56 protein-coding genes (2 of these 56 cut by a window edge) are annotated in these 54,773 nt (G+C 68.8%); 32 read left to right on the top strand and 24 right to left on the bottom strand.

Translation table 11 applies throughout. From position 1 onward, the window contains the following. Window positions 1-862, top strand: partial view of an exodeoxyribonuclease VII large subunit gene (gene xseA / locus U2P90_RS01735; protein WP_322473526.1) — the 3' portion only. The gene continues 350 nt to the left of window position 1, outside the view; 862 of the gene's 1,212 nt are visible here — the last part of the coding sequence; its start codon lies beyond the left edge, outside the window; it ends in the stop codon at window positions 860-862. A 16-nt stretch (window positions 863-878) separates the two neighbouring features. On the opposite strand, the gene U2P90_RS01730 is transcribed toward xseA, so the two are convergent. Further along, on the bottom strand, window positions 879-1,526 hold the full coding sequence (locus tag U2P90_RS01730; RefSeq protein ID WP_322473525.1) for a TetR/AcrR family transcriptional regulator: 648 nt from the start codon (window positions 1,524-1,526) through the stop codon (window positions 879-881). 166 nt (window positions 1,527-1,692) lie between these two features. Here U2P90_RS01730 and U2P90_RS01725 point away from each other — a divergent pair, with 166 nt between their 5' ends. Further along, window positions 1,693-2,511: an SDR family NAD(P)-dependent oxidoreductase gene (locus tag U2P90_RS01725; RefSeq protein WP_322473524.1), complete on the top strand. Its 819-nt coding sequence runs from the start codon at window positions 1,693-1,695 to the stop codon at window positions 2,509-2,511. A 15-nt stretch (window positions 2,512-2,526) separates the two neighbouring features. Here the strand turns inward: U2P90_RS01725 and U2P90_RS01720 are convergent, their stop codons facing one another. After that, window positions 2,527-3,567: a zinc-dependent alcohol dehydrogenase family protein gene (locus U2P90_RS01720; protein ID WP_322473523.1), complete on the bottom strand. Its 1,041-nt coding sequence runs from the start codon at window positions 3,565-3,567 to the stop codon at window positions 2,527-2,529. A 24-nt stretch (window positions 3,568-3,591) separates the two neighbouring features. Next, window positions 3,592-4,065 carry a hypothetical protein gene (locus U2P90_RS01715; RefSeq protein WP_322473522.1) on the bottom strand — a complete coding sequence of 158 codons (474 nt, stop codon included), beginning with the start codon at window positions 4,063-4,065 and terminating at the stop codon, window positions 3,592-3,594. Between the two features lie 179 nt (window positions 4,066-4,244). Here U2P90_RS01715 and U2P90_RS01710 point away from each other — a divergent pair, with 179 nt between their 5' ends. Next, window positions 4,245-4,913 carry a Type 1 glutamine amidotransferase-like domain-containing protein gene (locus U2P90_RS01710; protein ID WP_322473521.1) on the top strand — a complete coding sequence of 223 codons (669 nt, stop codon included), beginning with the start codon at window positions 4,245-4,247 and terminating at the stop codon, window positions 4,911-4,913. Window position 4,914: 1 nt separating this feature from the next. On the opposite strand, the gene U2P90_RS01705 is transcribed toward U2P90_RS01710, so the two are convergent. Continuing rightward, window positions 4,915-5,781 (bottom strand): sulfurtransferase, encoded by an 867-nt coding sequence (locus U2P90_RS01705; protein WP_380102300.1) that lies wholly within the window; start codon window positions 5,779-5,781, stop codon window positions 4,915-4,917. An 861-nt stretch (window positions 5,782-6,642) separates the two neighbouring features. Between U2P90_RS01705 and der the strand changes: the two genes are divergently transcribed. After that, entirely contained in the window at window positions 6,643-7,968 is a 1,326-nt protein-coding gene (gene der / locus U2P90_RS01700) for a ribosome biogenesis GTPase Der (RefSeq protein WP_295823291.1), read from the top strand. 42 nt (window positions 7,969-8,010) lie between these two features. Here the strand turns inward: der and U2P90_RS01695 are convergent, their stop codons facing one another. Beyond that, window positions 8,011-9,837, bottom strand: coding sequence for a stalk domain-containing protein (locus U2P90_RS01695; RefSeq protein WP_322473519.1), 1,827 nt, complete (start codon window positions 9,835-9,837; stop codon window positions 8,011-8,013). Window positions 9,838-10,036: 199 nt separating this feature from the next. On the opposite strand from U2P90_RS01695, the gene ftsH reads away from it, so the two are divergent. Continuing rightward, window positions 10,037-11,905, top strand: coding sequence for an ATP-dependent zinc metalloprotease FtsH (gene ftsH, locus U2P90_RS01690; protein ID WP_322473518.1), 1,869 nt, complete (start codon window positions 10,037-10,039; stop codon window positions 11,903-11,905). A gap of 87 nt (window positions 11,906-11,992) precedes the next feature. Here the strand turns inward: ftsH and U2P90_RS01685 are convergent, their stop codons facing one another. The 4 genes from U2P90_RS01685 to U2P90_RS01670 all read right to left on the bottom strand — a co-directional run bounded on the left by U2P90_RS01685 (window position 11,993) and on the right by U2P90_RS01670 (window position 14,819). Next, complete coding sequence (locus U2P90_RS01685) at window positions 11,993-12,760, bottom strand: DsbA family oxidoreductase (protein ID WP_322473517.1); 768 nt, start codon at window positions 12,758-12,760, stop codon at window positions 11,993-11,995. 80 nt (window positions 12,761-12,840) lie between these two features. Next, window positions 12,841-13,230 (bottom strand): excalibur calcium-binding domain-containing protein, encoded by a 390-nt coding sequence (locus U2P90_RS01680; RefSeq protein ID WP_322473516.1) that lies wholly within the window; start codon window positions 13,228-13,230, stop codon window positions 12,841-12,843. Between the two features lie 93 nt (window positions 13,231-13,323). Beyond that, a complete protein-coding gene (locus U2P90_RS01675; protein ID WP_322473515.1) occupies window positions 13,324-13,869 on the bottom strand; it encodes a hypothetical protein in 546 nt (181 codons plus the stop codon). An 83-nt stretch (window positions 13,870-13,952) separates the two neighbouring features. Continuing rightward, window positions 13,953-14,819 carry an SDR family NAD(P)-dependent oxidoreductase gene (locus U2P90_RS01670; RefSeq protein WP_322473514.1) on the bottom strand — a complete coding sequence of 289 codons (867 nt, stop codon included), beginning with the start codon at window positions 14,817-14,819 and terminating at the stop codon, window positions 13,953-13,955. A 151-nt stretch (window positions 14,820-14,970) separates the two neighbouring features. Here U2P90_RS01670 and U2P90_RS01665 point away from each other — a divergent pair, with 151 nt between their 5' ends. The 4 genes from U2P90_RS01665 (at window position 14,971) to U2P90_RS01650 (ending at window position 17,405) form a co-directional block, all read left to right on the top strand. After that, entirely contained in the window at window positions 14,971-15,225 is a 255-nt protein-coding gene (locus U2P90_RS01665; protein WP_322473513.1) for a ribbon-helix-helix domain-containing protein, read from the top strand. A gap of 103 nt (window positions 15,226-15,328) precedes the next feature. Continuing rightward, a complete protein-coding gene (locus U2P90_RS01660) occupies window positions 15,329-15,688 on the top strand; it encodes a type II toxin-antitoxin system PemK/MazF family toxin (RefSeq protein WP_322473512.1) in 360 nt (119 codons plus the stop codon). A 179-nt stretch (window positions 15,689-15,867) separates the two neighbouring features. Then, window positions 15,868-16,392, top strand: coding sequence for a DUF6932 family protein (locus tag U2P90_RS01655; protein ID WP_322473511.1), 525 nt, complete (start codon window positions 15,868-15,870; stop codon window positions 16,390-16,392). Continuing rightward, window positions 16,389-17,405, top strand: a complete 1,017-nt coding sequence (locus U2P90_RS01650) for a hypothetical protein (RefSeq protein WP_322473510.1) — start codon at window positions 16,389-16,391, stop codon at window positions 17,403-17,405. Before U2P90_RS01655 ends, U2P90_RS01650 begins: the two co-directional genes overlap by 4 nt. A 346-nt stretch (window positions 17,406-17,751) precedes the next feature. On the opposite strand, the gene U2P90_RS01645 is transcribed toward U2P90_RS01650, so the two are convergent. From U2P90_RS01645 to carB, 4 genes are all read right to left on the bottom strand, one after another. Further along, entirely contained in the window at window positions 17,752-18,834 is a 1,083-nt protein-coding gene (locus tag U2P90_RS01645) for a hypothetical protein (RefSeq protein WP_322473509.1), read from the bottom strand. A 237-nt stretch (window positions 18,835-19,071) separates the two neighbouring features. Beyond that, window positions 19,072-19,212, bottom strand: coding sequence for a hypothetical protein (locus U2P90_RS01640; protein WP_322473508.1), 141 nt, complete (start codon window positions 19,210-19,212; stop codon window positions 19,072-19,074). A gap of 152 nt (window positions 19,213-19,364) precedes the next feature. Beyond that, a complete protein-coding gene (locus U2P90_RS01635) occupies window positions 19,365-19,895 on the bottom strand; it encodes an SMI1/KNR4 family protein (protein ID WP_322473507.1) in 531 nt (176 codons plus the stop codon). Between the two features lie 3 nt (window positions 19,896-19,898). After that, a complete protein-coding gene (carB, locus tag U2P90_RS01630; RefSeq protein ID WP_322473506.1) occupies window positions 19,899-22,973 on the bottom strand; it encodes a carbamoyl-phosphate synthase large subunit in 3,075 nt (1,024 codons plus the stop codon). 290 nt (window positions 22,974-23,263) lie between these two features. Between carB and U2P90_RS01625 the strand changes: the two genes are divergently transcribed. Further along, entirely contained in the window at window positions 23,264-24,373 is a 1,110-nt protein-coding gene (locus U2P90_RS01625; RefSeq protein ID WP_322473505.1) for a hypothetical protein, read from the top strand. A 305-nt stretch (window positions 24,374-24,678) separates the two neighbouring features. Beyond that, entirely contained in the window at window positions 24,679-25,935 is a 1,257-nt protein-coding gene (locus tag U2P90_RS01620; RefSeq protein ID WP_322473504.1) for an MFS transporter, read from the top strand. 19 nt (window positions 25,936-25,954) lie between these two features. Here the strand turns inward: U2P90_RS01620 and U2P90_RS01615 are convergent, their stop codons facing one another. Further along, complete coding sequence (locus U2P90_RS01615) at window positions 25,955-26,260, bottom strand: EthD family reductase (RefSeq protein ID WP_322473503.1); 306 nt, start codon at window positions 26,258-26,260, stop codon at window positions 25,955-25,957. A gap of 154 nt (window positions 26,261-26,414) precedes the next feature. Between U2P90_RS01615 and U2P90_RS01610 the strand changes: the two genes are divergently transcribed. The 10 genes from U2P90_RS01610 to U2P90_RS01565 all read left to right on the top strand — a co-directional run bounded on the left by U2P90_RS01610 (window position 26,415) and on the right by U2P90_RS01565 (window position 34,081). Continuing rightward, the gene (locus U2P90_RS01610) at window positions 26,415-27,533 is read left to right on the top strand and encodes a pyridoxal phosphate-dependent aminotransferase (protein WP_322473502.1); all 1,119 of its coding nucleotides are present in this window, start codon (window positions 26,415-26,417) and stop codon (window positions 27,531-27,533) included. 80 nt (window positions 27,534-27,613) lie between these two features. Then, entirely contained in the window at window positions 27,614-28,090 is a 477-nt protein-coding gene (locus tag U2P90_RS01605; protein WP_295821143.1) for a hypothetical protein, read from the top strand. Window positions 28,091-28,326: 236 nt separating this feature from the next. Beyond that, on the top strand, window positions 28,327-29,562 hold the full coding sequence (locus U2P90_RS01600) for an argininosuccinate synthase (RefSeq protein ID WP_322473501.1): 1,236 nt from the start codon (window positions 28,327-28,329) through the stop codon (window positions 29,560-29,562). Window position 29,563: 1 nt separating this feature from the next. Then, entirely contained in the window at window positions 29,564-30,004 is a 441-nt protein-coding gene (locus U2P90_RS01595; protein ID WP_322473500.1) for a DinB family protein, read from the top strand. Then, complete coding sequence (locus U2P90_RS01590; protein WP_322473499.1) at window positions 30,001-30,483, top strand: GNAT family N-acetyltransferase; 483 nt, start codon at window positions 30,001-30,003, stop codon at window positions 30,481-30,483. The genes U2P90_RS01595 and U2P90_RS01590 overlap by 4 nt, the downstream gene beginning before the upstream one ends. Beyond that, window positions 30,480-31,010 (top strand): GNAT family N-acetyltransferase, encoded by a 531-nt coding sequence (locus U2P90_RS01585; protein ID WP_322473498.1) that lies wholly within the window; start codon window positions 30,480-30,482, stop codon window positions 31,008-31,010. Before U2P90_RS01590 ends, U2P90_RS01585 begins: the two co-directional genes overlap by 4 nt. Then, the gene (gene argH / locus U2P90_RS01580; RefSeq protein WP_322473497.1) at window positions 31,007-32,407 is read left to right on the top strand and encodes an argininosuccinate lyase; all 1,401 of its coding nucleotides are present in this window, start codon (window positions 31,007-31,009) and stop codon (window positions 32,405-32,407) included. Before U2P90_RS01585 ends, argH begins: the two co-directional genes overlap by 4 nt. 47 nt (window positions 32,408-32,454) lie before the next feature. Then, window positions 32,455-32,946 carry a GNAT family N-acetyltransferase gene (locus U2P90_RS01575; RefSeq protein WP_322473496.1) on the top strand — a complete coding sequence of 164 codons (492 nt, stop codon included), beginning with the start codon at window positions 32,455-32,457 and terminating at the stop codon, window positions 32,944-32,946. 114 nt (window positions 32,947-33,060) lie between these two features. Then, the gene (locus tag U2P90_RS01570) at window positions 33,061-33,519 is read left to right on the top strand and encodes a GNAT family N-acetyltransferase (RefSeq protein ID WP_322473495.1); all 459 of its coding nucleotides are present in this window, start codon (window positions 33,061-33,063) and stop codon (window positions 33,517-33,519) included. A 25-nt stretch (window positions 33,520-33,544) separates the two neighbouring features. Then, window positions 33,545-34,081 carry an N-acetyltransferase gene (locus U2P90_RS01565; RefSeq protein ID WP_322473494.1) on the top strand — a complete coding sequence of 179 codons (537 nt, stop codon included), beginning with the start codon at window positions 33,545-33,547 and terminating at the stop codon, window positions 34,079-34,081. Between the two features lie 59 nt (window positions 34,082-34,140). Here the strand turns inward: U2P90_RS01565 and U2P90_RS01560 are convergent, their stop codons facing one another. The 3 genes from U2P90_RS01560 to U2P90_RS01550 form a co-directional block, all read right to left on the bottom strand. Beyond that, window positions 34,141-34,887, bottom strand: a complete 747-nt coding sequence (locus tag U2P90_RS01560; protein WP_322473493.1) for a hypothetical protein — start codon at window positions 34,885-34,887, stop codon at window positions 34,141-34,143. Between the two features lie 160 nt (window positions 34,888-35,047). Further along, window positions 35,048-36,415, bottom strand: coding sequence for a sensor histidine kinase (locus tag U2P90_RS01555; RefSeq protein WP_322473492.1), 1,368 nt, complete (start codon window positions 36,413-36,415; stop codon window positions 35,048-35,050). Window positions 36,416-36,431: 16 nt separating this feature from the next. Continuing rightward, window positions 36,432-37,127, bottom strand: a complete 696-nt coding sequence (locus U2P90_RS01550; RefSeq protein WP_322473491.1) for a response regulator transcription factor — start codon at window positions 37,125-37,127, stop codon at window positions 36,432-36,434. An 85-nt stretch (window positions 37,128-37,212) separates the two neighbouring features. Here U2P90_RS01550 and U2P90_RS01545 point away from each other — a divergent pair, with 85 nt between their 5' ends. Together U2P90_RS01545 and U2P90_RS01540 are read left to right on the top strand one after the other, a co-directional pair. Beyond that, window positions 37,213-38,445, top strand: coding sequence for a class I SAM-dependent RNA methyltransferase (locus U2P90_RS01545; RefSeq protein WP_322473490.1), 1,233 nt, complete (start codon window positions 37,213-37,215; stop codon window positions 38,443-38,445). 68 nt (window positions 38,446-38,513) lie between these two features. Next, the gene (locus tag U2P90_RS01540; RefSeq protein WP_322473489.1) at window positions 38,514-38,909 is read left to right on the top strand and encodes a hypothetical protein; all 396 of its coding nucleotides are present in this window, start codon (window positions 38,514-38,516) and stop codon (window positions 38,907-38,909) included. Between the two features lie 124 nt (window positions 38,910-39,033). Here the strand turns inward: U2P90_RS01540 and U2P90_RS01535 are convergent, their stop codons facing one another. The 3 genes from U2P90_RS01535 to U2P90_RS01525 all read right to left on the bottom strand — a co-directional run bounded on the left by U2P90_RS01535 (window position 39,034) and on the right by U2P90_RS01525 (window position 41,280). After that, window positions 39,034-39,546: a hypothetical protein gene (locus tag U2P90_RS01535; protein ID WP_295821171.1), complete on the bottom strand. Its 513-nt coding sequence runs from the start codon at window positions 39,544-39,546 to the stop codon at window positions 39,034-39,036. Between the two features lie 34 nt (window positions 39,547-39,580). Then, window positions 39,581-40,405 (bottom strand): HAD family hydrolase, encoded by an 825-nt coding sequence (locus tag U2P90_RS01530; protein WP_322473488.1) that lies wholly within the window; start codon window positions 40,403-40,405, stop codon window positions 39,581-39,583. Between the two features lie 491 nt (window positions 40,406-40,896). After that, window positions 40,897-41,280: a 4'-phosphopantetheinyl transferase superfamily protein gene (locus U2P90_RS01525; RefSeq protein WP_295820510.1), complete on the bottom strand. Its 384-nt coding sequence runs from the start codon at window positions 41,278-41,280 to the stop codon at window positions 40,897-40,899. 61 nt (window positions 41,281-41,341) lie between these two features. Here U2P90_RS01525 and U2P90_RS01520 point away from each other — a divergent pair, with 61 nt between their 5' ends. Then, window positions 41,342-42,028, top strand: coding sequence for a HepT-like ribonuclease domain-containing protein (locus U2P90_RS01520; protein WP_380102327.1), 687 nt, complete (start codon window positions 41,342-41,344; stop codon window positions 42,026-42,028). Window positions 42,029-42,040: 12 nt separating this feature from the next. Here the strand turns inward: U2P90_RS01520 and U2P90_RS01515 are convergent, their stop codons facing one another. Continuing rightward, complete coding sequence (locus U2P90_RS01515; RefSeq protein WP_322473486.1) at window positions 42,041-43,024, bottom strand: aldo/keto reductase; 984 nt, start codon at window positions 43,022-43,024, stop codon at window positions 42,041-42,043. A 215-nt stretch (window positions 43,025-43,239) separates the two neighbouring features. Here U2P90_RS01515 and U2P90_RS01510 point away from each other — a divergent pair, with 215 nt between their 5' ends. Then, entirely contained in the window at window positions 43,240-44,241 is a 1,002-nt protein-coding gene (locus tag U2P90_RS01510) for a BON domain-containing protein (protein ID WP_322473485.1), read from the top strand. A 93-nt stretch (window positions 44,242-44,334) separates the two neighbouring features. Here U2P90_RS01510 and U2P90_RS01505 read toward each other — a convergent pair whose 3' ends face one another. The 3 genes from U2P90_RS01505 to U2P90_RS01495 all read right to left on the bottom strand — a co-directional run bounded on the left by U2P90_RS01505 (window position 44,335) and on the right by U2P90_RS01495 (window position 47,161). After that, window positions 44,335-45,126 carry a hypothetical protein gene (locus U2P90_RS01505; protein ID WP_322473484.1) on the bottom strand — a complete coding sequence of 264 codons (792 nt, stop codon included), beginning with the start codon at window positions 45,124-45,126 and terminating at the stop codon, window positions 44,335-44,337. After that, a complete protein-coding gene (locus U2P90_RS01500) occupies window positions 45,123-45,506 on the bottom strand; it encodes a RidA family protein (RefSeq protein ID WP_295820518.1) in 384 nt (127 codons plus the stop codon). Before U2P90_RS01500 ends, U2P90_RS01505 begins: the two co-directional genes overlap by 4 nt. A gap of 80 nt (window positions 45,507-45,586) precedes the next feature. Next, the gene (locus U2P90_RS01495; RefSeq protein ID WP_322473483.1) at window positions 45,587-47,161 is read right to left on the bottom strand and encodes a hypothetical protein; all 1,575 of its coding nucleotides are present in this window, start codon (window positions 47,159-47,161) and stop codon (window positions 45,587-45,589) included. Between the two features lie 143 nt (window positions 47,162-47,304). Here U2P90_RS01495 and paaA point away from each other — a divergent pair, with 143 nt between their 5' ends. The 7 genes from paaA to U2P90_RS01460 all read left to right on the top strand — a co-directional run. After that, window positions 47,305-48,267, top strand: a complete 963-nt coding sequence (paaA, locus tag U2P90_RS01490; RefSeq protein WP_322473482.1) for a 1,2-phenylacetyl-CoA epoxidase subunit PaaA — start codon at window positions 47,305-47,307, stop codon at window positions 48,265-48,267. A 126-nt stretch (window positions 48,268-48,393) separates the two neighbouring features. Next, window positions 48,394-49,023 (top strand): phenylacetic acid degradation protein, encoded by a 630-nt coding sequence (locus U2P90_RS01485; RefSeq protein WP_322473481.1) that lies wholly within the window; start codon window positions 48,394-48,396, stop codon window positions 49,021-49,023. Further along, the gene (paaC, locus tag U2P90_RS01480) at window positions 49,020-49,796 is read left to right on the top strand and encodes a 1,2-phenylacetyl-CoA epoxidase subunit PaaC (RefSeq protein WP_322473480.1); all 777 of its coding nucleotides are present in this window, start codon (window positions 49,020-49,022) and stop codon (window positions 49,794-49,796) included. Before U2P90_RS01485 ends, paaC begins: the two co-directional genes overlap by 4 nt. A 100-nt stretch (window positions 49,797-49,896) precedes the next feature. Continuing rightward, on the top strand, window positions 49,897-50,391 hold the full coding sequence (gene paaD, locus U2P90_RS01475) for a 1,2-phenylacetyl-CoA epoxidase subunit PaaD (RefSeq protein ID WP_322473479.1): 495 nt from the start codon (window positions 49,897-49,899) through the stop codon (window positions 50,389-50,391). A 334-nt stretch (window positions 50,392-50,725) separates the two neighbouring features. Next, a complete protein-coding gene (gene paaZ, locus U2P90_RS01470) occupies window positions 50,726-52,804 on the top strand; it encodes a phenylacetic acid degradation bifunctional protein PaaZ (protein WP_380102308.1) in 2,079 nt (692 codons plus the stop codon). Between the two features lie 171 nt (window positions 52,805-52,975). After that, entirely contained in the window at window positions 52,976-53,362 is a 387-nt protein-coding gene (locus U2P90_RS01465) for a glyoxalase (protein WP_322473477.1), read from the top strand. 497 nt (window positions 53,363-53,859) lie between these two features. Beyond that, on the top strand, window positions 53,860-54,773 hold the start of the coding sequence (locus U2P90_RS01460; RefSeq protein ID WP_322473476.1) for a DUF937 domain-containing protein. Its footprint extends 1,231 nt past the window's final position; the window shows 914 of its 2,145 coding nt (coding positions 1-914); its start codon is at window positions 53,860-53,862; its stop codon lies off the right edge, out of view.

Raw genomic sequence — 54,773 nt, 5'->3', positions numbered from 1 at the left:
CGTGCTGGACATCGCCCCGGAGTTCACGCTGGGCGACGCGGCGGCCCGGCTGGGCGTCATGCGCGACACGCTGGTGCAGGAGGGCGTGTACGGCCTGAACCGCGCCCTGCTTGCGCCCCGCGACTACGCCCGCGTGGCCGTCGTCTCGCCCGAGGGGGCCGCCGGCCTGGGCGACTTCCGCCGCGAGACGGACGCGCTGGAGGCTGCCGGGGTGATCGAGTTCACGTATCTGCAGGCGACCTTCCAGGGCCGCGAGGCGTCCGGCAGCGTGACCCGCGCCGTCGCGCAGGCCCGCGCCCTGCACGCGGACGCGCCGCTGGACGCACTGGTCGTGATCCGGGGGGGCGGGGCCACGTCGGATCTCGCGTGGCTGAACGATCTGGACATCGCCCGCGCCGTGGCGACCTTTCCCGCGCCGGTCATCACCGGCCTGGGCCATGCCCGCGACGACACCCTGCCGGACGAGGTCGCGCACACGCGCATGGACACGCCCAGCAAGGCCGCCGCCCTGATCGTGGGCACCGTGGCGCAGGCCGCGGCCCAGGCGCAGCAGGACGCCCGCACCATCCGCGCGGCCGGAGCGCGGGCCTTCGTGGACGCCGACGCCCGGGCCCGCTGGGCCAGGGATCGTCTGGTGGGCGGCGCGGCCCGCGTGATCGACCGCCAGCGGGCCGACGTGGACGCCCTGATGCGTCAGGCGCTGGGCCTGACCCCCGAGCGCACCCTGGCGCGGGGCTACGCGCTGGTGCGGAACGCGGGGGGCGTGCCTGTCACACGCGCCGCGCAGGTACAGGCCGGGCAGTCCCTGTCCCTGGAATTCGGCGACGGCGTGGTGGACGTGCAGGCCGGCTCCCGGCGCTGACTCCACATGCACCTGTTCAGGGGCGGCACAGGCCGCGGATCAGGGCGCCCAGCGCGTCCGGCAGCGCGGTGTCCAGACGCAGGTGCAGCGCGGCGAGCCCGGTGTCGTCCAGGGCACGGCACACGGCGGGCGAGGGCTCGCTCATGGGCTGCAGCCCCGCGATGAGCGCCTGCGTGTAGGTGAGCAGCCGCCGGCCGCCGCCGTCGGGCAGGCCGGGCAGCGCGGTCTCCAGCAGGGGGACGGTCTGCGCGAGGTGCCCCGCCACCCAGGTCTTGTGGGTCAGGGCGCGTTCCGGGGTGATGTTGTGTTCCAGGATCGTGGCGAGCAGCGGAATCAGGCGGGTGAGCTCCGGGCGTTCCAGGGTCAGGGTGCCCAGGGTGCGGGCCAGGCTCTCGGGCGTGTGGGTGCCGCCCAGGAGCAGATGCCGGTCGAGGGCCGCGAACCACTCGCCGAGCAGGGTCTCGTACAGGGTGAGAAACAGGTCTTCCTTGCTGGGAAAGTAGGCAAACAGGGCCGCCTTCGTGACCCCGACCTCCGTGGCGATGGCCGCCAGGGTGAGGTCGGGATAGCGGTAGGTCTGCCACAGGTTCCGGGCCGCGCTGAGGATCTGGTCGCGGCGTTCGCGTTTGGCTTCGTCGCTTCGTGCGCGGACATTGAAAACCATGGGTCAATGGTAGCAGCCGCTCGTCGGAAGGATCGGGGCACGAGGCTGCCGAAGATGAAGCCGCATACATCGCGTGCGGCGTTGCGGCGGAGTTGACATACTAAACCTGGGTTAGTTATCGTTTACTGACCGTCGGTGAGTTCCATGGGCCACGGAAGGAGCCATCATGAGCCACACCCCGCAGACCGCCCCCCGGCCGACCGCTCTCGTCACTGGAGCCAGCGGCGGGATCGGTGAGGCCATCGCCCGTCAGCTCGCCGCCCGCCACATGGATCTGATCCTGACCGCCCGCAGTGCGGACAGACTCCACGACCTGGCCACCGATCTGAGCACACGGCACGGCATTCAGGCCCATGTCGTGCCGCTCGACCTCGCCCGCCAGGACGCCGCGGCCACCCTGGAGCAGCACGTCCGGGTTCTGGGCCTGGCGGTGGACGTCCTCGTGAACAACGCCGGATTCGCCGATTACGGCGAGTTCCACACCCTGGAACGCACCCGGCAGCTGGAGATGATCCAGGTGAACGTCAGCGTCCTGACCGACCTCACGCACCGCTTCCTGCCGGGCATGGTGGCGCGCGGGCGCGGCCGGGTGCTGAACATCGCCAGCACCGCCGCGTTCCTGCCGGGCCCGCTCATGGCCGTGTACTACGCCACCAAGGCCTATGTCCTGAGCTTCAGCGAGGCCGTGAACGAGGAACTGCGCGGCACCGGTGTGCACGTCACGGCCGCGTGTCCCGGCCCGGTCGCCACCGGCTTCCAGGCCGCCGCACAGATGGAGGGCAGCCGCCTGCTCGCCTCGGCGGCCGGGCAGCGCGTCATCATGACGCCCGACGCGGTCGCCACCGAGGCCATTGACGCCATGCTGCGTGGCCAGCCCGTGCGCGTCATCGGCCTGATGAACCGCGTGCAGGCCTTCCTGCCCAGGCTCATCCCGCGCAGTATCCTCCCCAGGATCGTGAAACAGGCGCAGGCTCGCGCGCAGTGACCGGCCCGGCCGCGCTCAGAAGGAGTCGATGACCGTCACGCCGGTGCCAGTGAAGGCGTCCATACCGGTCAGGGCGTCCGCCGCGCCGTCCAGGCCGATGCGCTGGCCGATCAGCGCGGCCGGATTCAGCACGCCGCGCCCGATCATGCCGAGCAGCTCGGGGTAGGCGTGCGCGGCCATGCCGTGGCTGCCCAGCAGTTCCAGTTCCCGCGCGATCACGCGGTCCATCGGCACCGGCGGCTGCGCGTGATCGGCCAGCAGCAGTCCGACCTGCACGTGGCGGCCCCGCGTGCGCAGGCCCAGCACCGAGTTCCGCAGCGTCTGCGGGTGTCCCAGGGCGTCCAGCGACAGGTGGGCCCCGCCATCCGTGACCTCCATGATCGCGGCCGGGACATCCGGGGTGGTGCGGCCGTTCACGGTGACCTCGGCTCCCAGCCGGGCGGCCAGGGCCAGGCGCTCGTCGTCGATGTCCACGGCGATCACCCGGCCACCCAGGGCCTGGGCGATCATGACCGCCGACAGGCCCACGCCGCCGCAGCCGTGAACCGCCACCCACTCGCCGCCCCGCAGCCGCCCCTGCTGCGACACCGCCCGGAAGGACGTGGCGAAGCGGCACCCCAGGCTGGCTGCCGTGGCGAAGTCCATCGCGTCCGGCAGCCGCACGAGGTTCTGGTCGGCGTAGCCCAGCGCCACGAACTGCGCGAACGAGCCCCAGTGCGTGAATCCCGGCTGGAACTGTGCGTGGCACACCTGCTGCTGCCCGGCGCGGCACGGTTCGCAGCGCCCGCACCCGGCCACGAACGGCACCGTGACCCGGTCACCCACCCGGAACGACGTGACCTGAGCCCCCACCGCGACGATGGTGCCCGCCAGTTCATGGCCGGGCACGTGAGGCAGGCGGATGTCCGGGTCGTGGCCCATCCAGCCGTGCCAGTCGCTGCGGCACACGCCGCTCGCCCCGACCTGCACCACCACGCCGTCCGGGGTGGGAACCGGGTCGGGCACGGTCTCGATGGTGGGCCGGGCACCGAACGCCTCGTAGACCAGGGCACGCATGCCCGTGACAGTAGCAGTCCCCGTTTAGCCCCGCTTCAGGGTGCACGTGCCGGTTGCGCCCAGCACACCGCGCAGCGTGTCCAGCCGCACCGTCCAGTCCAGCGTCTGGGCCAGGTTCAGCATGGTGCCGGGCAGTCCCTGCACCAGCAGGCCATTGGCCGTGCGCCACCCCGGCCCCCCCGGTTCGACCGCGCACACGGTCACCCGCGCGTCCGGCCGGTTGCCCAGCGCCTCCGAGCCGTCGACCAGCACGACCAGCCGCTCGCCAGGGCCGGCCAGAACGCCCGAGACACCCGCCACCGCGCCGTCTGCCACGTACTCCCAGTGACCATCGGCCGCGAGCCGTCCGCTGCCCGCCAGCCGGTGGTGCCGTGCCAGGATCGTGCCGTCCAGCGTGGTGCCGTTCAGGGTGAACAGGTCGCCGGCGTGGAAGGGTTCACGCGGCGGCGTGTACGCGCACGCGCTCAGGACGAGGCCCAGCAGCAGCACGCGGATCATGCGGAGTCCCGTGTCATGTCACCTCCAGCATACGGAAGGGCACGCCCCGGCACCGGCCCATCGCCACTCTGTTCCATGTAGAATAGAGGTCGCTGTTACGTTATGAGCGCATCCCTCCCCAGCATGCTCCGGTCACGGGGGTGTCCTCGATGCATCGTCTATCAGCAGGGGGAGGAGCCATGAAACTGCTACTCACATCCGGCGGAGTCAGCAACGCGAGCATCCGGGACGCGCTGATCGAACTTCTGGGCAAGCCGATCTCTGAGTGCAGCGCCCTGTGCATTCCCACCGCCGAGTACGGCCACCCGTGGTGTACGCCGCAGTCGGCGTGGCGCTTCATCGCCGGGCGCTCGCCGGCGCCCATGTGCGACCTGGGCTGGTCGTCCGTGGGCGTGCTGGAACTGCTGGCGCTGCCCAGCATCGGGGCCGGGCGCTGGGTGCCGTGGGTCCAGGCGGCCGACGTGCTGCTGGTCGACGGCGGTGACGCCATGTTCCTGGCCCACTGGATGCGCGAGTCCGGGCTGCTCGATCTCCTGCCGTCGCTGGCCGACAAGGTCTGGGTGGGCGTCAGTGCCGGCAGCATGGTCATGACCCCCCGCATCGGGGACGACTTCGTGAGCTGGAGGCCGCCCGGCGGGAGCGACCGCACGCTGGGCCTCGTGGACTTCTCGATCTTCCCGCACCTGGAGCACCCAGACATGCCGCACAACACCCTGGCGGCCGCCGAACGCTGGGCGCAGGCCATCGCAGGGCCGTGCTACGCCCTGGATGACCAGAGTGCCATCGTCGTGGCAGACGGCTCCACCCGCGTCGTCTCCGAGGGACAGTGGAGACAGCTCAGGGAATAGTTCAGCGGCCCGCGTCGTCGCCGGTCGCCACGGGCCGCGCGTCGTCGCTGATCCAGTCGCTCCATGACCCGGCATACAGGCGGTTGTCCGGCCCCAGCGGCACGCCCGCCAGTTCCCGCGCCAGCAGGTTCGGGGTGGCGCTCACGCCGCTGCCGCAGTACGTGACGGTCGGCGCGTCCCCGGTGTCCAGCCGGGTGGCCTGCTCCGTGCCGGCCCGCCAGTGGCCGCCCTCGTCCAGCGCCCCGGCCCACTCGCGGTTCACGGCCCCCGGAATATGTCCGGCCTTCCTGTCGATGGGCTCGACCTCGCCCCGGTACCGGGCCGGGGCGCGGGAGTCGATCAGCAGGGTGCCCGCCGGGCGCTGCTGCACGTCCTGCGCGGTGGCGACCAGATCGGCGCGGACATGGGGGGTGAAGGTCGCCGGGCTCACGTCGGGATCCTCGGTACTGACCTCACCCCTAGCCGCGACCCACGCGGGCCACCCGCCGTCCAGCACGCTGACCTGCGCGTGCCCCAGCCAGCGCAGCAGCCACCACGCCCTCGCCGCGTAGAAGCCCTGCCCGGTACTGGGATCGTCGTAGCACACGACTACGCTGTCGTTCCCGATACCCACGCTGCCCAGCCACGCCGCCAGGGTCTCGGGGTCAGGCAGCGGGTGCCGGCCGCCCGCACCGTCCTCGGCCAGGGGGCCGCTCAGGTCGGTCTCCAGATCTGCGTACACCGCCCCCGGCACGTGTCCGCCCAGATAGGCGATCCGCCCGGTCAGCGGATCACTCAGCGCGTAGCGGCAGTCCAGCACCCGCACATTCGCGTCGTTCAGGTGGGCGCGCAGCCAGTCGGCGCTCGTCAGGGGAGAGGAGGGAGGCATCGTCATGCCCGGCAGGCTACACCCGCCGCCCGGAATCGACACACGCGCATGAAGACAGGCCAAAACGAAAAACCCGCCCTTCGCGGACGGTGATAAGATAAATATAGCGTTATATACGGCGGCTGTCAAATCCATGCAGTCGTGTCGGAAAACAGCGTGTAGATGGGGTTTCTGCAGGGGGGCGGCTGCTCCAGTTGCATAGCAACAAGCAGCGCCTGCCGGGAGAGGCAATAAAAAAGCCGCCTCGTCGGCGGTGATAAGAAAAAGATAGCGTCATATCCAGCTGGTGTCAAATCTATGCGCCGGCACCGAAATAGGCCGTCCTGTACGCTATCTGGGCCAGGGTCGCCGGAGTGGTTCTGCATATGCTGACGGCTGAATCTGCCCGAATGGTACGGAGTCGAGGGGTGGGACGTGGTGCAGGGGGCGGCGGGCGAACCCCTCAGTCGGCTTCGCCGCCAGCTCCCCTCAAGGGGAGCCAACGAGCCCATCCTTGCTTTCCCCTGAGGTGCCCCGAATGGGCGGGGCGGACTCGCAGAGTGCGCAGCGAGGGGTTTGCACGCCGCATCACCGGAACTGCCGGCCTGACGTTGCGGTCGCTCTACCCAACCGTGCCTCCCGCTCCCCACGCCATACCCCCATCCTGTACACTGGAACGTCTATGCCTGCGACCTCAGCGTGAGGGCAGGTTTCGGCGGTTCCCCCTGACGCCGGGGTGAGCCGACACCGTAAGGAGCGTCTTCATGCACCCAGACTCCAGTCTTCCGGCCCACGTGGCCCGGGTGTGCCTACAGACTTCCGTCTGGGTACATCATCTCCTTCTCGCTCCGCTCGCCGCCCGTGCGGGCGTGGAGGCTTTCCATGCATAAAGTAGCCATTGTGGGCCGACCGAACGTCGGCAAGTCCAGCCTGTTCAACCGCCTGGTCGGCCGCCGGGACGCGGTCGTCGCGGATTTCCCCGGCGTGACCCGTGACGCCAAGGAAGGGCTGATGCTGCATCAGAACCACCGGATCGTCCTGATCGACACGGGCGGGCTGTGGAGCGGCGACGAGTGGGAGCAGGCCATCCGCGAGAAGGCCGAGTGGGCCATGGAAGGGGCGCAGGCCGTGATGTTCGTGCTCGACCCCCGCGAGGGCCTGTCGGCCGCCGACTACGAGGTCGCCGAGTGGCTGCGCCGCCTGGGCAAGCCCGTGATCGTCGTGGCGAACAAGATCGACAGTCCCAAACACGACGTCTACATGGCCGAACTGTGGGGTCTGGGCTTCGGCGATCCCGTGCCGGTCAGCGCCGAGCACGCCCGTGGCCTGGACGACCTGCTCGACCGCGTCATGGAGCACCTGCCCGAGGACGACGAGGACGTGCCGGAGATCGCGCCGATCCGCATCTCGCTGATCGGGCGGCCGAACGTGGGCAAGTCCAGCCTGCTGAACGCCATCACGCAGAGCGACCGCGCCATCGTGGCCGATCAGCCGGGCACCACCCGCGACAGTCTGGACGTGGAATGGGACTACGGCGGGCAGCGCTTCGTGCTGGTCGACACTGCCGGGATCCGCAAGAAGCCCGACACGGCCATCGAGGACTACGCCATCCAGCGCTCGCAGGCCGCCATCGCCCGCTCGGATCTGATCTGGCTGGTCGTGAATGCCACCGAACTGGGCGACCACGAGCTGAAACTCGCCAATCTGGCGTACGACAGCGGCAAGCCCGTGATCGTCGTGGTGAACAAGTGGGACCTCGTGCCCGACGATGAACTCAAGCGCACCGAGAAGGATCTGAACCAGAAGCTGCACCACATCAGCTACGCGCCGCGCGTGTACACCAGCGCGATCAACGACTACGGCATCCACGACATGCTGGCCGAGGCCATGAAGCTGCACGAGAAGTGGCAGGGCCGCATTCCCACGGCGGAACTGAACCGCTGGCTGGAGGTCTGGCAGATGCGTCAGGCGGTGCCGAACTTCCACGGCAAGAAGCTCAAGATGTACTTCATGACGCAGGTCGAGACCGCGCCGCCGACCTTCGCGATCTTCTGCAACCGCGCCGACTTCGTGACCCGCGCCTACGAGGGCTTCCTCCAGAACCGCATCCGCGAGGATCTGGATCTGGCGGGCATCCCCGTGCGCCTGAAGTGGAAGGAGAAGGGGCCGTACAAGCGCGGCCAGAAGAACGAGGAGGCCGAGGCCTGATCAGCGCGAGGGGGGCAGGTCACGAGCCTGCCCCCCACCTGCTTACGGCTGGTAGGTCTTGGTCACGCCGCCCCAGCCGGGCAGGGTCTGGGCACGGTAGAACACCAGGCTGATCGGCAGGTTCGAGCCGCTGGCCGGCACGAAGTCGATGTTCAGGGTGTCCGAGGCGGCCCGCCACATCAGGGTGGGCGCTCCGGGATTCAGGGCGGTGCCGGTGCGCGGCAGCTTGATGGCCTGCACGATCGGGCCGTCGGTGATGTGCATGGCCCCCCGGTACAGGCCGCCGCGCGGGCTCAGGGCCACGGCGCTGCCGGCCGCGCCGGTGACCTCCAGGTCGTACAGCACGCCGTAGTTGCCGGCCAGGGTCACGCTCTGGCCGGTCAGGACGTCGGTGCCGGTCAGGGCCGGATCGAGCTGCCCGTCCCCGATGGTGATGCGCGTGGGCAGTGCCCCAAGAGAGACGCGCAGGTGCCGCACGGCGTCCGGGAAGGTGCCGCGCACGTGGCGGCCGTCGGGCTTCAGGTACGGCAACTGCTGCGCGACCTGGGCGGTGGGCGGCAGGGTGTCCTCCAGCATCAAGATGGTCAGTTCCACGCTGCCGGTGGCCTCCAGATCCTGCATGACGTTCACGCCGCTGCCGGGATTCAGGGTGGGGCTGGCGTACACGGCGGCCGTCTGCCCCGGCGCGAGGCTCAGGGTGGGGCCGCCCTGGGACGCGAAGTATTCCATCAGCGTGACCTGGCCGAGCGTACCCTCGATCCGGGTGGGGGCAGTCTCGCCCAGGCGCCGGGTGTGGACGTCCACGGGCCGCGCCCCCAGGTTGCGGGCCAGCACGTACAGCCGGGCGGGGCGGCCCAGACCGTTGAGGTGGTACGCCAGCACCCGCGCCCGGCCGGTGACGGTGTCCTGATACAGCACGCCGCTGGTGGTGGGCACCTCGGGGCTGTCACTGAAGATCAGGGGCGCGGTGTCGCCGCCGACCGGCGTGGGCCGCGCGGCCGGATACGACAGCACCTGCGCGTCCGGGAAGGCGTCGCCGGGCAGCGCGTACTTCAGCGCGTAGGTCAGCGGTGTGTCGATGGGATTGCCCTCGACCCGGATGGTGCGCGTGTAGGGTGGGCTCTGCAGGCCCCGGCTGTTCGTGACGCTCAGGGTGACCGTGTACGTGCCCGGCTGGAAGTACGCCTCCTGCCGCCCGGCCCAGCGGCGCGAGGTGATGTCCGCGCCGTCCGGATCAAAGGCATACTCGGTGTACACGACCCGCTCGCCCGGCGCGTACACGGCCTTGTCGGTCGAGAAGCGGGCCTGCGGGCTCAGGGGATTGCCGCCGTCGCGCAGCGCGGTCAGGGTCAGGGTGCGGCCCGAATCGTCGGCCGCGACCAGATTGGCGTTCAGGGCATCGGCCAGGGTGCGCACGCTGATATACAGCACGCCCCCCACGGTGGCGACCGTGCCCGCCGGCTGGGCGGCGCCGCCCAGGGCCGCCGAGCTGGTGCGGGTGTCCACACTCAGGCGCCCCAGCTGCACCGCGCCGCCCTGGCCGCCCGGACTGATGGGGCGGCCCAGCAGCGCCGCCGCCTCCCGCAGGGGCAGCATGGTGCGGCCTCCGATCACGCGCGGGGGATTCGTCCACCCGCCGGTCTCGCCGTTCACGTATGCGGCGGGCTGGTCGACCGAGAAGGTCAGCTGCACCGAACCCGCCGAGATCGGCGCGGCGCTGGCCACGGCGGTGGCGGCGACCAGTCCGGCCGCCAGCCCCAGCAGTGTGCCGCCCTGAGCAGGCGGCAGCAGCAGGCACAGCGCAGTCAGGAGGGCCGGACTTCGGTGCCGGTGGGCGTGGTTCTGGCGGCGTCGGACTTCAGACAGCATGCCGACGAGTATGACGTGCGAATCTGACAGCTTTCTGCCCGGAATGTCCCGTGGGCCCTGTGCCACGCGCGGTTCACCCCCCGTGGAGCAAGGAAGGGTGAACGCCGCTCCGTGCCCCCGGAGTGGGGGCCTCCGTCGCAGTCGGGTGCAGCGGTGCAGGCATACACTGGGGCATGACTGAGCGTGCGGGTGTGTCCTCGTGAAACGTCCCATGTGGATGTGGGGCCTGTTCGCGGGAGCCGTGGTGCTGCTGGTGCTGGCCTTCGCACTGCCCCGGAACACGGGCAATGGCCTGGATCTCACGGATTTCACGGCGGCCCTGCGGCGCGGCGAGGTCGCCGAGGCCCGCATCTCGGCGCAGAACGGCACGCTGGCGCTGAGCGGCCGGCTGCGAGACGGCCAGGAATACCAGACCCGCACCCTGGCCAGCGACCCGGTCGTCAAACTCGATGCGCTCCAGGCGGCGGGGGTCAACGTGTCGTATCTGCCCCCGGCCCGCCTGAGCGTGCTGGGCGTGCTGAGCATCCTGCTGACCCTGGCCCTGATCGTGGGGCTGGTCATCGTGCTGCTGCGCAGCCGACAGGGGAGCGGGACGGACGCTGCCGGAACCTTCGGGAAGTCGAAGGCGGCGGTGATCGCGGAGGGGCAGATCAAGCTGTCCTTCCAGGACGTCGCCGGCTGCGACGAGGCCAAGGCCGACCTCCAGGAAGTCGTCGACTTCCTGCGCTCCCCCGACAAGTACCACTCCCTCGGCGCCCGCATCCCCCACGGCGTCCTCCTCGTCGGCCCCCCCGGCAGTGGGAAGACCCTCCTCGCCAAGGCCGTCGCCGGCGAGGCCAAAGTCCCGTACTTCAGTATTTCCGGGTCGGATTTCGTCGAGATGTTCGTCGGCGTCGGGGCCGCCCGCGTCCGCGACCTCTTCGAGCAGGCCCGCAAGTCCGCGCCGTGCATCGTCTTCATCGACGAGATCGACGCCGTCGGGAGAAAACGCGGCATCAGTGTGCAGGGCGGCAACGACGAACGCGAACAGACCCTCAATCAGCTGCTCGTCGAGATGGACGGCTTCGGCTCCGGACAGGAGGTCATCATCCTGGCCGCCACCAACCGCCCCGACGTGCTGGACGCCGCGCTGCTGCGTCCCGGGCGGTTTGACCGGCAGGTGGTGGTGGATGCGCCGGACGTGCGGGGGCGGGAGATGATCCTGCGGATCCACGCGCGCAAGAAGCCGCTGGACGCGTCGGTGGATCTGGGGGTGGTGGCGCGGCGCACGGCGGGGATGGTGGGAGCGGATCTGGAGAACCTGCTGAACGAGGCCGCGCTGCTGGCGGCGCGGAGTGGGCGCAACCGGATCACGGCGCGGGACGTGGACGAGGCCAGAGACCGGGTGCTGATGGGGCCGGAACGGCGGTCGCTGGTGGTGCGGGAAGCCGACCGGACAGTCACGGCGTACCACGAGGTCGGCCATGCCCTCGCCGCGCAGCTGCTGCCGCACGCCGACAAGGCGCACAAGCTGACCATCGTGCCGCGTGGCCGCAGCCTGGGCAGCGCCCTGTACACCCCGGAAGACCGCATGCACCACACCCGCACGGCACTGCTCGACCGCATCTGTGTGGCCCTGGCCGGCCACGCCGCCGAGCAGGTCGCCACCGGGCAGATCACGACCGGAGCCGCGAACGACTTCCAGCAGGCCACCAACCTGGCCCGGCGCATGGTCACCGAGTGGGGCATGAGCGAGGTCGGGCAGCTGGCGCTGGCGCAGGACGGCGGCAACTATCTGGGCTACGGGCCGCAGCAGGGCAACTACAGCGACCACACCGCCGCGCAGATCGACGCGGAGCTGGGGCACATCCTGAACGGGCAGTACGAGCGGGCCCTGAAGCTGCTGGGCGAGCACGCCCACCTGCTGCACCGCCTGACCGACGAACTCGTGGCCCGCGAGTCCCTGAGCGGCGAGGAGCTGCAGACCATCATGGCCGGCGGCACCCTGCCCCCCCTGGAAGGCGCCACCCGCAGCAGCGAGGACGACAGCGGCGCCCCCACCGGCCGCCTGACACCCGGCCCGGCCTGATACCCGGCCTGGCCTGATACCCGGGCACACCGATGACCCGCTGTGCCCCTGGTTCAGGGCAGAGCGGGTCACCGGTGTCGTTCGGTATTACGCGCGCGATCCGGTGGTCGCGGCCACGGGCACGTCGCACGCGCCGTCCTCGCAGCCCTCGGCGGCCGGGGCGTCCAGGCGCACCAGGGGCGCGGGGTGCGTCTCGGCCCAGACCTGATCCAGGGCGCCGCGCAGCACCTCGGGGCTCTGGGCACCGCTCACGCCATACTTGCCGCCCAGCACGAAGAACGGCACGCCCGTGATGCCTAGCGCGTGGGCCTGGGCCTCGTCCTGGCGCACGGCGTCGGCGTGGGTGCCCGCCCTCAGGGCCTCGCGCACCTCGGCCGCGTCCAGGCCGACCTCCTGCGCGAGGCGCACCAGGGTCTCCACCTGCCCTACGTGTTCGCGCTCGGTCATGTAGGCGCTCAGCAGGCGTTCCTTCATGGCGCCCTGGAGGCCCCGCGTGGCCGCGAGATGGATCAGCTGGTGCGCCAGGAAGGTGTTCGTGCGGTGCGCTCCGTTCAGGTCGTAAGTCAGGCCCTCGCCCGCCGCCGTGCGGGTCATGCCGTCGATCATGCCCTGGGCCTCGGGAATGCTGCGGCCGTACTTGCCCGCCAGCAGCTGCGCCATGCTCTGCGGCGTGTCCAGCGGGGCCTGCGGATCGAGCTCGAAGGCATGCCACACCACCTCGACCTCGCCGGCGTGCGGGAAGTCGGCCAGGGCCGACTCCAGGCGGCGCTTGCCGACGTAGCACCACGGACACGCGATGTCTGACCAGATATCGACGCGCAGGTGACCGGGGGTGCTGGGAGCGAAGGACGTCATGCGGCAATTCTACACTGCTTTAAAAAGCGAAGCGGGAACGTGGCGCACCATCGCCCGTCCCCGCCCGCATGTCCGGATCGTCAGCGATCGCCCGCGTCGCAGGCCACGCCGTTGCGCCCCGAGTCCAGGCCCACGCGGTAGCCCGGCTGCCCGAGCCGGATGGGGGCCTTGCCCTGGGCCCGCAGCGCGCCGCAGCTGGCGTAGAACACCCCGGAGACCGGCGCACTCCGTGTGAACGACTTCAGCAGCGAGCGCGACACGTACCCGCCCTGCCCGCCATACGACGTGCGGCACCACTGCCCGCTGCACGCCACGGTCAGCAGCGTGTTGCCGGGCACCGTATCCAGCACCCGGCCCTGAAGCGAGGCCGTGCGCCGCAGATTGGTGGCCGTCGTCGTGTACGCCGTCGCGGCGTCGGCCAGGCCCATCCCCAGGCCCAGCACGGTCAGACCCAGCACGCCCGTTCTCATGTGCATTCTCATCGGGCCAGCGTGACAGGTGTGTCCTGACCGTCCATGAACCCGCCCTGAGAATTCCATGACCTTGACCGGTCGTCCGGTGGCTCAGTGATGCCCGCCGTTGTGGCCACCGCTGCTGCCACCGTGCCCGCGCCCCCTGCCCCCGTGGTCGTCCCCGGCGTCGTGCCCCGGCCCGTCATCGGCTCCGTGCCCACCCGACCGGGGCCCGCCCGAGCGCCCGCCGTGGTCGTCGCCCGCGTCGTGCCCCGTACCGTCGTCCGCGCCGCCGCGCGCCGGGGTCGTCCGGGTCGCCGGCGCAGCACCGTTCCGCCCGCCCGGCCCGTCCAGTGCCGACTCCAGCGTCAGCACGCGGCCGCTCACGCTCACGCCCAGGCGCTCGGCCTCCGGATCGCGGGCGGTGATCGGGCCGGCCAGCGTGAACACCCGCACGGTCGTCACGCCGTTCACGGTCGTGCTCACGCGCACCGTCCGGGCTGCGTCCAGGTCGCCGCGCACGGTCAGGTGCCCGCTCAGGGTTCCGGTCGCCACCACGCGCCCGGCGGTGTCCAGCACCTCGACCATCCGCCCGGCCACCGGAGCGGCCCACGCCAGGCCCAGTCCCAGGGTCACGGTCAACAGGAATTTCTGCATGTCTCCAGTGGACTCGTTTCCTGCTCCCGACACCACGGGCGAAGGTCGGAACGGGGCAGGGGGAGATGGTCGGACGCTCCCTACTACCCGCCGTTCTCGTACTCCGCCCGCACCGAGCGTGGCACGGAGCCGTCCACGTCCGTGAAGCCGTATTCCTGCGCCAGTTCTGCCGCCACCAGCACCTGCCCGGTGCGCGACAGGTGCTGCGGGTCGCCTGCCAGCGCCGCCACCGCCCGCCCCAGGAATTGCGGCGACTCCGAATTGCTGAAATCGAAGGCCCCCTCGGGGGCCAGCAGCACGCCCTCGGTGCGCACCAGTCCCGGGTACAGCGACACGGCCGTCACCCCGTGCGGCCGCAGGTGGTTCGCCAGCGCCCGCGCCATCTGGTCGTCGGCGTTCTTCGCCAGGAAGTACGGCACGTTCTCCTGCCCCCGGTGCCGCTGTCCCGCGAAGAACGAGATGTTCACCACCAGCCCCCCCGCCGCGATCAGCAGGGGCGCGCACACCGCCGACGCCACGTAGTGCGCCCGCACGCCCGCCGTGAACATGTCGTCCCACAGCGTCAGGGGCTGCTCCCAGAACGGCGCGTTCCACGTCTGCCCCCGGTTGTCCCACGCGTGCAGGCCCTCGTACCCGCCCCACACGTTGTTCACCAGCACGTCCAGCTGCCCGTGCTCGTGCCCCAGGCGCTCGGCCAGCGCCCGCACCTGCGCGTCGTCCCGGTGGTCGCACACCACGGGCACGCCCACGCCGCCCAGGCGTTCCAAGTCGGCCACCGTGTCCTCCAGCGACCCGCCCACCTGCGGCACGTCTGCACTGCGGCCCCGCAGCGTCCGGCCCGTCACGTACACGGTCGCGCCCGCCTCGCCCAGGCCCAGCGCCACGCCGCGCCCCACGCCCCGACTGCCCCCCGTGACCAGGGCCACCCGGCCCGCCAGCGGTCTGTCCATGCTGCCCCCCCTTCTGGAATGGCCACCATGCTGCCGCGACCGGGCAGCGGAGGCAATACGCCAGAGGGCTGCGGCAGAAGCTGACACAGCATCCATCCCGAGCCGGCAAAGGTCAGCGTATGCGGACAAGTATGAACGGTAGTATGAAGTCATGGCTTCCGATCCTGCCCAGCGTATGACCATCAGTCTTCCCCCTGACGCTGCCCGTTATCTGGAGCAGTACCAGCAGACCCACCACCTGAGCAGCCGCAGCGAGGCCGTGCTCAAGGCTGTTCAGGCCCTGCGTGACCAGCAACTGGCCGAGGACTACGCCGCCCTGGCAAGGGAGAACAACCCGGAACGCGCCCGCCTTCTGGAAGGCAACACCGATGGCCTGGAACCCAGCGACGGCAGCGAATGGATGTAAAAAGAACCCCGATGATCGGCAGATCATCCGAGCGAAGCGAGCAGGGGCAGAAATACGGTCGGGCGGAAATGGAACGGTGGAGCGCTTTTTGCGGAACCGTGGAATGGTAGCCCGGCCGTATTCAGGGCTGATCCGCCGGGGTGACATTCTGCTGATCGAGTTCGGCCCAGCCCGCAGTGCGGAAGCCGATGTTGTCCGGCCCGCTGTGGTCATCACCAACAATGCCGCCAATGCTGGAGCGGACGCGATCACGGTCATTCCGCTCACCGCCAACCTGAACAGCCTCTATGGCTTTCAGCTGCTGCTCCCGACCGAACGCACGGGGCTGAATCAGGACACCAAGGCGCAGACGGAATTGATCGGTTCCATTGCCCTGTCCCGCGTGCGCCGACGCCTGGGCCACGTGCCCGAAGACCTGATGCGCGAACTGGACGCCCGAATCAGACTGCACCTGGCGTTGTAGCCCCAACCCCCCGCCCGCCCCCACCACGGGCGAAAGCTGAAGCGGAGACGGGTGGAAAATTGCTACGTAGACACGCTTCAGTCCAAGCTCTGCCTGGAGGGCGGCAAAGTGGCGCTTGACTGATAGTCCAAAGATGTAGAATTTCTCTGTCGAACAATTCGATACATATGGAGGTACTGTTGACTTCCCAATATCCAATCCCCGCTATTGAAGTAGAGGGCATTCCTGAGCTAGATCCTAACGGACTGCTACCTAGTGGAATTTACCTAGTATCTTATCTCGCTCTGCTTGAAAAATATCAAGATGATGCCATTAGATCCAATTTCCTGAATGGTCTAACGTTGTATATGCAGTCTTTGCGGAGCCTGGGATGTGCTTTGGCAGTTTATATTGACGGAAGTTTTGTTACGTCTAAGGATCGGCCAAGTGATATCGATATTGTTGTAGAATTGCCCAAATCCAATTCGCATGAAATGATCAAAGCTCGCGCTCTAGATTTTTGGGAGGAAAATAGGTGGCTCATCAGGCGTTCAGATCTTATAGCTCAAAGATTTAATCTTGATTGCCATTTCTGGGAGCCAGCGAACCAGACTGGTGGTCAGAACGACTTAATCGACTACTTTCAACGGCTTCGCGCGAAGGATGCTTTTGACAAAGGGTTGCCGCCCGACCATAGAAAGGGTATTGTAAAGGTAGCGATATGAAAAGTTATCTTGATGAATTCCGAGGCGCCTGGGTAAAGGATCTATCGGATAAAGTGCTAATCCTAGAGAATCAGATTTTTTATCTTGGCCTTTCATCTTCCGATGGAGAATATACCAGTGAAGAAATTAAGAGCGCAGTTGATAAGCTGCACGGAATGTTATTTAACTTGATAGTTTCAGATTACCCAATGGCCAAAATCCTTGATACTTCTGATCTAATTATAGGCGCAGAGGGAGAGGGGATTGAGCTAAACGGCGTCCCGGTTTCAATAGTAAGTTCACTTATGAATCAATCGAAAAACGAAGTAAACAAAATTGTAAAGACAATTAATGGATCTGTCAAGAAAAGAATTCCCAAGCGTTTTGAGCCTGAACTTACTGGGATGGCTGCGGGTAGCGTATATTTCGGATTGGCTGCTCCAAAAACTGCTGAAACTGGCATATTCATTGGCGGTGAAGAAATTGCGAGGGATGTAAAGACTGCAATGGATTCAATAGTCTTGGCCAGTAATTTAGTTCATAATGACATATCTGACTTTGAAAGCCAGATGATGATTGATCCTGCTTTGCGTGATGCTGCTTTGCGCGCAGTTGGTAATTTGAGCCCATCGAGTCAATCGGATATAGCTCGGCTTTCTATACACGGCCGTGTTGGAGGCGACTTGTATAAACCAGTGAAATTGGAAACCAAGGACAGGAACAGGGCTCGTCAAATCTCTGATAAGCCTACATCTAGTTCAGTGACTAAGTCGGGTAATTTTATTGGAAGTATAAGAGAAATAGATTTAGACCAGCGTAGGTTTGAAGTCCGATCTGTTGAAGGTTTAGAAGATAGACAAATGATACGATGTATTTATGAAGAGTCTTTAGAAAGTAAAATTCGCAGCTACTTAGGCCATAGAGTGTCGGTAAATGGTCAATACGAAGTCGATTCTGATAATCGGCCACGACTTTTGTATGTCGAAAGTATATTTCGAGAAAGTGAGCCCATGCCGAATCTACTCGATAGTTGATGAAACCCCCGAAATCATTTTCTCTTGAGATCGGGGATAAATATAAAGCAGTTAAAGGTGAACGCCTCTTAAACCATCCATTCTCGCAACGTCTGTAACCTTAGCATCTGCGCTTTCGTTGCTGCACTTGCCTTCATTATCTACGTAGAGTACATTTGGGCGAAAGCCGAATCGGCAGTGCGGAGTTAAATATCTACCAGACATGAATTAGCTCTACGTTCAACTAGGGCTATCTACCTTACCTAATTGGTGAGAATTTGCATCGATAAAAATAGTAGAAATGCGTTTTGAGCGGATGATCCAGTGTTCGGCCTATCATTAAACATATTTCATCGGTTTGTCAAGCTCAAAAACTTTCATTATCTAGATCTTGATTTATAAAACCGTCTAACCCTGGATTTGTATACTCACCAAGGCAATTTAGATAGGTGAATACATATTTTGTCAGCGCGGATTTCGAGTATCCGTATTTTATGTTTCCGGAAATAATGATAGTAATTAAACCAAGACATTGCTCCATAGCTATCGATCTGAGTCCAAAAGTTGCATCATCGGTCTGTATTGACTCCGACAAACCTTCCAATGAATCTAAAGTTCTTATAAAACATGATCTGGCTCTATCTAACTTGATATTGATATCGTAATCTTTGGGATTAATTTTGTCCCCATAGACTAGTGCAAGCATATAGTCATCGATATAGTCTGGAATTAGGGAGGCAAATTCCTTGATGTCAGAGATTTCAGAGATTCCGGAAGCGTCAATTAACAGGTAGTTGTTATCGACATAAAATAGAACTAAGATTCTAATTAATATATATCTCTGAAGCGGCGTTTTAGCCCACAATTCATCTCTGGCTCGCTTAAGAACCGCATCGTCTTTATTAAGATATGAATCTATAATTGCACTAACTCTGTTGCTGCTTATAATTATAAAGGGAGCGGCATAATCAGGACTAACAAGCGAAATTTTCGGTGAATTTGCAATCGACTTAGCTATCCTTCTGGCCGTATCCACTCTCAGCCTATCTTTCAAGCTATAACAAGTAATTAGGTAGATGTGCTCAAGTTCCGCTCCATACTCTGTTTGAATTTTGAAAAGCTGTGCTTGAAGGTTTTCCTCTACGCCTTTTTTCCCCAAATCGTCATGTGATTTGATTTGTATTGAAATATATTTCCAGTTTGCCGAATTTCCATACTTATATTTTAGTAATACATCGGTTCCCTGATCCCCAAAACCTTGAACATCATACGAAATAGCTGAATGCTTCAGAAAGGCATCGCGGATATGACTGAGCTTCCTCTCAACTAACGGACATAAATCTGAGTTATGCTTAAGATAGGTAAACTGGTGCGTTTCCCTAACAGCAGCCCTCTTGTTAAATATGATCTCACTAACTATTTCCGCGAACAAATCTGAATGCTCTGCCATAAACTTATCGTAAGTTGCGACGGCATATAATTCCGAGCACAGTAGAAGGACTGTGAGGAATTTAAATGCATCGTTAAGCCCTCACCCACTCCTGCAAGCTCCGCACTCCCAACTCTTGCCCCTTCGCCGCTGCAATCGCCTTTGCCGTCCACTCGGCGGCTTCCCGCGTGCTCATTCTCGATACGTCACTCTACGAAAAACCCCGCCGAAGCGGGGCTCAAAGTTGCAATGCGCGGCTCAGTTGGCGTGGCAGATGACGCGGCCCGAGGCCAGAACCTGGCAGGAGCCCCACCAGCCTTCCGCGCTGGCCGTGCCCAGGGTGCCTGTGGTCACAAGAGCGGCGGCGGTGATGAACAGCAGTTTACGGACGTGTTTCATGGTGTTCCTCCCGTCAGGCACGTGCCTGAGCTGCCACCTGTTGTAAGGCCCCCCGCCTACAGATGACACGCTTGATTTTTGCTGCCCGCTGTGACTGCGGCAGCACGGTATGGATCTGCCCGAACAACGCGCCAATGTTGGACGTCATTGAGTCAGTTCGACCAGGGCAGCGGAGCACCCGAGAAACTGGCCAGGTTCGGGTCGATCCGAAGTGTGCTCTGCGGGTCGAACGGCCAGCCGTTGCTGCCATTCGCTTCGCGTCGGACGAACTCGCTCACAAAGATGCTGAAATCTGACGCGACCAGAAAGTCTGGAATATCTGCGTTTCTCTCGTGGTCAATGAACAGGACGGGACACCCCTTGCCGTATTCCTGCCGGGTGGCGATGACGTAATGATTTCCGCAGCCGTCACTGGCAACGGGAATCAGCCCGGCCGCCTTCCAGTTGGGATGCAAGGTGTAAAGAGAAGGCATGTCGGTAGGGAGAGTGCCGTCGATGCCGACAAGGTACTGAGACTCCACAGACGCTCCGTTGGCATGGATCAACCACTCAAGGAGCGACGGGGGGAAGGGAATACCGATCTCGGCGCTATACACAGTGATGCGCTCACGCTGAATCCCTGCGAATGCTTGCGGAGCGGGCAGCGTGGCAAGCAAGCGCAGAGTTTCGGCATATCGGGTCATTCCCTACCCTCTGACCCACTCCTGCAAGCTCTTCACGCCCAGCTCCGCGCCCTTCGCGGCGGCAATCGCCTTCGCCGTCCACTCGGCAGCTTCCCTGGTGCTCACGATGGGCACGCCGCGTTCCAGGGCGGTGCGCAGCAGGCGGCTGCCGGTCACGTCGATCAGCAGGTCGGGGAGCTTGTCGCCGTCCTGTTCGCGGATGACGGTCAGGCCGGTGTCCTCCAGGCTGGCGGCCACGTCGTCCAGGCCGTCGCCGATCAGCAGGGCCGTTCCCTGGGTGGGCACGTTGCTCTTCGCGCCGATCTGCGCGCGGTAGTACGCGAGGTAGGGGTCGCTGTCGATGCCCATGCTCTCGCCGGTGCTCTTCATCTCGGGGCCCAGGGTGGGGATCACGCCCGCGAACTTCAGGAACGGCAGGTGCACTTCCTTCACGGAGTACATGCCGGGCGTGGGCGTATCAACAAGCCCGATCTGCTCCAGGGTGTGCCCGACGGCAATGCGGGCGGCGCTCTTGGCGAGGGGGTGGTTCACGGCCTTGGACACGAACGGGACGGTGCGGCTGGCGCGCGGGTTGGCTTCCAGGATGTACGCGGTGCCGTCCTTGACGGCCCACTGGACGTTCATCAGGCCGCGCACGCCGAGTTCCAGCGCGAGGCGTTCCGTGTCGGCCTTCACGCGGGCCAGCAGCTCGGCGCTCAGGTTCACGGGGGGCAGGATGCACGCGCTGTCGCCGCTGTGGACGCCGGCGGCCTCGACGTGCTCCATGATGCCCATGACCACGGCCCGCTCGCCGTCGCAGAGGGTGTCCACGTCGAGTTCCAGCGCGCCTTCCAGGAACTGGTCGAGGAGGATGCTGGGCTGCCCCTCGACGGCGGCGTACACCTCGGACAGGTACGTGCTGAGTTCGTCCATGCTGCGGACGGTGCGCATGGCGCGGCCCCCCAGGACGTAGCTGGGGCGGGCCATGAGCGGGAAGCCGAGTTCCGTGGCGAGCGCGGCGGCCTGATCCGGCGTCTGCGCGACCTTCCCGAGCGGCTGCGGCAGGCCCAGGCGTTCGCACAGCGCGTTGAAGGAGGCGCGGTCTTCGGCCTCGTCGATGGCGTCCACGCTGGTGCCGATGATCGGTGCCCCGGCCTCGGCCAGGCGGCGGGCCAGTTTCAGGGGGGTCTGGCCGCCCAGCTGCACGATCACGCCCACGGGTTTCTCGTGCTCGACGATGTTCATGACGTCCTCGAACGTCAGCGGCTCGAAGTACAGGCGGTCGGCGGTGTCGTAGTCGGTGCTGACCGTCTCGGGGTTCGAGTTGACCATGATGGTCTCGTACCCGGCCTCCTGAAGCGCCCACACGGCGTGCACGGTGGCGTAGTCGAACTCCACGCCCTGGCCAATGCGGTTGGGGCCGCTGCCGAGGATCACGACCTTGGGTTTGTCGGTGGCGGTGACCTCGTCCTCCCACTCGTAGGTGCTGTAGTGGTAGGGGGTGTGCGCCTCGAACTCGGCGGCGCAGGTGTCCACGGTCTTGTACACGGGCACGGCCTTCGCGTCCTTGCGGATGGCGCGCACCTCCAGTTCCTTCAAGCCGACGATCTCGCCGATGCGCGCGTCGCTGAAGCCCAGGCGTTTGACCTCGCGCCAGATCTCGTACTTCCACTCGGCAATGGGCCCCAGGTCGAGGAGTTCCTTCTCGGCGTCGATGATCTCCCTGAGCTGCCCCAGGAACCACGGGTCGATCTTCGTGGCGTCGAACAGGGCCTCCGGGGTCTCGCCCCGGCGCAGGAGTTCCAGCACGGCCTCCAGGCGGCGGGGATTGCCGTACAGCAGCCCGCGCAGATCGTCGTCGCTCATGGCGGCGAAGGCCCCGCGCACGTCGGACTCCACCGAGCGCATGGCCTTCTGGAGGCTCTCCTTGAAGGTGCGGCCGATCGCCATGACCTCGCCCACGGAGCGCATCTGCGTGCCCAGCGCGTCGGACGTGCCGGGGAACTTCTCGAACGCGAAGCGCGGGATCTTCGTGACCACGTAGTCGATGCTCGGCTCGAAGCTGGCGGGCGTGATGCGGGTGATGTCGTTCTTCAGCTCGTCGAGGTGATACCCGACCGCCAGCAGCGCGGCGATCTTGGCGATGGGGAAGCCCGTCGCCTTGCTCGCCAGCGCGGAGGAGCGGCTCACGCGGGGGTTCATCTCGATCACGATCACGCGGCCGTCCTTCGGGTTCACGGCGAACTGGATGTTGCTGCCGCCCGTGTCCACGCCGATCTCGCGGATGATGGCGAGGCTCTGGTCGCGCAGCCGCTGGTACTCCACGTCGCTGAGCGTCTGCGCCGGGGCCACGGTGATGCTGTCGCCGGTGTGCACGCCCATCGGGTCGAAGTTCTCGATGGAGGTGATGATCACGACCGTGTCGGCCGTGTCGCGCATGACCTCCAGCTCGTACTCCTTCCACCCCAGGATGCTTTCCTCCAGCAGCACGCTGGTCACGGGGCTGTCGCGCAGGCCGCCCTCGGTGATCTTCAGGAAGTCTTCGTACGTGTGCGCGATGCCGCCACCCGTGCCGCCCAGCGTGAACGAGGGCCGGATGACGATGGGCAGGCCGATCTCCTTCTGGTACGCGACGGCCTCGTCCATGGAGTGCACCATCTGCCCGCGCGCCGTCTCCACGCCGATCTTCTTCATGGCCGCCTGGAACAGCTCGCGGTCCTCGCCCTTCTTGATCGCCTCGACCCCCGCCCCGATGAGCTCCACGCCGTACTTCTCCAGGATGCCCTGCTCGTGCAGATCCATGGCGAGGTTCAGGGCCGTCTGCCCGCCCAGCGTGGGCAGCAGCGCGTCCGGCTTCTCCTTGGCGATCACGCGCTCCACGAACGCTGGCGTCAGCGGCTCCAGGTACGTGGCGTCCGCCAGATCGGGGTCGGTCATGATCGTCGCCGGGTTGGAGTTCACCAGCACGACGCGGTAGCCCTCCTTCTTCAGGGCCTTCAGGGCCTGCGTGCCCGAATAGTCGAACTCGGCCGCCTGCCCGATCTGGATGGGCCCGCTGCCGAGGATAAGGATCGTGTTCAGGTCAGTACGCTTGGGCATTCCAGAGAGTGAGTATGTCACGGATGGGGCTGGGGGGCGTGAGCGGTGTATGCATGGTTATGCACAGTGGAGTGGAACCGGAGAGGAGGGAGCGGGCGTTGAACCCTCCGCCCCCCACCCCCGTACCCCTGTCGGTGATCACCACACCCTGAGCCGGGGCCTGTCCCCGGTGTCCTGTGGACGCCGTGGTCGACGTCGATTTGGCCCGTGTCCGTCCGCCCTTCTCCGTCTGCGCCCACCGCGCGGCGGCCGGTGCCCCATGCACCGCAGCAGTCCCCCGGAGGTTTCCCATGTTCCGACCCACTGCCCTGGTCACGCTGGCCCTGTCCCTGGCGGCCTGCGGTTCCGTCGCGCCGCAGCCCGACGAACACGCCCGGATGATGACCGAGATCACCGCCCTGGCCGCTCAGGCGGGGCCCACCGACGACCTGAGCGCCCAGTCCCTAGCGGCTCAGGGGAAGGAAAAACGCGTCGTGTACCTGCGCGGGAAGGAAGACCCGGAACTCGACCAGATCACGCTGCCGCTGTACGAGGGCCGCAGCGGTGGCCAGAGCTTCGGCTTCGTGGTCACCGAGGCGTCCGACCGGGACGTGGCGCGCATCCTGGGCGTGAACTACGCGCCGAACCTGGCCAGGGCGGCCGGCACCGCCGCCACCCAGAAGGCCACCCTGCGCGGCGGCCGGCTCAGCGTGAACGCCACCGTGGACTTCCGGCCCGACCGGGTCGTGACGCCCGGCCCCGGCGGCTTCCCGCCCGCCGCCCTGCAACCGGGCGAGGTGGGGCAGGCCGGCTACTCGCCGCTGATCGAGCTGCCGGGCGGCATCGTCCTGAACGCCTCGCACGTCAGCAACCCCACCGGGCAGCACACCAAGGTGGTCAGCGTGAACGCCGCCCGCCACCGCGTGACCCTGCAGGAGACCGAGGGCTTCTACGACGGCAACGAGGTCTACTACGTCTCGCTGGACGCCAGCGCCAGCGACGCCGCGGCCCTGGAGGGCGTGACCCTGGCCCCGGCCCTGGACGCCGCGCCGGGCCTGAATGGCGGCGGACAGACGGCCCGCAGCGGCCTGGCACTGTTCATCAACGGGCAGACGGGCGCGGACAACCCGCAGCGCCAGGGCCTGACCTCCGCGCTGCGCGGCGAGGGCAGCCCCCTGAACGTGCTGGAGGAGTTCCCCCGCGACGACGAGTACTCGCCGCTGTGGAACGTGCACGTGACCGTGTGGACGGACGCCGCCGTGGCCGCCGGGACGAACCTGCGCCAGACGGACTTCGGGAAGGTGGAGGCTCTCGCATCGGCGGGCGCGGTGACCGTGCCCGGCGGCGGCGCATGGGGCCCGTCGGGCTTCATCGTGAACTGTCCGGCGGTCAGCGAGGTGAGGTCGCGCGGCCCGGAGTAACTGCGAGGAGGGGAGCGGGGCGGCCGGTGTCCGGGGCCGCCCCGCCCGCTGCGCCATGTGGCGGATGCCGCGCGGGCGGCGCGTGGGTACGCTGCCCGTGTCCCGCTCCGCGGGGCGTGATCGACCATGCCAATCCTGACCTGACCCCCATCCGAAGTCGTGCCCGCGCCGTGTCCGAGCGGCGACGGGCCGCTCCGTCCCGCTGTGTTGAGCGCGGGGCGGCTGTGGGGGTCGGTCGGTGATCCGTGTCGCTCCGCCCTGCCGTGGTGGCCCTGCGGCCCCGCGTGATCTCCCCGAGGAACCCCATGTCCGATCGTTCATCCCGCCATCCGCTGCGGGTCTTTCTCGTCATGGAGGCCGGTCTGGCCTTCGCGTTTGCCCTGGCGTTCACGCTCCAGGGCGTGTATTTCGTGCAGGTGGTGGGCCTCTCGCCCCTGCAGCTGCTGCTCATCGGCGCGGCGCTGGAGGGCGCGGCCTTCATGCTGGAGGTGCCCACCGGCGTCCTGGCGGACGTGTATTCGCGCCGGCTGTCGATCGTGCTGGGCTGCGCGCTGCTGGGCGTGGGGCTGCTGCTGGTGGGCTCGTTTCCGGTGTTCGGGGTGATCGTGGCCGCGCAGGTGGTCAGCGCGGCGGGGTACACCTGCCTGAGCGGCGCGCAGCAGGCGTGGCTGGCCGACGAGCTCGGCGAGGAGCGCCTGGGCGGGGCGCTGCTGCTGGGCGGGCAGTACGGGCGCGTGGCGGGGATCGCGGGCGTGCTCGGCGCGGCGCTGCTGGCGCGCTGGGGCGGCCCGGCCGCTGCGACGCTCGCGGGCGGGGGGGCGGCGCTGCTCGTCGGGGCGTACCTCGCGCTGCGCATGCCCGAGACCGGCTTCCGCCCCGCCGCGCGGGAGGAGCGCTCCACGTGGGCGGCCCTGAGCGCGCCCCTGAGGGACGGAGCGAAAGCCGTACGCGGCAGCGCCTTTCTGGGCACCCTGATCGTGGCGGCCGGGCTGTACGGCGCGAGCACCGAGGCGATCGACCGCCTGCACGAGTTCCTGCTGCTGCGCGAGACCGGTCTGCCCGCCGCGCTGGGCGGCGTGACGCTGGGGACGTCCGACTGGTTCGTGGCCCTGAGTCTCGCGGGGGCCGTGGTCGGCTGGGCAGTGATCGAGCCGCTGCGCCGCCGCCTCGACCTGGGTGACGCGCGGCGGGTGGCGCGCACGCTGCGGGTTGTGCTGGCCGGCTCGGTGGGGGCGCTGTTGGCCTTCGCATTCGCGCCGGGCTTCGGGTGGGCGGCCGCCGCGCTGCTCGTGCACGGCGTGCTGCGCGGCCTGTACTCGCCGCTGTACGCCGCGTGGCTGAACCACGGCCTCGCGCCGGGGTCGCGCGCCACCGTGAACTCCTTCGCCGCGCAGGCCGACGCGCTGGGGCAGGTCAGCTGCGGGCCGCTGTTCGGGCTGGCGGGGAACGTGTGGGGCGTGCGCGCCGCGCTGGCGCTGGCTGCTGCGGTGCGCCTGCCCACGCTGGCGCTGCTCGCGCGGGCCGGGCGCTCGTCCGCCAGGGGGGCCGGCGCGGAACGCTAGGAGCCCAGCACCCTGCTGATCAGCCCAGCACCTCGCTGATCAGCAGGGTCGCGCCGCCCGTGGCGAAGTTCGGGATGTCGGCGGCCGCGGCCTGCCCCTCGGGGCCGCCCATGCCCGCCTGGAACGCGGCCAGGTCGTCGAAGTACAGCTCGGCGATCAGGTGGTGCGCGGGCGCGCTGCCGTCCGGCGTGCCGACCACGCGGGCGACCTCGGCGCGGCGCAGGCCAGGGATGGGATGGACCAGCGGCAGGTGCGTGCCGTGGTAGTACGCGTCGAAGGCGGCGGGGTCGGTGGGCGTGCCGTACAGCACCGTGAGCTTGATCATGGCGGGCTCCTCCTGGGGAACTGGACTGTGGTGCTCCCGCAGCGTACCCGCCGGGGGTTGGACATGGGTTCACGTCGGCCCGGCGTGGTGTCCCGGTGCGGGGTCGTCTGATCCGCTGCGGGCAGCGTGGGCGCGGCAGGTCCACACTGCACGCATGCCCCAGCTGCTGTCCCGTGCCCTGGCCTCGCAGGAAAGTGTGTTCGCCCGCATGAGCCGCCTCGCCGCGCAGTACGGCGCGGTGAACCTCGGCCAGGGCTTCCCGGCCGACGCGCCGCCCGACTTCCTGCTGGACGCGGCCCGGCGCGCGGTGGGCACGGTGGACCAGTACTCGGCCCCGGCAGGCCTGCCCGCGCTGCGGGACGCGGTGGGAGCCGACCTGGGCGTGGACGGCGCGGACGTGGTCATCACCTGCGGCGCGACCGAGGCGCTGAACGTCCTGGCGCTGTCGCTCTACGGCCCCGGCGACGAGGTGCTGATGCTCGAACCCGTGTTCGACGTGTACCTCCCGCAGGCGCGGCTGGCGGGCGCGGACGCCGTGACGGTGCCGATGACGCTCGACCCGGTGGGCGGGTGGTCGCTGGATCTGGCGGCCCTGCGGGCAGCGGTCACGCCGCGCACGCGGGCGCTGCTGCTGAACAGCCCCTTCAACCCGACCGGCACGGTGTTCAGCGCGGCGGAACTGGGGGAGGTCGTGGCGCTCGCCCGCGCGCACGACCTGTGGATCGTCTCGGACGAGGTGTACGACGAGCTGTACTTCGGCGAGCGGCCCGTCAGCCTGCGGAGCCTCGCGCCGGAGCGCACCTTCACGGTCGGCAGCGCGGGCAAGCGGCTGGAGGCGACCGGGTGGCGGGTGGGCTGGATCGCGTGCCCGCCGGGGCTGTCGGGCATGGTCGCGGGCATCCGGCAGCAGGGGTCGTTCTGCTCGCCCGCGCCGCTGCAGGCGGCGGTGGCGCTGTCCCTGCCGGTGGCGCGGGATTCGGGCTTCTACGCCGGGCTGCGCGAGGAGTACGCCGGGCGCATGGCGCTGCTCGCGGGCGGGCTGCGCGACCTGGGAGCCACGGTCTATGAGCCGCGCGGCACGTACTTCCTGACGGCCCTGCGCCCCGGCTGGAGCGCCGAGTCGCTCGTCGAGCGTGCGGGTGTGGCGGTCATTCCCGGCGAGGCCTTCTACGCGCAGCACGCCGCGCCGCCGGGGCTGCTGCGCGTGGCGTTCTGCAAGTCCCGGGACGACATCGGGCGGGCGCTGGAACGGCTGACGGCGGTGCCAACGTAAACGTCCCCTGAACATGTCTGCGCGGTTTTGTAAAGGCCGGGGGTTGGCAGGAGGCGTGTTCCGTGCCTATGCTGATTCTCATGAAGACCACCCTGCTCGGCCTCCTTGCCCTGACTGCCGTCTCGACCGCGTCGGCGGCCTCCTACGTGGGCGGCTCGGTCGGTTCCGGCCTGACCCTGCACTACCAGAACGACCTGACGGCCAGCAGCGCCATGCGCTACGGCCTGAACCTCGACGCCACGAACTTCAACTTCAAGGCCCTGTCGGTCGGCGGCAGCGTGGACTACCTGGGCGACTTCACCGGCAGCGGTTCCTCGCTGGGCGGCCTGACCCCGTACTACGGCATCGGCCTGGGTGCCGGCGTGGTGCTGGGCGCTGGCGGCGGCTTTGGCCTGTACCCGCACGGCACGCTGGGCCTGCGCTACAACATCACCGATCCGCTGAGCCTGTTCGTCGAGGGCAATATCGGGCCGGTGGTGACGGTGGGAGGTACGAGCGCGGCCGGCGTGAGCCTGGGCACCGGGGCCCGGATCGGCCTGAACTACCGCCTCCCCTGACCGACGCGCTATCCCTGCCCGCCCCTGCCTGACGGGGGCGGGTTTTCTTGACCCCCGCCCGCGCGGCTGCTACCCTCCGTGTATAGCTATACGCGAAAAGCGTATAACCATACATCCAGATGCAGACCCTGACCTCCCGACGTTAACGCTCCCTGGCCGTCCACCGTGGACAGGCCGGGCGTGGTGCGTCCGGGGGTCTTGCGCTGCCTTCACACACAGCGGGGAGAATCGAAGACATGGCGAAAGACAAGATCGTACTGGCGTACTCCGGCGGCCTCGACACCAGCATCATCCTCAAGTGGCTCCAGACGGAGCGCGACTACGACGTCGTGTGCTTCACCGCTGACCTCGGCCAGGGCGACGAGGTGGAGGAGGCGCGCGTCAAGGCGCTGAACACCGGCGCGGTCGCCGCGTATGCGCTGGATCTGAAAGAGGAGTTCGTGCGGGACTACGTGTTCCCCATGTTCCGCTCCTCGGCGCTGTACGAGGGCTACTACCTGCTCGGCACGTCCATTGCCCGGCCACTGATCGCCAAGAAGATGGTCGAGATCGCCGAGAAGGAGGGCGCGGTCGCCGTGTCGCACGGCGCGACCGGCAAGGGCAACGACCAGGTGCGCTTCGAGATGACCGCCTACGCCCTGAACCCCGACATCGTCACCGTGGCCCCGTGGCGCGACTGGGAGTTCCAGGGCCGCGCCGACCTGGAAACCTTCGCCCGCGAGCACGGCATCCCCGTGCCCACCACCAAGAAGGATCCCTGGAGCACCGACGCCAACCTGCTGCACATCTCCTACGAGGGCGGCATCCTCGAAGACCCGTGGGCCGAGCCGCCCGCGCACATGTTCAAGCTGACCACCGACCCCACCGAGGCCCCCAGTGAACCCGAGTACGTGGAGATCGAGTTCGAGGCCGGGAATCCGGTGGCAATTGGTGGCGAGCGGCTGAGCCCCGCCGCGCTGCTCCAGCGGGCGAACGAACTTGGCGGGAAGCACGGCGTGGGCCGCCTCGACCTCGTCGAGAACCGCTTCGTGGGCATGAAGTCCCGCGGCGTGTACGAGACGCCCGGCGGCACCGTGCTGTACCACGCCCGCCGCGCCGTGGAGAGCCTCACCCTCGACCGCGAGGTGCTGCACCAGCGCGACGCCCTGGGGCCCAAGTATGCGGAACTCGTGTACAACGGCTTCTGGTTCGCCCCCGAACGCGAGGCGCTGCAGGTGTACTTCGACCACGTGGCCTCCAGCGTGACCGGCACCGCCCGCCTGAAGCTCTACAAGGGCAGTGTCACCGTCGCCGGCCGCAAGGCCCCCCAGAGCCTGTACGACAAGGATCTGGTGTCCTTCGAGGCGGGCGGCGACTACAACCAGCACGACGCCGGCGCGTTCATCAAACTCAACGCCCTGCGCATGCGCGTCCAGGCCCGCGTGAAGGCCAAGGCCGAAGCTCAGGCCGAGCAGCAACCCGCGAAGGTCTGACGTGTCGACCCTGGCCCAGGTCGTCGCTGACCACCTCCCATACCTCCAGGGGCTGACCGAGGCCCAGGCGTCGTACCAGCCCGCCCCCGGGGTGTGGAGTGCGAAGCAGATCCTGGGCCACCTGATCGACAGCGGCGTGAACAACCACGCCCGCTTCGTCCGCGCCGCCGCCGAGGACGGCCTGAGGCTGCCCGGCTACGACCAGACCGCGTGGGTCGCGTCGGGCGGGTATCAGGAGCGTCCGTGGGCCGAGGTGCTGGCCCTGTGGGCCGCATACCAGACGCAGCTGGCCCAAGTGATCGCTACGCTGCCCGCTGCCAGTCTGGAGCACACCCTGAGCATCGGCGGCGGCGAGAGCATCACTTTGCGCTTCGTCGCGGAGGACTACGTGCGGCATCACCTGCACCATCTGGGCCAGATTCCGGGGCGGGTGGGGACGTGACCCTGCCGCCCGGTTACACCCTGCGCCCCGCCACCGTCCACGACGCGGCGCTGATCCAGTCTCAACGCACGGCCATGTTCACCGACATGGGCAGCGACCCGGCAAAGCTGGCGCAGGTACATGATGCGGGCGTGGCGTGGCATCGGCGGATGCTCGCGGGTGGCGGCTACACCGGCCTGCTGGTCGAGCACAGCGGAGATGTGGTGGCGGGGGCCGGCATCCTGTGGAAGGACTTTCCGCCGAATGCGGACACGGACTCGACGGTGCGGGCGTACCTGCTGAATGTGTACGTCGTGCCCGACCACCGCGGGCACGCGCTGGCCCGGCATCTGGTGGAGGCCGCACTGGACGAGTGCCGCGCCCGCGGCGTGAACACCGTGACCCTCACGGCGTCCGACGCCGGGCGGCCCACGTACGAGCGGCTGGGCTTCGTGCCGCAGAAGGAAATGAAGCTTCTGATCCCGGAGGTGCCGTTGTGACCCTTCGCCCCGTCAACCGCGACGACATCCCCCACTTCCACGCCGTGATGATGGCCGCCGGCATGGATCCCCGCTCCAGCTGGAGCCGCACCACGCCCGCCGATCTGGAACGTTCGCTGTTCTCGCCCGGCTCTGGCGGCTTTCTGGCGCTCGGCGGCAGGGGAGAGGCGGTCGGCTGCGTCGGCTACCGGCCGGACGGCGAACACACCCTGACGCTGAACAAGCTGGCGACCCGGCCGGACGCCCGCGGCACCGGCCTGGGTCGCGCGCTGGTGTGGCAGGTCGAGCATGTCGCCCGCGCGGGCGGCTACGGGCGCGTGTTGCTGGCGGTGTCGCAGTTCAATCTGGACGTCCTGCCCTTCTATGAGAAACTCGGCTACGTCGTATCAGGCGACACGTACGCCCACGCGAATCCCAGCAGCCCGCCGCCGGTGGTGCTGGTCAAACCGATCTCTGCCCCCCTCTCCGAGGGGAGAGGGGCTGGGGGAGAGGGGTCACGTCCCCAGCCCACCGAGGACACCACATGACGACGAACACGCAGGATAAAAAACTCTGGGGGGGCCGGTTCGCGGAGGCCACCGACGGGCTCGTGGAACTCTTCAATGCCTCGGTGGGCTTCGACCAGCGGCTGGCCGAGCAGGACATCCGGGGCTCGCTGGCGCACGTGGCGATGCTCGGGCAGGTCGGAATTCTGGACTCGGGCGAGGTCGCGCAGATCACGGACGGCCTGAACGCGGTGCTGGCCGACATCTGCGCCGGGAACTTCGAGTGGCGGCTCGACCGTGAGGACGTGCACATGAACGTGGAGGCGGCCCTGCGTGACCGGATCGGGCCGGTGGCGGGCAAGCTGCACACGGCCCGCAGCCGGAACGATCAGGTGGCCGTGGACTTCCGGCTGTTCACGAAGGAGGCGGCGCTCGACCTGGCGGGCAAGACCCGCGCCCTGCGCGCCGTGATGCTCGCGGAGGCGGAGAAGCACCTGGCCGCCGAGGTCATCCTGCCGGGGTACACGCACCTGCAGGTGGCGCAGCCGATCCTGCTGAGCCACTGGTTCATGGCGTACGTGGCGATGCTGGAGCGCGACGAGGGCCGCTTCCGGGACGCGGCGGCGCGCATGGACGAGTCGCCGCTGGGGTCGTCGGCGCTGGCGGGAACGCCGTGGCCCATCGACCGGCACGCGACGGCGGCGGCGCTGGGCTTCGCGCGCCCGACCGCGAACTCGCTGGACGGCGTGGGCAGCCGGGACTTCGCGCTGGAGTTCCTGTCGGCCTGCGCGATCCTCTCGGCGCACCTGTCGCGCCTGTCGGAGGAACTGATCCTGTACTCGACCTTCGAGTTCGGCTTTCTCACGCTGCCGGACTCGCACACCACGGGGTCCAGCATCATGCCGCAGAAGAAGAACCCGGACGTGTCCGAACTCGCGCGCGGCAAGGCGGGCCGCGTGTTCGGGAACCTGATGGGCCTCCTGACCGTCGTGAAGGGCACGCCGCTGGCGTACAACAAGGACTTGCAGGAGGACAAGGAGGGCGTGTTCGACTCGTACGACACCCTGTCCATCGTGCTGCGCCTGTACGCCGAGATGATGCCCAAGACCGTGTGGCACGCGAAGGTCACCGAGGCCGCCGCCGCGCGCGGTTACAGCACGGCGACCGACGTCGCGGACTTCCTGGCCCGTCAGGGGGTGCCCTTCCGCGAGGCGCACGAGGTCGTGGGCGGGCTGGTCGGCACGGCGTCACGCTCCGGGCGGCAGCTGTGGGAACTCACCGACGACGAGCTGCGCGCCGCGCATCCGCTCCTGAACGCGGAGGTCGCACAGGCGCTGACCGTGCAGGAGAGCGTGAAGAACCGCGCCAGCTTCGGCGGCACCTCCCCGGAGCGCGTGCGGGAGGCCATCGAGAACGCGCGGGGAGCGCTGAAGCCATGACCCGTTCCGTGCCCGTCCCCATCCGCCCCTCCACCCGAGGTACTCCCATGACCGACGCCGTGACCCTGACCGACATGCACGTGAAGCTCCGCGAGGCCCGCCCGGAGGACTTCGACATCATCCGCGACCTGCTCACCCGCTGCGGCCTGACGACCGGGAGCGTGACGAGTGAGGGCTGCACGTACTGGATCGCCGATCTGGACGGTGTGCCCGGCGGGTGCATCGGGCTGGAGCACGGGCCGGGGGTGTCCTTGATCCGCTCGACGGCGGTGGTGCCCGAGGCCCGCAACCAGGGGCTGGGGCGGGCGCTCGTGACGTCGGCGCTGACGCAGGCGTCGCTGCTGGGGAACCGCGCGGTGTACCTGTTCAGCGAGGAGGCCGGCAACTACTGGCGGCGCTTCGACTTCGTGCCGTCCACGCCGGACGAGATCATCGCGGCCATGCCGGCGGCCCCGCAGGTCGTGAGCGGCCTGACCAAAGGCTGGATCCACGCCGAGCAGGCGTGGAAACGCACCCTGGTGGGTGACGGCGCGGCATGAGTGGCCCCCTCGCCAGCGTGCCCGGGCGGGTGTATTCTGCCCGCACTCTCAACCAGGCCGCACCGGACGCCCCCACGGACGTCCAGCCCGGCACCTTCTCCGGAGGAACTACCCATGACCATGACCCAGGAGCACATCCGACTGGCGCAGAGCGCCGACAAGGACACCGTCACCCGCGTCTTCCACGAGGCCGGGCTGGACACCGACGCCACGCTGGCCGAGGGCACCACGTACTGGGTGCTGGAGCGGGGCGATCAGGCGGTCGGCGCGATCGGGCTGGAGCACGGCGACGGCGTGAGCCTGCTGCGTGGCGCGGCCGTGATTCCCTCGGCGCGGGGTGGCGGGCTGGGGCGGCGGCTGGTCATGAGCGCCATCGAGTACGCGCAGGGGCGCGGCGACCGCGCGATCTACATGTTCTCCAAGGGCGGCGACTGGGGCACCTTCGGCTTCACGCAGGTGCCGCTGGCCGTGGTCATGGGCGAGGTGCCGGACGCGCCGCAGGTGCAGGCGTACCGCGACCGGGGCGACCGGCCGGGCGGCACCACGTGGATGCGCGAACTGTCCGCGAGCTGACGCGCGCACGCGCGGGGGGCTCAGCATGACCCTGCTGGGCCTGGATTCCATCGCCGTGCCGGATGTCCACCCGGACGCGCCGCTCACGGCCCGTAAGGCGAAGCTCTCGGACATCGACGCGATCCATGAGCTGATCGGCTACTGGGCGGCGCGGGGGCAGATGCTGGTGCGCTCGCGCTCGCTGCTGGCCGAGACCATCCGCGATTTTCACCTGATCTTCGCCGAGCCCCACGAGGGCAGACCCGGCGGACTGGCCGGCGTGTGCGGCCTGCACCTCCTGGCCCCTGATCTGGCCGAGGTGCGTGGGCTGGCGATCCACCCGAACCTCCAGGGACGCGGTCTGGGCCGGCAACTCGTGGCCGCGTGCGAGGCCGAGGCGCGGGCCATCGACCTGCCGGCGCTGTTCGCGTGGACGTACCAGCAGAGCTTCTTCGAGAAGTGCGGCTTCACGCGCATCGACAAGACCAACCTGCACCCGAAGGTCTGGAGCGAGTGCCAGCGCTGCGCGTTCTTTGAGAACTGCAACGAGATCGCCATGCACCGGGATCTGACGGTCGGGTAGGGGAAAGCGGGATGAGGGGCGGCCACCAGTTCACGGTGGCCGCCCCTCTGTCTGGATGGTTATTTGCGGGGTGGGGTCGGCGCAGCGGGCTGCGAAATCGCCTGGGCGGCCTGGATCAGGGCGCGGGCGGCGCGGAGGTTGCCGGCCTGCACCAGGGCCTTCGCGTCGGTCAGGTAGACGCGGGCCCTGGCGTTGGTGGTGCGGGCGAGCATGGCGTCGATGCGGGCTACAGCGGCCTGGGTGGTGGCCGTGGCGCGGCCAGCCGAGAGAGCGGGAGCGGTGGGGCGATCAGCGCGGCCGCTGGGGGCTGCCATGCCAGGACTACGGGGGCCGCGATCTCCAGCCGGGCCGCAGTCTGCCGCACGCGGGCCACGGCTGCGCGGCCCGCGCGGGCCGGCGTCCTGACCGGGGGCGGCGGCGGGTGGCGTAGGGGCCGTCGCGGTGCCAGGAGCCGTCGGTGTGACGCGCGTGCTCCGCCCAGGTGCGCTGCCAGCAGCGGGGGTGGCCGGGGCCGCCGTGCCCGGCGTGGTCATCCCGGCGGGTGGTGCCGGTGGGGTCGGGCGGCGGTCACCCTGTCCACGGAGGCCGGGGCCGCGTTCACCGGGGCCACGCCGATCGGGGGCACACACGTCGGTGCCAGGAGCCGGCGGGGTGGGGCGCACGGGCGCGGCGCGGCCGGGTGTGGCGGGGACCGTCGGTGCCGTCTGGGCCAGCGGATCGGCGGGTGTGGTGGCGGTGCCGGCGGCCAGGGCGGGGCCGGCGCTCAGGGCCAGCGCGGCGGACAGGATCAGGGTACGGATGGTCATGGGACGCTCCTTGAATGGCGAGGGCGAGTGAACGGCGTTCCGGCCCGCACCAGAACTGGGGCGTATGTTTGGGCGGCGTTCGGAAACACCTGAAGTCTGCGCGGCCCACCTGAACGCCTGCCCCCCGCCCGCTGAGCGAACGCTGAATGCCGGCCAGCGCCTACGGGCTGGCGCGGGGCAGGGTGATGCTGACCTCCAGGTCGTCCGGGTGCTGCGTGACGGCCACGTCGCCGCCGTGGGCACGGGCGGTGGCCTGCACGATCGCCAGCCCCAGGCCCACGCCGCCCGGTGGGGCGTCCGGGCCACGGGCAAAGCGGTCGAACATGCGGGCACGGAACTCGTCGGGCAGGCGGGCGGGGTTGCGCACCGCAATGCGCACGGTGGTGGGGTCACCGTCTAGCGTGACGTTCACGCTGCCGCCGGCCGGGGTGGCGGTCATGGCGTTGCGCAGCAGGTTCCACACGGCCCCTTCCAGGCGCGTGCGGTCGGCGGTCACGCGGGCGCGGCGCATGTCCGGCGCGGCCTGTACCTCCAGCGTCAGGTGCGGCGCGAGGTGCCGGGCGGCCTCGGTGGTCTCCAGCAGCAGCGGCCACGGCTCCAGCACCTCCAGCCGCAGCCCGGCCCCGGCGTCCAGGCGGGTCAGGGTCAGCAGATCCTCGACGAGCCGGGTGGCGCGGCGGGTCTCGCGGCGCAGGGTGGCGTGCAGGCGACCGCGCACGTCCGGGTCGTCTCCGGCGCGTTCCAGCACCTCCAGGCTGCCGGCGATCGCGGCCAGGGGCGTGCGCAGTTCGTGGCTGGCGTCGGCGGCAAACGCCCGGGTGCGGGCCTCCTCGGTGCGCAGGCGCGACACGCTGTCCTCCAGGCGGGCCAGCAGGCGGTTCAGGCTCTCGGCCAGCGAGCGCACCTCGTCGTGGGGGCCGGGCAGCGGCAGTCTGGCCCCCAGATCCGCGCCCGCCACGCCGGCAGGGTGCAGATCCTCGGCGCGGCGGGCCATGACGCGCACGGGGCGCAGGCCCACGCCCAGCAGCCACCACGCGCCCACGGTGGCCAGCAGCAGCGTCACGGCGGCCACACCCGCGAAGATCCCGGCGGTGCGCCGGGCCAGGCCGTCCACCTCGGCGCGGGGCACGTCCAGGGCCAGCACCGTGCCGCCCGGCGTGCTCACGAGCCGTGTGATTCCGCTGACCGCCTGCCCGTCCCGGCGGGCCCGGGCCACGGCGGCGGCGTCCACGGCATCCGACCCCGAATCCGTGCCGTAGGTGCGCCCGTCCGGCAGGATCAGCGTGCCGCGCGTGCGCAGGCCCAGCGCCTCCTCCGACAGGCGGCGGTACCACACGCCCAGCCGGGTGTCCTGTCCGTCCACGCCGGCCCCAGCAAGATTCACGCCTGCCAGGGCGCGGGTGACGGTCTGCTCGGCCTGTGCCCACGCCGAGGCCCGCACCCCCAGCGTGACGGCCGTGCCCGCCAGCCCGAAGGCGGCCAGCAGGACGACCACCAGCAGCGCCAGCAGCCGGGCCCGCAGCGTCATGCCGGCCCCGGCGTGGTCACGTGCCGCGCAGCCGCAGCGCGTAGCCCACGCCGCGCACCGTGTGGATCAGTTCCGGATCGCCCAGGGCGCGGCGCAGCTGGCGCACGTAGACCTCGACGATGTTGTCGTCGCCCAGGAACGATGGCCCCCACACGGTGTCCAGCAGCAGGGACTTGGACAGCGCCCGTTCCGGGTGGCGCAGCAGCGCCTCCAGCAGGCCCAGGGCGCGGGGACTCAGCTCCAGCGGACGCCCGGCGCGGGTCGCCTCGCGCAGCTCGGTGTCCAGGGTCACGTCCGCGTAACCCAGCGTCCGGCCGCGCTCGGGCTGGGTGCGGCGCAGCAGGGCATGCACCCGTGCGACCAGCTCACCGAAGTGGAAGGGCTTGACCAGATAGTCGTCCGCGCCGCCGGTCAGGCCGGCGATCCGGTCGTCCACGCCGTCGCGGGCGGTCAGCATGAGCACCGGCACCTGCGAGCGCTCGCGCAGGGCCCGCAGCACCGCGAAGCCGTCCAGACCCGGCAGCATGACGTCCAGCAGCAGGACGTCGGGCTCCTCGCGGCCCGCCTCGGCGAGGGCCTCGGAGCCGGTGGCGGCGGTGCGTACGCGGAAGCCCTCGTAGTGCAGGCCCAGCAGGAGGTACTCGCGGATGCCGGGATCGTCCTCCACGACCAGCACGGACGGCGCGGTGGGCCGGGCATCGGGAGTCGTCATGGTGCCACGCTAGGCCAGGGCGGACAGAGGGGCGTTAATCCGCCGTTCCGAATTGCCACGGCCTTTCGGCGCTACCCTGTGCGGTATGTCTGAGCCCCTGATCACGCTGGAAATCGAGAAACTCGTCGCGGGAGGGCTGGGCCTGGCGCGCGACGACTCCGGCGTGGTGCTGGTGCGCGGCGCGCTGCCCGGCGAGCGCGTGACCGTCACGCTGCGCACCGGCAAGGGCGTGCGCCAGGGCCGCGTCCAGGAGGTGCTGCGCCGCAGTCCAGACCGGGTCGACGGCCCCTCGCTGCCCACCGCCGACCTCGCGCACGCCGCCTACGACGCGCAGCTCGTGTACAAGCGCGGCTTCGTCGAGGAGGCCCTGACCCGTATCGGCAAGCTCCGGCACGATGTGGGCGACACGGTGCCCAGCCCCGAGGCGTGGCACTACCGCAACACGGCGCAGTACCTGATCACCCCGCATGGCCTGGGCTACCGCGAGCGCCGCAGCAGCGACGCTCAGGTCGTGCTGGACGATCCGCTGGTCATGGCGCGGATCACGGAGGTCGTGCAGAAGCTCGATCCCCTGCGCCTCGACCCGGCCACCGAGGTCGCGTTCCGGGCCAGCCGCCGCACCGGCGAGGTCGTCGCCGCCCTGATCGGCGCGGGCGAGCCGAAGGTGTACCTGCGGGCCAGCGACCACCTGATGGACGCCGGTGTGGTGGGCGTGTCGCTGGCCGTCCCCGCCGGGCGGCGCTTCAGCGCGGGCGTGCAGCTCATTGCCGGCGAGAGCGAGATCCAGGAGGACTTCGGGGACGTGCAGCTGGGAATCAGCGCCACCGGCTTCGCGCAGGTGAACCCCCCAGCAGCGGCCCTGGCCTACCGCAGCGCCGCCGGGCTGGCGGGCACCGGCGACCACGCGGTCGACCTGTACGGCGGCACCGGTGCGATCGGCCGGCACCTCGCCCCGCACTTCCGGCGCGTGACCGTGCTCGACACGGATCCTGAGGCCCTGGCCCGGGGCCGCCGCGATCTGGCGTCCGCGCCCCTGAAGAACCTGAAATTCCGCCAGGGCGACGCTGCCCTGCTGGGCGAGATCGGGGCCGATGTCGTGGTCGTCGACCCGCCCCGCGCCGGCCTGGACGACGCGGCCCGCGACCAGCTCCAGGACAGCACGGCCGACCGTCTGGTCTACGTGTCGTGCGATCCGGCGACGTGGGCACGCGACGTGGGCGACCTCGTGCGGCGCGGGTGGCGGCTCGGCACGGTCACGCCGCACGACTTCTACCCCCAGACCAGTCACGTCGAGATCGTCTCTGTCCTTGACCGCTGAACGCATATGAGCCGGGATGTGAGGACGGTGGTGGGAGATCTGCTTGGTGGGGCGCTACTCTGCCCCGCGTGAGTGTCCGCCCCCTGCTCCTGCTGGCCCTGCTGCCGCTGCTCAGCGCGTGTCAGGACACCCAGGCGCGTGCCGAGAACGAGGCCCTGACCCGCCGCGTGGCCGCGCTGGAGACGCAGGTGCAGGCCCTGAAGGCCGCCCAGGTCGAGGTGGCCGCTCCCGATCTGGAAGCGCAGCTGAGTGCCCAGAACTGTGCCAACGACCTGACCCGTGCCCTGGAGACCTACCGCGAGAATTCCATCGACGGGCGGTACCCTGCTCCAGCCCAGCTCGATCTCCCGGAGACCTGCGGGTCGCAGCGGGTCAACTGGCTGCGGCTGGACGCCGCCCACTACACCTTCACGGTGACCGGTGACCGTGGTCAGGAACTCGCCCGCCAGAGCGGCGGCGGCTGAGCAGGGAGTCAGGAGCAGCAGGGGTGAACCCGATCCGAGCGAGGAGGACACCCTGCCTGGCTGACGCTCCGGAACGGAATGCCGGTCTGTACCCGGTGCTGAACCCGCCCGTCTGGTGCGGGCGTCACTGCGGCGTGTGGGGCAGTCCCGCCACCTCGTCATCCGAGCGATCCTGCAGCAGGCCGATCGCGAAGGTCGTCACCTGCTGGCCGGTGAAGCCGATGACCAGCGCCCAGACCTGCTGCGGTGCGCCCTCGAACACCGCGCTGCGCAGGTAGAAGGTCTCGCCGGCGCGGGTCATGGTCTGTTCCTGCACCAGCTCCTGTTCGGCGCCGTACTGCCGCACCCCGGTCTCGCGGAAGGCCCGGAAGCCGGCCAGCGACCCCCACTGCCCCTGCACCTCCGGCGAGAAGGCGGCCCACAGCGCGTCGAGCCGAACCGCGTAGAACTCCTGCATCAGCGTCCGGCCCCGGGTCAGCGCGGCCTGCTCTGCCGGGCTGCGGGCCGGTGTGGTCGCACCCGGCGCCGTCGGCGCTGGACTGCCCTGCGCTGGAGTGGCCGGGATCGGCACCGTCTGGGCCGACACCCCGGAGCCGAGGAGAAGGATGGCCGACACCACCACTCGCATCGCGTTCATGCGTCAGCGTAGGCCCGTTGGCGGGCAGAACCTGTCAGCCCCCTGACGATTGCGCCAGCAGTCCTTCCAGCACGGCGGCCACACCGTCTTCATCGTTGCTTAGGGTTCGTTCGGGCGCGGCGTCCCGCGCCTCGGTGTCGGCGTTTGCCACCGCCACGCCGCGCCCGGCCCAGGCCAGCATCTCGGCGTCGTTGGGCGCGTCCCCGAAGGCCAGCACCTCCGACCGCTGCACGCCCAGGTGGGCACACAGGCGCTCCAGCCCCCACGCCTTGCTCACGCCCTCGGCCAGCACCTCCAGGAAGGGGGCCCCGCTGTGGGTGACGGCGAAGCCCGGCAGGCCCAGCGCCCGCAGCTCGACCAGCAGTTCCCGTGGCGTGAGGCGCGGGTGCCGCACGATGAACTTCAGGCTCGGCTGCTCCAGCACCGCGTCCAGCCCGTGTGCGCCCATCTCGGCGGGCTCGCGCTTGTGATCCTCGACGTGGGCGATATCCGCGTAGCCCGTCTGTGCCACGAAGACCTCACCGCCTTCCCGCACCGACACGAACAGCGTGCCCGGCACACGCTCGGCCAGGGCCACCGCCAGCGCCCGCTGCACGTCGGCCGCCACGTGGGCCTCGAACAGCACCTCGCCGGTGCTCAGGTGAACGCCGTGGGCCCCGTTCCCGCACAGCGCCCACTGCGTGAAGCCCGCCGCCTCGGCGATCCGGCGTACACCCCTGGGCTGCCGGGCGGTCACCGGCACGACATGGAGTCCGGCCGCGCGGGCGGCGTCCAGGGCGGCGCGGGTGCGGGGGCTCACGCTCAGGTCGCTTCTCAGCAGCGTGCCGTCGAGGTCGGTGGCGATCAGGCGGATGGGCATGATGGGAAGGGTAGGGCTTCGGGGTGGGCGCCTGCGGCGGGCATCCCCACCCCCCAGCCCCCTGCCCCGCCGGGCAGGGGGAGCGGCACTGCGCTGGGCATGTGGTCGCCATGGCGTCCTGGCCGGCATTCATGGGCCTGACGTTGGCGAGGGGCGGCGTATCTGCTCCCTGCGGTCATGCCGTCCGCGCTCGATGGCACTCGGTCAGGGGCAGGGTGTGCCACTCCGGCTTTTTATTCCCTCCCCCGCTTGTGAGGCCTGATTTGGATTAGAAAGGCCTCCGCCTCAGTCGTAGTTTTTGCCCCCTCCCTCCTTGTGGGGGACTCGGAGAGCTGCGCAGCAGAGGGTTGGGGAGGGGGGTGGCAAGCTCCGCTTGCCTTCCTGCTGGACGCTAAATTTTCGCTCCAATGCTGCTGCGTCTCTTCTCACATCGAGCGTTGCGCGGGAGGTCTGGAGAGGCGGTAGCGGGCGCAGCTCACCGCCTTCCCGCCCTACCGCGCTTCCAGCAGCACCACGGCCGAGGCGTGTTCCTTGGTGTGGGTCAGGGTCAGGTGGGCCACCCAGCCGCGCCGCTGCATCTCGGCGGCGATCTCGGGGGCATAGCCCAGCACCGGGGGAGCAAAGGGGAAGGGGCCGTCCGGGGTACGGTCGCGCTGCACCCACACGTCGCGCCAGCCGTGGGGGCGGGGCCAGACCTTCTGGAAGGCCTCCTTGGCGGCGAAGCGGGCGGCCAGACTGGGCGCGGGGTCGCTCAGGCGGGCGCAGTAGTCGAGTTCGGTGGGCGCGAAGAGTTTGTCGGCACGCCGGCCCTCGCGCTCCAGCATGGCGCGGATGCGGCCGATCTCGATCAGGTCGTGTCCGATAGCGACGATCACGCGGTCAGCATACGGGGCCGCGCTCTATGCTCGTGGGGTGAGTGTCCCCGAACATCCGGTCATGCCCCTGTTTCCGGACGTGCGCCTGGGCACCGTGGCGGCCCTGCTGCGGGCGGGACAGCCCGCGTGGGGGGCGCTGGGCGTGTCGCGCGTGCGGGTCTTCGGGTCGGTGGCGCGGGGCGAGGCGGGCACGGACTCGGATATCGACGTGCTGGTGGACTTCGGGCCGGGGCCGGCGCGGGGCCTGCTCGACCTGATGCGGGTGCGCGGGGTGCTGGAAGACCTGCTCTCGCGGCGGGTGGACGTGGTCACGGAAGCCGCCCTGACCCCGCCCCTGCGGGCCGACATCCTGGCCGACGCGGTGGATGTCATGACCGTGCCCACGCCGGTGCCGGTGGCGCACCGCCCGAAGCGCTGGTCGCTTCAGGTGCAGCGCCTGATCGGAATCATCGACCGTGCGTCGGGTCACGTGGCGGGGCTGGAGTTCGCGGCCTTCACGCTGGACACGCGCACCCAGGACGCCGCGCTGCACCTGCTCGTCCTGCTGGGCGAGGGCACCAAGACCATCCCCCAGTCCGTGCAGGACACGCACCCGGAGGTGCCGTGGGCGCTGCTGCGCGACGTGCGCAACCTCGTGGCCCACGACGATCTGGGAATCGACCCGGCGCTGCTGTGGCACACCGTCACGGTGGAACTTCCCATGCTGCGCCCCGCGCTTCAGGCTCTGGCGGACTCGCCGCTGGCGTGAGCTGGGGTGGGTTCAGGTCCAGACCAGCCCCGAGCGGTGCGTCCAGTACGCGTCCGGTAACTGCGCCAGCGCGGTCAGTTCCGCCGGATCGACCGTGACCCGCAGCGCCCCCAGATTGTCCGCGAGCTGTCCTGGCGTCGTCGCCCCGCTGAGCACCACGTCGGCCCACGGCTGCGCCAGTGCGGCGGCCAGGGCCACGGCGTCCGGCGTCACGTCCTGCTCGCGGGCGATGGCGGCCAGGGCAGGCGGCACGTCTCCCTGTCCGGTCAGGCCACGTGTGGTCAGGCGGCCGTTGGCGACCCCCTCCTTAATTACGACCATCCACCCGGCGGCGTGCGCTTCCGCCAGTGCTGGCCCCACGGACGGCTCCAGCGCGTTCCACGTGGCCTGCACCACGCTCAGGGGGTTCACACCGTCCACGCGCACTTCCAGCGCCCGGCGCAGGGTGTCGGCCTGCCGGGGGCCGGAGGTGCTCAGGCCCACGCGCACGCCCGAGTGCGCCAGGGCCGCCAGCCGTTCCAGCACGGCCATGTCCTCCAGCACGCCGGTCTCCAGGGTCGCGGAGTGGATCAGGTAGAAGTCGGGGGAGCCGTCCAGGGCGGCCAGCGTCTCGGGCCACTGCCGCTCCAGGGTGGCGGCGTCAAGGGATTTGACCTCGTGGGTCGCGGCGTCGGTGCGCCAGCCGGCCACGTAGGTGTAGCCCCACTTGCTGCCGATCCGCACGCCATCTCCGGCGCGGTGCCCACGGGCCCGCAGCCAGCTGCCCAGGAACTCCTCGGCCAGGCCGTAGCTGCGGGCGGCGTCGTAGGTGCGCACGCCCGCGTCCCACGCCGCATCGAGCACGGCCCACGCCTGCTCCCGCATGGCGTCCAGCGACGTGTCCGGCAGGTCGGCCGCGTGCCCCAGGTTGAGGTAGCCGGGGCGGCCCAGCGCCGCAAGGCCCAGACCCACGCGCGCGACGTCCGGCAGCCTCGGAACGGAAGAATCGACGGTCATGGCTGTATTGTCAGGCCCCGACCGCTCCCATGAATCCCGGATTGAGACACCGTGACGGACTTATCACCCCACCGTAGAAAATCCGCCCCGGCACGTTCACGGTTCTTCCATACGGCCCGGCGGTCACTGCGCTTCACTGGGGGAGCACGACAACACACCGCAGTCCGACGACCCGGCGTGGACGTTCCATGCCTCCGGACTGCACGGAGGTTTCTATGACCCGCTCCCGTGATGATCGTTTCGACCGTAACCAGAACGACCGCTACGCGCAGGAGCCCCGAGAATGGGGCCAGCGCGACGGCTGGCAGGACGACCGTTCCATGTCAGAGCGCGGACGCCTCCAGTACGGCGGCCAGGGCAGCGGTAACCAGGGGTACGGTACTCAGGGGTATGGCGGTCAGGATGATCGGGCCAGCCAGTATTCCGGCAGCCAGGGCTATGGCGGTCAGGGCTACGGTTCACAGGGCGGGATGGATGACCGGTACCGCAGTCAGGGCGACTTCGGAGGTCAGGGCTACGGTCAGAACCAGGGGTATGCCCAGGGCTCCGGCCAGAACCCGAACATGCGCTGGGACGCCGACACCATGACGTGGCGCGGCCCCAGTGACCAGCAGGGTGGAGGCCGGTTCCAGGGCGGCGGCCAGTGGCAGGGTGGCCGTCAGGACGACCGGTATGGCCCGTCCGGTATGGGCGGCATGAACCAGCGCGACACCTCGCAGGGGTATGGTGGCCAGGGTTTCGGCACCCCGAGCTACGGCGGTCAGTTCGGCCGCCAGCAGGGTCAGGACTCGTGGTCAGGCCAGGGGGGCATGGGAATGGGCAGTGGCCAGGGCCCCAGGTATGGGGGCTACGGCACCACCGAGGGCCACCGCGGCAAGGGGCCTAAGGGCTACCAGCGCAGCGACGACCGGATCAGGGAGATGGTCAGCGACGCCCTGGAGGACGACGACCGCCTGGATGCCAGCAACATTGAGGTGCAGGTGCAGAACGGCGAGGTCACCCTGACCGGCACCGTGACCGACCGCATGCAGAAGCGCCGCGCCGAGGACTGCCTGGACGATCTGCGGGGCGTCAGGGACGTACATAACCAGCTGCGTGTGCAGCAGAGTGCCTTCCAGCAGGGCGGCCAGGGGCAGTCCACGTCCGGGAACGGCATGACGGGCACCACAAACCGCACCGAGACCACGCCGACCGTCAGCGGCACCGCGAAGAGCTGACCGGAGTAGGCCAGCTGTGAATCTGGCCTGAACGGATGACGCGTCGGGCATTCCCGCGAATGGGGGTGCCCGGCGTGTCCAGTCTGGTGTCTTTCAGGCAGGGTGGGTGTGGACTGCCTGACGCAGGTCGGTCGCCAGTTCCGGAGGCACTGACAGGTTCAGTGCCTCTGCCAGTTCCAGCGTCCACTGCACCGCCGCCATGTAGGCGGGTTCCAGTCCGTCCAGATCACACGTGAGCTGTGCGGAGCGGCCCACGGTCACGGTGTCCACCTCCCACTCTGCGCGGCGGGTGGCGTTTCCCCAGTGCTGCGTGTGGCCACTGCGCAGCCGTGCCAGACGCAGCACGCCCCCCTGGATCCACCACAGCACCTCCAGGGCACGCAGGCGCTCGCCGCGTGCCAGGACGTTCAGACCGAGGATCAGCCAGTTCAGCGTCCGGTCAAGGGTCATCTGCGCCTCGCCGGGCGGATCGGGCGTGCGGGCCGACAGGGCGGCCAGGTGTGCGGCCAGCTGACCGTCCGTGTCCTTCACCAGCATGCGGGCGGGGTTCACGTGTTCCGGCGTCCAGTTCTCGACCTCGGGCAGGCGGTGCTGGGGTACCAGATGCAGTTCCACACGGCGCAGGCCCGGCAGGAGCGCGACGGTTGTCCCGAACTCGTTCACCAGCGTGTGCAGGACGGGCAAGCGGTCACGCAGCCAGGTTGCCGCCTCCGCGTCGGTGCCGGGTGCGAGAAAGGCCCAGTACTCGACGTCACTCCACGCGTCCGCCGTTCCCTGCGGCACGCTGCCGTAGGCGACGGCATGGGTGACCCGGTCGTCGGCAAGCAGTTCGGCCCGCAGGTGGGCGTCCAGCGCTGCTGTGGTGTCCAGCAGGTGGCCCCTCACTCCCCGATGACGGCCTCGGCCTCGATCTCCACGAGGTGCAGCGGGTCGATCAGCGCGGCGACCTGCACCATGGTCGTCGCCGGGCGGATCTCGCCGAAGACCTCGCCGTGGGCGGTGCCGACCTCCTGCCACCGGCTGATGTCCGTCACGTAGATGCGGGTGCGCACCACGTCCTCCAGGCGGGCACCGGCCGTCTCCAGCGCGGTGCGGATGATGCCCAGCGCCGCTCTGGTCTGCTCGGCCGGGTCGTCCACGCCGACCACCTCGCCGTTCACGGTGGCGGTCGTGCCGCTGACCTGCACGACATTGCCGATACGCACCGCCCGTGAATAGCCGATCTTCGCTTCCCATGGACTGCCGCTGCTGATCTTCTGCTTCATGGGTTCAGCGTAGGCGGGCCGGGTGGGCCAGAGGTCGGCGTGGTCTGTACTCCCTGCGTGACAGGCCGGCGCCCAGGGCGTCAGGGCTGATCCAGTTCGCCGGTTCGGGGCGTCAGCGTCCAGCGGGTCACGGCCCAGCGGCCCGCGCTGCGCGTCAGGTCGATGGTCAGGGTGTGGCGGGTGCCGGAGATGTACTCGCTGTCGGTGTCCGCGTCGGCCTCCCCGATGTCGGCCGTGGCGGTGACCTGGGCGCGCTCGGCGGTGTCCACGGTCATCTCGACCGCACCGACCATGAAGTTGCCCAGGCGCGGCAGGTTCAGCGCCGAGCCCGTCAGGGCTGCCCAGGGTGTGGCCCGGGCCAGCGCGGCGTCGATCCGCCGCTGGATCTCCGAGCGCTGGGCGGCCGTGCGCGGCGGGGTGGGCCGGGCGTAGCTGCTGGCGACCTGCCGCGCCACGTTGCTCAGGTCGCCCAGCAGCGTGGCCGCGAGTGCCAGCGGATCGTCGGTCACGGGGCTCAGGGTGTCCACCGAGACGCGGTGGGTGGTGAAGCGCAGGCTGCCGCTGCGGGCGTCCCGCACGACCACGTCGTCCCGACCGGTGGCGCGGCGCACCGCGAAGACCGGCCACCACGCCGAGTCCAGATAGCCGCCCTGATCGGAACGCACCGGCACCGTCTGGAGCGCCGGCCCGGCCACGATGCCGCTGCCCTGCGGACGGTACAGCGCCAGGGTACCGGTGCTCGCCTGGCCGCCGCTCAGGGGTGTGCCGGTGGCCGGAGCAGGGTCGGTGCCGCCGATCAGGGCCAGCGCCTCCCGCGTGCCCGGGGCGCTGAACGACCCGCCCAGCACAGTGCGCGGGGCGTCCGGGGCCGCGCCCGCCCGGGTCGGCCAGTCCCACACACCGAAGTCGCCCAGGGCATGCCGGATGTCCGGGCCGTAGTTCCCGAGCCACGCGGCGTAGGGGGCGGGCTGTGTGCGGGCCCAGGTGTCAGCCTCACCGGGCTGTCCGGTGATCACGCGCGTGGCGTAGTCCACCAGCATGCCGCCGCTGAAGGGCTCGGTGCGGTCGTTCATGCGGCCGGCGAAGGTCTGCAGAAATCCCGGATAGGCGCGGGTGTTCTCCACATAGCGGGGCGCACCGCCCGTCACCGGCAGATACGAGTACACGACCGGCAGCGGCGCGCTCTCGGCAAAGCTCATGCCGTAGCCGTAGGCGAAGCGCCAGTCTGCGCCCACCAGTTCCAGGGGCCCGCCCCCGTTCAGCTGCCGCACGTCCAGCGTGTCCGAATGGGCACTGAACGCCGTGAGCAGTCGCCGGGCAGGGGTGGTCAGCGAGTACAGCGTGTGGGTAAAGCAGCAGTGTGCGCCCCCCGAGAACCCGGCCAGCAGCACCTCCGGCACGCCGTCGCCGGTCACGTCGCGGCACCAGTCCACGCTGACCATGGTGTCGGTGACCGTGGCGACCACGTCTGCACCGCGCAGCACGCTCACGCGGTCATCGGGGTCGCCGAAGCCGTTCTCCTCCAGCTTCAGCGTGTACGCCCCGCAGGTCTGCGTGGTCGTCTTCACGGGCTCCGGCGGGTCGTCCTGGGCGGGGGCCAGCGGCACACAGGTCAGCAGCGCAACGGCGGTCAGGATCATACGGATGCGGGTCATGGAACCTCCGGCAGGTCGGAAACGGATGGAGTCTGCCCAGCATGCGCCCGGCAGGGCTCCCAGGTGAAGGGAGGGCGCCGTGTTCCCATGCCGACCTAACGCTCGTTAGGTATACTGAGCGCATTGATCCTGGAGGTGTCCCCATGACCCAGCCCACCACCATCCACCCCGGCGAGACGCCCGAGCAGCACGCCGCCTTCGAGGCCCGCATCGCGCGCGGCGAGAAGATCGAGGCCGGCGACTGGATGCCTGCCGAATACCGCCGCCAGCTGATCCGCATGATCTCGCAGCACGCCCACAGCGAGGTCGTCGGCATGCTCCCCGAGGGCGAGTGGATCAGCCGCGCCCCGACCCTGAAGCGCAAGACCATCCTGATGGCCAAGGTGCAGGACGAGGCCGGGCACGGCCAGTACCTCTACCACGCCGCCGAGACCCTGGGCGCCACCCGCGAGGACATGCTCCAGGCGCTGCTCTCCGGGAAGGCCAAGTACAGCAGCATCTTCAACTACCCCACCCGGAGCTGGGCGGACGTCGGCATGATCGGCTGGCTGGTCGACGGGGCCGCCATCAAGAACCAGACCATGCTGGCCGGGTGCAGTTACGGCCCCTACAGCCGCGCCATGGTGCGCATCTGCTCGGAGGAGACCTTCCACCACAAGCAGGGCAAGGAAATGATCGTCGGGTACGCCCAGGGCACCCCCGAGCAGCGCGCCATGGCCCAGGACGCCCTGAACCGCTGGTGGTGGCCCGCCGTGATGATGCTCGGCCCGCACGACAGTGACAGCCCCAACACCGGGGCGCTGAGCCGCTGGGGCATCAAGCTCAAGTCCAACGACGAGGTTCGGCAGGAGTTCATCAACGAGCACGTGCCTGAACTCATGGAAGCCGGCCTGACCATCCCCGATCCGGACATGCACCAGGACGCCAGCGGCAACTGGATTCACGGTTCCATCGACTGGAACGAGTTCTGGGCGATCATCAAGGGCGAGCGCGGCCTGAATAAAGAACGTCTGGGCGCAAAACAGGCCGCCCACGACGACGGCGCATGGGTGCGCGAGGCGTTGCAGGCGTACGCAGATCGTGCGCGGGGCGTGGCGGCGGACTAAAAGAGACCCCTCAGTCGGCTGCGCTGACAGCTCCCCTTAAGGGGAGGTGCCCCGGAGGGGCGGACTCGCAGAGCGCGCAGCGAGGGGTCAAACCGCAAGCCTCCCACCCTGCCACTCAAGGAACCCATGACCCACACCCCATCCCCTGACACCCAATGGCCCCGCTGGGAGGTCTTCAAGCAGGACGCCCCCGGCAAGCCGCACCAGGCCATCGGCTCCGTCCATGCCGGCGACCCCGAGCACGCGCTGCACACGGCCCGCAACGTCTTCGTGCGGCGGCCGGCGGCGGTCAGTCTGTGGGCGGTGCGCTGGGCCGACCTCCTGACCGCCACGCCGGAGGAGCTGACCACGACCCCTGCCGTGCTGGACACCTCCGGCGAGTCCGGCACCTACCATGTGGGCATCAAGCGCACCAGCAAGCGTTCCATGACCTTCGTCGATCTGGTGGGTACCGTGGAGGCGCACGGCCCCGGTGACGCGCTGCGGCTGGCCCGCGAGCAGCACCCCGACGCGCTGACATGGCTGGTCTTCCCGGAATCGGCGGTCGTCCGCACCGACGACGACCACGGCACGGTCGAGAGCTGGTTCGCGCCCGCCGTGGACAAGACCTACAAGCAGCAGCAGGCCTACGGCGTGATCGGCCGCCACGTGGGCGAACTCAAACGCGCCGGCCGGATGCCGGGGCGGGTCAACGAGGAGCCGCACGTGGGCGACCAGAAGGTGTATGACCACCCGCACGACACGGTGAAGCCATGACCGCCGCGACGGCCCTGTCGGCCACGCAGACCGCTGCCCTGATCCGCCGCCTGACCGCCCTGGCCGACGACGAGATCATCCTGGCCCACCGGGGCGGCGAGTGGACGGGCCACGCCCCGATCCTCGAGGAGGACATCGCCCTGGCGAACATCGCGCAGGACGAACTGGGGCACGCGGGCCTGTATCTGGGCCTGCGCACGGAACTGGATGGCAGCGATCCCGACCGGCTGGCCTTCTTCCGGGACGCCGGGCAGTACACGAACACCCGCTTCACCGAACTCCCGAAGGGTGACTGGGCCTTCACCATGCTCCGCCAGTTCCTCTATGACGCCTTCGAGGCCCTGTGGCTCCAGGCCGCCACCGCCAGCGCTTACGCCCCGCTGGCCGAGGTCGCCGCAAAAGCCGTGCGCGAGGAGAAATTCCACCTCCAGCACACTGCCCTGTGGGTCGAGCGGCTGGCCCTGGGCACCCCGGAGAGCGAACGCCGCACCCAGGCTGCCCTGACCGAGCTGTGGCCGTACGCCGCGCAACTCTTCCAGCCCGTTGAGGGGGAACAGGAGCTGGCTGAAGCCAGTCTTCTTCCCGACCTGCAAGGCGTCTACACCCGCTGGCAGACCCTCGTGACCCGTCACCTCGTTGAGAAATGCGGCCTGACCCTGCCCGCCACGTTCCCTGACTCCGCTGGCCGCGACGTCCACACCGACCACCTCGCCCCTCTCCTGGCCGAGATGCAGAGCGTGGCGCGGGCGTACCCGGAGGCAGAAACGTGGTGATCTTTTCTCCCTCCCCGCCTGTGGGGGAGGGCCGGGGCGGGGGGGCGTGTGACCATTTCCAGCGCCATCAAGACGCCCTGCCACTCTAGGGAGGACTCAAATGACCACTGTTTCGAGCCCCACCCCCTCTGCGGTCTGGAACGCGCTGTCCAGCGTTCCCGACCCCGAGATCCCCGTCGTCAGCATCACCGACATGGGCATGGTGCGGGATGTCGATGTGAACGGCGAGAAGGTCACGGTCACCTTCACGCCTACCTTCAGCGGGTGCCCGGCGCTGCACGTCATCCGGGCCAGCATCGAGCAGGCCGTCCGTGATCTGGGCGTGGCCGATGTGGAGGTCAGGAGCACCCTGACGCCCCCGTGGACGACCGACTGGATTAACGACGCCGCCCGCGAACGCCTGCGCGAGTACGGGATTGCGCCCCCCGCCCCCGCCGAGCACGGCCTGATCCAGCTGGAGGCCGAGCCCACCCGTTGCCCCCGCTGCCACAGCTTCGACGTCCGCATGACCGCCAGCTTCGGCCCGACCCTGTGCAAGCGCATGTACGTGTGCGACAGCTGCAAGGAACCGTTCGAGGGATTCAAGAGCGTATGACTGAAACGAACGATTCACGGAGTCATACCCCTTTAGGGCATCTCTGTGACTTTCGTGACCTGCCCAACCCAGATAAAGCGGTTAAGTCGTGTCAGATTTTTCTGGAGGCGCGCTTACCTACACACCAGATTTCTGGCGGTTGGGAGAACGGCCCGGGCAATGAGTATGACTACATCTGTCAGCCGCCTCTAGCGCTGGAGGAAGCTGTGACATTGGAGCAAGACGTTAGAGCGTGGGCTCGTGATCAGGGGTTCGATTTCTGCACCTGCTATTTGGAATCTCATATCCGCACGCTTGGTGAAGTGCAGGAGAACGAATGACCCAGTCTCTCTCAATGACCCAACTCCTCCGCCCCGCCTCCTACGTCTCTGGTCACTGGCATACCAACGCCGATGGGCAGACCCTGATCGACGCCGTGTATGGCCGCCCCGTGGCGGTCATCTCGTCCAAGGGGGTCGATTTTGCCGGGGCGCTGGCCTACGGGCGGCGGCAGGGCGCGGCGATCCGCCGGCTGACCTTCCACACGCGGGCGCGGGCACTCCGGGCGCTGGGCACGTACCTCATGGAGCGTAAGGAGGCGTACTACGAGCTGAGCATGCTGACCGGCGCGACCCGCCGCGATTCGTGGGTGGATATCGAGGGCGGCATCGGCACGCTGTTCAGCTACTCGTCCATGGCGCGGCGCGAGCTGCCCGACGAGCGCTTCTGGCCCGACGGCCGGGTGGAGCGGCTGGGCAGGGAGGGGACGTTCGTGGGCCGCCACCTGCTCGTGCCGCGTGACGGCGTGGCCGTGCAGATCAACGCCTTCAATTTCCCGGTGTGGGGGATGCTGGAAAAGCTGGCCCCGGCGTTCATCGGCGGCATGGCCTCGCTCGTCAAGCCCGCGCCCCAGACGGCGTATGTCACCGAGCGCGTGGTGCGCGACATCATCGAGTCCGGGCTGTTGCCCGAAGGGGCGCTGCAACTCGTGACCGGCGAGCCCGGTGACCTGCTGGATCACCTGACCGAGCAGGACATGGTGGCCTTCACCGGATCGGCGGCGACGGCGGCGAAACTGCGTGTCCACCCGGTCGTGGTGGGCCGCAACGTGCCCTTCAACACCGAGGCCGATTCACTGAACGCCTCCGTGCTGGGCCTGAGCGTGCGCCCCGAAGACCCCGAATTCGCCCTGTACGTGCGCGAGGTCGCCCGCGAGATGACCGGCAAGGCGGGCCAGAAGTGCACCGCGATCCGCCGCGCCATCGTGCCCGCGCATCTGGTGGAGGCCGTGACCGAGGGCCTCCGCCGTGAACTGGGCAAGGTGACGATGGGCGATCCCACCCGAGACGACGTGCGGATGGGGGCCCTGGTCAGCGTCGAGCAGCGCGAGCGCGTGCGCGAGACCCTGCGCCAGCTCCAGGCCGAGGCGCGGATCGTCGTCACGAACGAGACGCCCCTGCTGGGCGGCGACCCCGAGAAGGGCGCGTTCCTGGAACCCACCGTGCTGCTGTGCGAGTCGCCCCTGACCGCCCGTGGCCCGCACGAGCTGGAGGCCTTCGGGCCGGTGGCGACCCTGCTGCCCTACGACTCGCTGGAGGACGCAGCGGAGCTGGCCCGCCTGGGGCGCGGCTCGCTGGCCGGTTCGATCATCACCCACGACCGCGCCGAGGCGACCGAACTGGTCATGGGTCTGAGCAGCACGCACGGGCGGCTGCTGGTGCTGAACCGCGACAACGCGAAGGAGAACACCGGCCACGGCTCGCCGCTGCCGCAGCTCAACCACGGCGGCCCCGGCCGGGCAGGTGGCGGCTCGGAGCTGGGCGGCCTGTCGGCGGTGCGCCACCACATGAACCGCGTGGCCGTGCAGGCCGATCCCACGACCCTGACCGCGATCACCCGCGAATTCGTGCCGGGCGCGGACGTGCAGGAGGACGCGGTGCATCCCTTCCGCAAGTCCTTCGACCAGCTTCAGGTCGGGGATTCCCTGCTCACCCACCGCCGCACCGTGACCGAGGCCGACATCGTGAACTTCGCGGGCCTGACCGGCGACCACTTCTACGCCCACGTGGACGAGATCGGGGCGAAGGAGGAGGGCATCTTCGGGAAACGCGTGGCACACGGCTACTTCCTGATCTCGGCGGCGGCGGGGCAGTTCGTGTCGCCCGCGCCGGGGCCGGTGCTGGCGAACTACGGCCTGGAGGGGCTGCGCTTCGTCGAGCCCGTGGGCATCGGCGACACCATCCGCACCCGCCTGACATGCAAACGCAAGATCCGCAAGGAACTGCGCCCCGGCGAGACGCGCCCGACCGGCGTGGTCGAGTGGCGCAGCGAGATCACCAATCAGGACGGCGTGCTGGTCGCCACCTACGACATCCTGACCCTGGTCGAGCGGGCACGGGACGAGTTCGATCCGCCCGCCGACCTCCAGGCCTGACCTGTGCCCGAAGATGCCCGTGAAGCCCTGCTGGCCAGGCTCTGCGAGAACCGGGCACTGGGTGGTCGTGGCGTGGTACGGGCGGCCCGTGACGACCCTGGTCGGCCGCGATGCAGGGCGGTTCCTGGCGCAGTACCGGGTGCCTCTGGGCGTGGCCCCTAGCATCTGGACATGACACCCCTGATCGCCGGACTGGATCACGTGCAGATTGAGGCCCCCGCCGGCTGCGAGGCGGCGGCGCGGGCGTTCTTCGGGCGGGTGCTGGGTCTGCCGGAACGGCGCAAGCCGGCGGCCCTCCAGTCGGCCGGTGGCGTGTGGTTCGGCCTGCCGGACGGTCGGCAGCTTCATGTCGGGGTGGCCGCAGACTTCGTGCCACGGGTCAAGGGGCATCCGGCGCTGCGCTGCGTGAATCTCAGGGACGTGCAGACGCACCTGCAGGCGTGCGGTGTGCCCTTCCAGCCAGATGACCGGGCCGGGATGCCGCGCGTCTTCCTGTGCGATCCCTTCGGCAACCGGTTGGAGATCGTGCAGCACGGACATGGTCACGACCTCGGCTGACAGCGGAATTCAGATTTCTTGAGGACAACCCTTGAGAAATCTGAATCGAGCGAGGCGAGCGCCTGAAGAAGGCCTGAAGAAGACAGAGGCTGGAAGGGGAGTGAATGGGCGGAAAGCACGTCCCTCCATGAAGCTGAAAACCGCTGTGAGACCGGACTCGAGCGGGTCGAGGACGAGCCCGGGCGAAGCGAGCATGGGAAGGCTGCCGAACCGAACGAGTGCAGCCATCCCGCTCTGTCCATCCCACTCTGTCCGCGACGTAGCTTCCGAACCGCGTGAGTCTGGTCGGGGTGAAATCTGCCCCCGTCCGGGGTGACCTGCCACTGAGATGGGCAGGGTACGCTGGGGGTGTTTCCCCCCCACCGCCCCCTCAGTCCAGCAAAGTGAGGTTTTTTACATTTAGACTCGGGTGTCCGCGCGGATGCCCACCGCCGCCGGAGGAACTCAACGTACGATGCGCGGTAGATACCGGTTTCAGGAGGTCTCCAATGAACGTGATGGATCTGATTCAGTCCTTCTTCGACGGTGAGGGAAGTGCCCGGCTCGGGCAGGTGGTCGGGCTGGATGCCCAGACGGCGCAGCGGGCCCTGGGGGCGGGTCTGCCCATGCAGCTCGACGCGCTGGCCGATCACGCCACCACGGCGCAGGGCCAGTCCCAGATCGTCGAGGCCATCCAGAACCTGCCGGACTTCGGCAGTGTGCACGACGCGCTGGCCGGAACCGATGGTGCCGCCAACCTGCAGCGCGCCGGGGAACTGCTCGGCCCGGCCCTGCTCGGGAGCCGCGCCGATACGATCACGGCTGCGGTGGCGGCGCAGGCGGGCGCACCGGCAGGGGGCGTGGGCCGCCTGATGCAGATGGCCCTGCCGCTGCTCCTCAGTCTGCTGGGGAACCGGGCCGGAGTGAACGCCGGGAACATCGGTGCCGTGATGGGCGGCCTGAAGGGTGGACTCGGTGGGCTGCTGGGGGCCGGCGGCGCCGGTGTGGCGGCGGCCGCCCACACCGGCGCCTCTCACATCGGCACGCCCCATGTCGATGTGCCGTCTGTCGCCCCCACCCCCGATGCGGGCCCCCTGAGTGCCGACGGTCTGCTGGCGTTCGTCAGGGGGCAGTTCAGTGGGCCGGCCGCCGAGAAGATCGGTGCCGCCGCCGGGTTCGGAGGCAGCACGGCCAGCCGCGCCACCCAGGCGGCGCTGCCGCTCATCCTGGGCGCCCTGGTCAGCAAGGCCCGCACCGGGGGCGGGGACATCCTGGGCATGGCGCGTCCCTTCGCCGGCCTCAGCGACGACGGTGGTCACCTGAATCTCCAGGCGCTGAACGACCCGGCAGAACTGGGCCGTGTGGAGGGCCAGGGCCGGGGGCTGCTGGGGTCGCTGTTCGGCAACGTCGATGAACTGACCGGCCGCCTGGG

The sequence above is a fragment of the Deinococcus sp. AB2017081 genome (assembly GCF_034440735.1).
Taxonomy (GTDB): Bacteria; Deinococcota; Deinococci; order Deinococcales; family Deinococcaceae; genus Deinococcus; species Deinococcus rufus.
Note: the sequence above shows the minus strand (reverse complement) of the source record. Positions and strands in the feature narration are given on the sequence as shown.

Excerpts from the sequence above, each read along its gene's own strand:
- U2P90_RS01560 (WP_322473493.1), bottom strand. The coding sequence starts at position 34,887 with ATGACCATCCGTACCCTGATCCTGTCCGCCGCGCTGGCCCTGAGCGCC.
- U2P90_RS01705 (WP_380102300.1), bottom strand. The coding sequence starts at position 5,781 with ATGCCTCCCTCCTCTCCCCTGACGAGCGCCGACTGGCTGCGCGCCCAC.
- U2P90_RS01730 (WP_322473525.1), bottom strand. The coding sequence starts at position 1,526 with ATGGTTTTCAATGTCCGCGCACGAAGCGACGAAGCCAAACGCGAACGC.
- carB (WP_322473506.1), bottom strand. The coding sequence starts at position 22,973 with ATGCCCAAGCGTACTGACCTGAACACGATCCTTATCCTCGGCAGCGGG.
- U2P90_RS01600 (WP_322473501.1), top strand. The coding sequence starts at position 28,327 with ATGGCGAAAGACAAGATCGTACTGGCGTACTCCGGCGGCCTCGACACC.
- U2P90_RS01545 (WP_322473490.1), top strand. The coding sequence starts at position 37,213 with ATGTCTGAGCCCCTGATCACGCTGGAAATCGAGAAACTCGTCGCGGGA.
- U2P90_RS01520 (WP_380102327.1), top strand. The coding sequence starts at position 41,342 with ATGCCCCTGTTTCCGGACGTGCGCCTGGGCACCGTGGCGGCCCTGCTG.
- U2P90_RS01575 (WP_322473496.1), top strand. The coding sequence starts at position 32,455 with ATGACCGACGCCGTGACCCTGACCGACATGCACGTGAAGCTCCGCGAG.
- U2P90_RS01695 (WP_322473519.1), bottom strand. The coding sequence starts at position 9,837 with ATGCTGTCTGAAGTCCGACGCCGCCAGAACCACGCCCACCGGCACCGA.
- paaD (WP_322473479.1), top strand. The coding sequence starts at position 49,897 with ATGACCACTGTTTCGAGCCCCACCCCCTCTGCGGTCTGGAACGCGCTG.
- U2P90_RS01650 (WP_322473510.1), top strand. The coding sequence starts at position 16,389 with ATGAAAAGTTATCTTGATGAATTCCGAGGCGCCTGGGTAAAGGATCTA.
- U2P90_RS01670 (WP_322473514.1), bottom strand. The coding sequence starts at position 14,819 with ATGGACAGACCGCTGGCGGGCCGGGTGGCCCTGGTCACGGGGGGCAGT.
- U2P90_RS01515 (WP_322473486.1), bottom strand. The coding sequence starts at position 43,024 with ATGACCGTCGATTCTTCCGTTCCGAGGCTGCCGGACGTCGCGCGCGTG.
- U2P90_RS01530 (WP_322473488.1), bottom strand. The coding sequence starts at position 40,405 with ATGCCCATCCGCCTGATCGCCACCGACCTCGACGGCACGCTGCTGAGA.
- U2P90_RS01715 (WP_322473522.1), bottom strand. The coding sequence starts at position 4,065 with ATGATCCGCGTGCTGCTGCTGGGCCTCGTCCTGAGCGCGTGCGCGTAC.
- paaZ (WP_380102308.1), top strand. The coding sequence starts at position 50,726 with ATGACCCAACTCCTCCGCCCCGCCTCCTACGTCTCTGGTCACTGGCAT.
- argH (WP_322473497.1), top strand. The coding sequence starts at position 31,007 with ATGACGACGAACACGCAGGATAAAAAACTCTGGGGGGGCCGGTTCGCG.
- U2P90_RS01645 (WP_322473509.1), bottom strand. The coding sequence starts at position 18,834 with ATGGCAGAGCATTCAGATTTGTTCGCGGAAATAGTTAGTGAGATCATA.
- U2P90_RS01565 (WP_322473494.1), top strand. The coding sequence starts at position 33,545 with ATGACCCTGCTGGGCCTGGATTCCATCGCCGTGCCGGATGTCCACCCG.
- paaC (WP_322473480.1), top strand. The coding sequence starts at position 49,020 with ATGACCGCCGCGACGGCCCTGTCGGCCACGCAGACCGCTGCCCTGATC.
- U2P90_RS01570 (WP_322473495.1), top strand. The coding sequence starts at position 33,061 with ATGACCATGACCCAGGAGCACATCCGACTGGCGCAGAGCGCCGACAAG.
- U2P90_RS01615 (WP_322473503.1), bottom strand. The coding sequence starts at position 26,260 with ATGATCAAGCTCACGGTGCTGTACGGCACGCCCACCGACCCCGCCGCC.
- U2P90_RS01550 (WP_322473491.1), bottom strand. The coding sequence starts at position 37,127 with ATGACGACTCCCGATGCCCGGCCCACCGCGCCGTCCGTGCTGGTCGTG.
- U2P90_RS01620 (WP_322473504.1), top strand. The coding sequence starts at position 24,679 with ATGTCCGATCGTTCATCCCGCCATCCGCTGCGGGTCTTTCTCGTCATG.
- U2P90_RS01510 (WP_322473485.1), top strand. The coding sequence starts at position 43,240 with ATGACCCGCTCCCGTGATGATCGTTTCGACCGTAACCAGAACGACCGC.
- U2P90_RS01635 (WP_322473507.1), bottom strand. The coding sequence starts at position 19,895 with ATGACCCGATATGCCGAAACTCTGCGCTTGCTTGCCACGCTGCCCGCT.
- U2P90_RS01535 (WP_295821171.1), bottom strand. The coding sequence starts at position 39,546 with ATGAACGCGATGCGAGTGGTGGTGTCGGCCATCCTTCTCCTCGGCTCC.
- U2P90_RS01640 (WP_322473508.1), bottom strand. The coding sequence starts at position 19,212 with ATGAAACACGTCCGTAAACTGCTGTTCATCACCGCCGCCGCTCTTGTG.
- U2P90_RS01605 (WP_295821143.1), top strand. The coding sequence starts at position 27,614 with ATGAAGACCACCCTGCTCGGCCTCCTTGCCCTGACTGCCGTCTCGACC.
- U2P90_RS01465 (WP_322473477.1), top strand. The coding sequence starts at position 52,976 with ATGACACCCCTGATCGCCGGACTGGATCACGTGCAGATTGAGGCCCCC.
- U2P90_RS01725 (WP_322473524.1), top strand. The coding sequence starts at position 1,693 with ATGAGCCACACCCCGCAGACCGCCCCCCGGCCGACCGCTCTCGTCACT.
- U2P90_RS01485 (WP_322473481.1), top strand. The coding sequence starts at position 48,394 with ATGACCCACACCCCATCCCCTGACACCCAATGGCCCCGCTGGGAGGTC.
- U2P90_RS01720 (WP_322473523.1), bottom strand. The coding sequence starts at position 3,567 with ATGCGTGCCCTGGTCTACGAGGCGTTCGGTGCCCGGCCCACCATCGAG.
- der (WP_295823291.1), top strand. The coding sequence starts at position 6,643 with ATGCATAAAGTAGCCATTGTGGGCCGACCGAACGTCGGCAAGTCCAGC.
- U2P90_RS01675 (WP_322473515.1), bottom strand. The coding sequence starts at position 13,869 with ATGCAGAAATTCCTGTTGACCGTGACCCTGGGACTGGGCCTGGCGTGG.
- U2P90_RS01680 (WP_322473516.1), bottom strand. The coding sequence starts at position 13,230 with ATGAGAACGGGCGTGCTGGGTCTGACCGTGCTGGGCCTGGGGATGGGC.
- U2P90_RS01495 (WP_322473483.1), bottom strand. The coding sequence starts at position 47,161 with ATGACCCGCATCCGTATGATCCTGACCGCCGTTGCGCTGCTGACCTGT.
- U2P90_RS01610 (WP_322473502.1), top strand. The coding sequence starts at position 26,415 with ATGCCCCAGCTGCTGTCCCGTGCCCTGGCCTCGCAGGAAAGTGTGTTC.
- U2P90_RS01555 (WP_322473492.1), bottom strand. The coding sequence starts at position 36,415 with ATGACGCTGCGGGCCCGGCTGCTGGCGCTGCTGGTGGTCGTCCTGCTG.
- U2P90_RS01500 (WP_295820518.1), bottom strand. The coding sequence starts at position 45,506 with ATGAAGCAGAAGATCAGCAGCGGCAGTCCATGGGAAGCGAAGATCGGC.
- U2P90_RS01710 (WP_322473521.1), top strand. The coding sequence starts at position 4,245 with ATGAAACTGCTACTCACATCCGGCGGAGTCAGCAACGCGAGCATCCGG.
- U2P90_RS01660 (WP_322473512.1), top strand. The coding sequence starts at position 15,329 with ATGGTAGCCCGGCCGTATTCAGGGCTGATCCGCCGGGGTGACATTCTG.
- U2P90_RS01625 (WP_322473505.1), top strand. The coding sequence starts at position 23,264 with ATGTTCCGACCCACTGCCCTGGTCACGCTGGCCCTGTCCCTGGCGGCC.
- paaA (WP_322473482.1), top strand. The coding sequence starts at position 47,305 with ATGACCCAGCCCACCACCATCCACCCCGGCGAGACGCCCGAGCAGCAC.
- U2P90_RS01685 (WP_322473517.1), bottom strand. The coding sequence starts at position 12,760 with ATGACGTCCTTCGCTCCCAGCACCCCCGGTCACCTGCGCGTCGATATC.
- U2P90_RS01665 (WP_322473513.1), top strand. The coding sequence starts at position 14,971 with ATGGCTTCCGATCCTGCCCAGCGTATGACCATCAGTCTTCCCCCTGAC.